The 52,706-nt window shown below is 37.4% G+C and carries 36 protein-coding genes; 30 read left to right on the top strand and 6 right to left on the bottom strand.

Annotated features, from left to right (window positions below; genetic code table 11):
- Nucleotides 1–6: 6 nt before the first annotated feature.
- Together LVD51_RS17100 and LVD51_RS17095 are read right to left on the bottom strand one after the other, a co-directional pair.
- Entirely contained in the window at nt 7–2,658 is a 2,652-nt protein-coding gene (locus LVD51_RS17100; protein ID WP_236972583.1) for a TonB-dependent receptor, read from the bottom strand.
- 306 nt (nt 2,659–2,964) lie between these two features.
- Nucleotides 2,965–3,987: a helix-turn-helix transcriptional regulator gene (locus LVD51_RS17095; protein WP_236972582.1), complete on the bottom strand. Its 1,023-nt coding sequence runs from the start codon at nt 3,985–3,987 to the stop codon at nt 2,965–2,967.
- A gap of 112 nt (nt 3,988–4,099) precedes the next feature.
- On the opposite strand from LVD51_RS17095, the gene LVD51_RS17090 reads away from it, so the two are divergent.
- The 16 genes from LVD51_RS17090 to LVD51_RS17015 all read left to right on the top strand — a co-directional run bounded on the left by LVD51_RS17090 (nt 4,100) and on the right by LVD51_RS17015 (nt 23,789).
- Nucleotides 4,100–4,789 (top strand): hypothetical protein, encoded by a 690-nt coding sequence (locus LVD51_RS17090; RefSeq protein WP_236972581.1) that lies wholly within the window; start codon nt 4,100–4,102, stop codon nt 4,787–4,789.
- A 52-nt stretch (nt 4,790–4,841) separates the two neighbouring features.
- Nucleotides 4,842–5,171, top strand: a complete 330-nt coding sequence (locus tag LVD51_RS17085) for a hypothetical protein (protein ID WP_236972580.1) — start codon at nt 4,842–4,844, stop codon at nt 5,169–5,171.
- Entirely contained in the window at nt 5,171–5,470 is a 300-nt protein-coding gene (locus LVD51_RS17080; protein WP_236972579.1) for a hypothetical protein, read from the top strand. Before LVD51_RS17085 ends, LVD51_RS17080 begins: the two co-directional genes overlap by 1 nt.
- Nucleotides 5,471–5,473: 3 nt before the next feature.
- Nucleotides 5,474–7,114: a PepSY-associated TM helix domain-containing protein gene (locus LVD51_RS17075; protein ID WP_236972578.1), complete on the top strand. Its 1,641-nt coding sequence runs from the start codon at nt 5,474–5,476 to the stop codon at nt 7,112–7,114.
- An 86-nt stretch (nt 7,115–7,200) separates the two neighbouring features.
- Nucleotides 7,201–9,564, top strand: coding sequence for a TonB-dependent receptor (locus LVD51_RS17070; protein ID WP_236972577.1), 2,364 nt, complete (start codon nt 7,201–7,203; stop codon nt 9,562–9,564).
- An 18-nt stretch (nt 9,565–9,582) separates the two neighbouring features.
- Nucleotides 9,583–10,833 (top strand): DUF4374 domain-containing protein, encoded by a 1,251-nt coding sequence (locus LVD51_RS17065; protein WP_236972576.1) that lies wholly within the window; start codon nt 9,583–9,585, stop codon nt 10,831–10,833.
- Between the two features lie 623 nt (nt 10,834–11,456).
- Complete coding sequence (locus LVD51_RS17060) at nt 11,457–12,740, top strand: enolase C-terminal domain-like protein (protein ID WP_236972575.1); 1,284 nt, start codon at nt 11,457–11,459, stop codon at nt 12,738–12,740.
- Nucleotides 12,741–12,743: 3 nt separating this feature from the next.
- A complete protein-coding gene (locus LVD51_RS17055; protein WP_236972574.1) occupies nt 12,744–13,826 on the top strand; it encodes a plastocyanin/azurin family copper-binding protein in 1,083 nt (360 codons plus the stop codon).
- Nucleotides 13,827–13,923: 97 nt separating this feature from the next.
- A complete protein-coding gene (locus tag LVD51_RS17050) occupies nt 13,924–15,327 on the top strand; it encodes a hypothetical protein (RefSeq protein ID WP_236972573.1) in 1,404 nt (467 codons plus the stop codon).
- Between the two features lie 5 nt (nt 15,328–15,332).
- Nucleotides 15,333–18,383, top strand: a complete 3,051-nt coding sequence (locus LVD51_RS17045; protein ID WP_236972572.1) for a DUF7133 domain-containing protein — start codon at nt 15,333–15,335, stop codon at nt 18,381–18,383.
- Between the two features lie 94 nt (nt 18,384–18,477).
- A complete protein-coding gene (locus LVD51_RS17040) occupies nt 18,478–20,010 on the top strand; it encodes a N,N-dimethylformamidase beta subunit family domain-containing protein (RefSeq protein ID WP_236972571.1) in 1,533 nt (510 codons plus the stop codon).
- 62 nt (nt 20,011–20,072) lie between these two features.
- Nucleotides 20,073–20,255 (top strand): hypothetical protein, encoded by a 183-nt coding sequence (locus tag LVD51_RS17035; RefSeq protein WP_236972570.1) that lies wholly within the window; start codon nt 20,073–20,075, stop codon nt 20,253–20,255.
- 38 nt (nt 20,256–20,293) lie between these two features.
- Nucleotides 20,294–21,559, top strand: a complete 1,266-nt coding sequence (locus LVD51_RS17030) for a Gfo/Idh/MocA family protein (protein ID WP_236972569.1) — start codon at nt 20,294–20,296, stop codon at nt 21,557–21,559.
- A 498-nt stretch (nt 21,560–22,057) separates the two neighbouring features.
- Nucleotides 22,058–22,294 carry a MoaD/ThiS family protein gene (locus tag LVD51_RS17025; protein ID WP_236972568.1) on the top strand — a complete coding sequence of 79 codons (237 nt, stop codon included), beginning with the start codon at nt 22,058–22,060 and terminating at the stop codon, nt 22,292–22,294.
- Between the two features lie 4 nt (nt 22,295–22,298).
- Nucleotides 22,299–23,006: a HesA/MoeB/ThiF family protein gene (locus LVD51_RS17020; RefSeq protein ID WP_236972567.1), complete on the top strand. Its 708-nt coding sequence runs from the start codon at nt 22,299–22,301 to the stop codon at nt 23,004–23,006.
- Nucleotides 23,007–23,150: 144 nt separating this feature from the next.
- Nucleotides 23,151–23,789, top strand: coding sequence for a class I SAM-dependent methyltransferase (locus tag LVD51_RS17015; RefSeq protein WP_236972566.1), 639 nt, complete (start codon nt 23,151–23,153; stop codon nt 23,787–23,789).
- 103 nt (nt 23,790–23,892) lie between these two features.
- On the opposite strand, the gene LVD51_RS17010 is transcribed toward LVD51_RS17015, so the two are convergent.
- Entirely contained in the window at nt 23,893–24,471 is a 579-nt protein-coding gene (locus LVD51_RS17010) for a DUF4202 domain-containing protein (RefSeq protein WP_236972565.1), read from the bottom strand.
- A gap of 87 nt (nt 24,472–24,558) precedes the next feature.
- Nucleotides 24,559–25,080 carry an RNA polymerase sigma factor gene (locus LVD51_RS17005; protein WP_236972564.1) on the bottom strand — a complete coding sequence of 174 codons (522 nt, stop codon included), beginning with the start codon at nt 25,078–25,080 and terminating at the stop codon, nt 24,559–24,561.
- 375 nt (nt 25,081–25,455) lie between these two features.
- Between LVD51_RS17005 and LVD51_RS17000 the strand changes: the two genes are divergently transcribed.
- The 14 genes from LVD51_RS17000 (at nt 25,456) to LVD51_RS16935 (ending at nt 48,653) form a co-directional block, all read left to right on the top strand.
- Nucleotides 25,456–26,394, top strand: a complete 939-nt coding sequence (locus tag LVD51_RS17000) for a FecR family protein (protein WP_236972563.1) — start codon at nt 25,456–25,458, stop codon at nt 26,392–26,394.
- A 25-nt stretch (nt 26,395–26,419) separates the two neighbouring features.
- Nucleotides 26,420–29,854, top strand: a complete 3,435-nt coding sequence (locus LVD51_RS16995) for a SusC/RagA family TonB-linked outer membrane protein (protein ID WP_236972562.1) — start codon at nt 26,420–26,422, stop codon at nt 29,852–29,854.
- Between the two features lie 11 nt (nt 29,855–29,865).
- Nucleotides 29,866–31,404, top strand: coding sequence for a RagB/SusD family nutrient uptake outer membrane protein (locus LVD51_RS16990; RefSeq protein WP_236972561.1), 1,539 nt, complete (start codon nt 29,866–29,868; stop codon nt 31,402–31,404).
- 42 nt (nt 31,405–31,446) lie between these two features.
- Nucleotides 31,447–34,380, top strand: coding sequence for a hypothetical protein (locus tag LVD51_RS16985; RefSeq protein ID WP_236972560.1), 2,934 nt, complete (start codon nt 31,447–31,449; stop codon nt 34,378–34,380).
- Between the two features lie 6 nt (nt 34,381–34,386).
- Nucleotides 34,387–35,559, top strand: coding sequence for a M24 family metallopeptidase (locus LVD51_RS16980; protein ID WP_236972559.1), 1,173 nt, complete (start codon nt 34,387–34,389; stop codon nt 35,557–35,559).
- A complete protein-coding gene (locus LVD51_RS16975) occupies nt 35,552–36,460 on the top strand; it encodes a polysaccharide deacetylase family protein (protein WP_236972558.1) in 909 nt (302 codons plus the stop codon). The genes LVD51_RS16980 and LVD51_RS16975 overlap by 8 nt, the downstream gene beginning before the upstream one ends.
- A gap of 16 nt (nt 36,461–36,476) precedes the next feature.
- Nucleotides 36,477–36,794 carry an L-rhamnose mutarotase gene (rhaM, locus tag LVD51_RS16970; protein ID WP_236972557.1) on the top strand — a complete coding sequence of 106 codons (318 nt, stop codon included), beginning with the start codon at nt 36,477–36,479 and terminating at the stop codon, nt 36,792–36,794.
- Between the two features lie 11 nt (nt 36,795–36,805).
- A complete protein-coding gene (locus LVD51_RS16965; protein WP_236972556.1) occupies nt 36,806–37,759 on the top strand; it encodes a DUF6786 family protein in 954 nt (317 codons plus the stop codon).
- Nucleotides 37,760–38,800 (top strand): L-rhamnose/proton symporter RhaT, encoded by a 1,041-nt coding sequence (locus LVD51_RS16960; RefSeq protein ID WP_236972555.1) that lies wholly within the window; start codon nt 37,760–37,762, stop codon nt 38,798–38,800. It abuts the gene before it with no gap.
- A 31-nt stretch (nt 38,801–38,831) separates the two neighbouring features.
- A complete protein-coding gene (locus LVD51_RS16955) occupies nt 38,832–41,075 on the top strand; it encodes a hypothetical protein (protein ID WP_236972554.1) in 2,244 nt (747 codons plus the stop codon).
- Nucleotides 41,076–41,405: 330 nt separating this feature from the next.
- Nucleotides 41,406–42,407, top strand: coding sequence for a Gfo/Idh/MocA family protein (locus tag LVD51_RS16950; protein ID WP_236972553.1), 1,002 nt, complete (start codon nt 41,406–41,408; stop codon nt 42,405–42,407).
- A gap of 283 nt (nt 42,408–42,690) precedes the next feature.
- Nucleotides 42,691–45,669, top strand: coding sequence for a PVC-type heme-binding CxxCH protein (locus LVD51_RS16945; protein ID WP_236972552.1), 2,979 nt, complete (start codon nt 42,691–42,693; stop codon nt 45,667–45,669).
- 59 nt (nt 45,670–45,728) lie between these two features.
- Nucleotides 45,729–46,631, top strand: coding sequence for a Gfo/Idh/MocA family protein (locus tag LVD51_RS16940; protein WP_236972551.1), 903 nt, complete (start codon nt 45,729–45,731; stop codon nt 46,629–46,631).
- Nucleotides 46,632–47,336: 705 nt separating this feature from the next.
- On the top strand, nt 47,337–48,653 hold the full coding sequence (locus LVD51_RS16935) for a Gfo/Idh/MocA family protein (protein ID WP_236972550.1): 1,317 nt from the start codon (nt 47,337–47,339) through the stop codon (nt 48,651–48,653).
- Nucleotides 48,654–49,004: 351 nt separating this feature from the next.
- Here LVD51_RS16935 and LVD51_RS16930 read toward each other — a convergent pair whose 3' ends face one another.
- Complete coding sequence (locus tag LVD51_RS16930) at nt 49,005–50,243, bottom strand: DUF6807 family protein (protein WP_236972549.1); 1,239 nt, start codon at nt 50,241–50,243, stop codon at nt 49,005–49,007.
- A 420-nt stretch (nt 50,244–50,663) separates the two neighbouring features.
- On the bottom strand, nt 50,664–52,316 hold the full coding sequence (locus LVD51_RS16925) for a hypothetical protein (protein ID WP_236972548.1): 1,653 nt from the start codon (nt 52,314–52,316) through the stop codon (nt 50,664–50,666).
- Between the last annotated feature and the right edge of the window lie 390 nt (nt 52,317–52,706).

Raw genomic sequence — 52,706 nt, 5'->3', positions numbered from 1 at the left:
CTAATCTTACTTCCCAAAAGAGGGAAGTAGAATAATATTATTTTTAAACAAAGACACAGTTAAATGAACTATCCCGTTGACTGTGCTCCAACCTTTGTAATAGATTTCATCCGACATATTATTTACTTTCAATCCTATTCGGTATTTATCCGCATTGTAATAAATCGTTGCATTGTAAATGGTGTACCCGGGCAAAGTAAATACACCAGATACGGCATTGTTCATCATTAAGTGTTCAGAAGCTCCATTCAATCCAGCTCCTATACCAAAATTTTTAAAAAAACTTTTATCTCCAAATTTGAAATCGGCCCATAAGTTATAAATATTTTCCGGCCCAGCTTCTTCAGGTCTTCTTCCCTGTAAGGCATCGTAGACAATATCTGTTTTTGAACTATAAGCATCAGTTATTTCGCTATTGTTGAGAGAATATGAAGCTCGAATGTTCAATCCTTCAAATGGATTGGCATTTACCTCGAATTCAAAACCTTTGTTCACTGTTTCAGCAAGATTGATTCTCAGTGGAAAAAGTACTCCATTGGGATCTGAATTAATGGAATTATTTACGGTTATTAAATAATAACTAATACCGGCATTTAGCTTTCCTCGAAATAAGTTGGTCTTGATACCTCCCTCAAATTGTTTGGCTTCAGTCGGATCGAAAGTGTCAACAGTGCCATCGTTATTCACCACTGGATCGTTGTTGATAAATCCGGTCTGATAGTTGGCGAATAAACTGAGCTTTTGCGCAATAGCCTGGTATAATATCCCTGCATTGGGAGACAAAGTGGTTTTGGTATAATCATCTAAAGGATCTGATTTTTCACCATCTTGATCAAAATGGTCAAGTCTCAAACCCAGATTTATCGTAAGATTTTTAGTAAGGCTAACGACATCGGAAATATAAGCTGCATATGTTTGGGAACCAGTATTAATATCCCTGATGGGAACTTCACTAAAAATTGCGTCTAAGTTTGCCTTGGAAACTGTGTAAGTCGTATTAGGGGTAAATGAAGTAGGTACAATATCACCATTTGCAGAGAAAAAGCCATCGAAATACGGCAAACCACTCAATTGAGCAGCAATTACATCACCATAACCTTCGTTCAATGTGTTTAAGGTTTCTATTATGAAAGGGAAATTGGAATTTTGAGCTAATAAGGGATTGCCATTTCTGTTTCTAGAGGATTGTTCTCTATAGACATAGTCTAGGCCGATAACCATTCTATTGCGCACTTTGCCCAGATTAAAATCTCCAATAAGGTTTTGTTGAAAATTGGCTTTTGTCCCATCGGCATCCCGCTTATCGTATATCCTAGTAAACACGTCTTGTGATAGCAATTGATTTGCTTCAAATAAAACTTCATTGACTTGTTCTTGTAACGGAGGATAAGGAGTAGCCGCCAAGGGAGCCAATACTCCAAATGCTGCACCGGCACCTTCAATCATATATTGATAATAACCTTTTGTTTCGGAATGGGTACTTGCCAGAATAGTCTGAGAATTCCATTGGTCTGATATTTTAAAATCGGCAATGGCTCTGGTATTCAGTATTGGACTGGAAAGGGTCACATCATTTGAGGTGAAGGATTTCTCAGGGTCAATTCCTAGCTCTTCAATATTATTGGAGACCATGGGAATTCCCCTTCTCACAAATAACATGGAGGGATTGGTTTGTTCTGTTGAAGAATATTCAATTCCCAGAGACAGATTGAGGCGATTGTTTACTCTGTAGGTTAAAGATGGTGCAATGAAATATGTTTCTCTAGAGCCCGCATCTTGAAAGCTACCTTGAGTGAGGTAAGAGGCATTCATTCTAAAGAATAAATTGTCTTTTCTATTCAGCGGGGTGTTGAGGTCTGCTGACACACGGTGTAACCCAAACGATCCTGCGGTATAAGAAACACTACCTCCAAATCCTTCGTAAGGTTTTTTTGTGACCACGTTTATGAGCCCCCCTAATGAGGTGACAGTACTCCCAAACAATGTAGCAGACGGTCCTTTAATCACTTCGATGCGCTCAATATAAGAGGGATCGATGGCGCTAAATGTAAATCCAGGGAGGCCATCAACCAATGCGGGTTGGGTAGCATAACCCCTGGTTGAAAAGTATCCTGTTCCCTCCCCAGGTGCTCTTCCTGTAGATTCCCATAATTTACTAATCCCAGTAGCATTGTTGATGGCATCGTCAAAATTGGTGACAATTTGCGATTCGAGAAGCTCAGTGGTTATTGTGCTGTAAGTTTGAGAATTTTCCATGTCTTGCAGTGGAAGTTTAGAAACATATGCCGTGTTTTTTCTTGAAAATTTATTCCTTCTAGAACTGGTTACTACTATTTGTTGAAGTAATTCATTCCCTTCCAAAAGGGTGATTTTACCCATGTCAACGACTTGATTGGATGGGACATTGATGGCAACTTCTTTTGTTTTATATCCCAAATATGAAATTACTATTACGTAATCCCCTTTTGCTAAGTTGTCAATTTTGAAATATCCATTTTCATCAGATTGACTTCCTTGAGTAGTTTTCTTTAGATAAAGGTTGACACCTATTAAGGGATTGTTGTTTTTGTCGGCGATGTTGCCTTCAACAGTAGAATTTTGTGAAAATCCCATGGTTGAGATCACTAATATTATTAATACAGTAAAAATATGTTTCATTTATTTTTATTTAGATTTAATATAGATAACGACTTCGGGTCAAATGTAAATAATTATTCAAATTATTTATAATAAATCTAAATAGTATTTTGTCAATTCATGTGAGAGGTACTTTATGTGACTCAATCTTATTCCTTAATGGTATTACATTTTTAAGGAATATAAAGTATGTTGGCCAAGGAATACTCACAAAAATTGAAATTGCCTTAGCTTTCAATTCGAGAACTTTATTATTTTTCCTACGATTATGTAAATCTTAGATCTTCTCAGTGAATCTAGGTGGATAAATTGGACATTTTGATAATGTTATACATACTCTCGAGGCGATCGACCAAATTTCTTTTTAAATGCAGTAGAAAAGTGTTGACTGTGTTTATATCCGACCCTCTCTGCGACTTCTTGAATTTTAATCTCTTTTTGTTTTAGCAGTCTCAAAGCCTCTTCCATTTTGAGATCTTGGACAAAGCCAAAAACGGTTTGTCCGTACAGGGTTTTAAACCCCTTTTTAAGTATAAATTCATTCGTGCCTACTTTTTTTGCCAAGTCTTTTAAGGACAATGGATGAATGTAATTTTTTGTAACAATGTCTCGGGCAAGGATAATCTTCTCTTGATCTCTGGCAGGTAGTTTGTTTTCTGTCGTCTGATTTGGAAGGGTTGTCGTCGTGAGGAGTAATTCAATTAAGCGCAATTTTATAAGTATTTTACGATATGTATCTGATTGGGGAGACAAAATTATGTCATTTAATAACTGTGTGATTCCCGTGGTAATGGGTTTGAATTTTGACCAAAGCACTGGTTGATCTATCTTCTCCAATAGTTTGTTGATGCCATTAAATTCTTCTAATTGCACCAGAGAATCCTTCAAAAAATCTGATTGTAATTGAATCAGAATACAATGGATGTTTTTGTCTTTATAGTTGATAAATAGAGAATCGTGTTTATGTATATTGAATGAATGAGGGGGAATAATATTGGATTTATTGGGCTGAATATAGCCTCTTCCCTCGAATGCAAAAATAAACTGAAGAGGTGCCTGCTTCTTATTTATATGTATGGATATAGCATCATGGAGTGCTATTTTAAGGTCATAGATTTGAAATTCTTTAAAATCACTAATAGTCAAATCGGCTTTTACAGAAGCGGTGTTTATCTCATACAAACCCTCCATTGATCCGATATTACTCCTTTCTTCTTCTACTGTTGTAAAGGGTATTTCAATGTTGTCTTTGGCCAAACTTATTACTAAATCGGTTCGCCCTTGATTTGAAGTAGAATTCATTCCGTTTGAAGTATTTTTCTTTCCGTATGTCGTAGTTCTAGTGTTCAAAATAAGGCTTAATTTTGCGTCAAAGATATTATTTTAATTTAATCTAAATAAAAATAACAACGATATCTTATTTAATAATGGAAATACAATTCAATTAAAACCAAGCCATATCATGAAAACAATTTTACAATCAATTCTATCCTTATCCATTTGCTTTTTGACCATTTCAAACATAAATGCTCATGCTCTTTTCATCCAAAGTCAATCTGAGGCTAAGAAGGGTAAACTCTTGGAAATACAGGTGTTTTATGCAGAGGCAGAAGAAGGTAAAAAAGAGAAAATAGAAGACTGGTGGGCCAATGTCGCCGATTGTGTACTCATGGTTACTTTGCCCAATGGGGAAGAAGAAAGTCTAGAACTCACTGCTATGGACGATGTAATGATAGCTGATTTCACCCCTAATCTTGACGGTCAATATACCTTTTGGATATCCCATACAGTAGATAAAATCGTCGGAGAAACTCAGTACGAATTCAATAGTCAATTTTCTGTTGTCGTGGGAAAAAACGCAACAACTGCTAGTCAGCCAATTTCAGGGATAACTTTTGCCAGCATAAGAAAGAAAAATAAACCTCTGTCTTTGCAGTTTTCATCGGAAAAAACTTCTGGCAAAAAAGTGAATATAACTGTGTTCTCTCCCAGTGGATGGCAACGCAGTCTCGCCGTTACCGATCTTGGTTTTTATCATTTTATTCCCGAATGGAAGGGAGATTATATGATAGAGACTTTTGAGAAAATTAAAGTAGACGAGGCCTCGCACAAACAGGTAGTTAAAATTTATACGACTACACTGTCCATTTAATATTTATCGTCAACGGATCCATTCCTTTTCTATTTGTTTTATCTAATATACTATGATATCTATTATAATTCTCAGTGCTGTTTTAGGTTATTTCTTGATTTACTATTGTTCGAAGCGAGTAGTTTTTCTTGGGGATAATGTCTTATTGCGGTGGGCGCAAGCCCACACAAGACGGAGCAAAATAGCTGCAGGAATGATATGGGGCCTCGGATTTTATTTGTCATCTCTTGAATGGGGAATAATGAGTGGGATATTTGCGTATTTCATTGTCGTAATGACGGTGGCTAGCCTCGTACTCTTGCTCTATCCCTTGGAGTTGTTCAAACCGCAAATTATTATGGCAGTATTTGCGATTCTATTCACCTTAGAAATTCTCATATAATGCCTGCAAATAAAAAATATTTAACCAATACACCTCTTCAGGCCTTTGCTAAAATATCAGCCGGATTTGTTGGCGGTTATATGGTGACTGAAGGTCTTCATCTAACAATGGCCGTATTCTTTGATCTAGCCAATGCTGTGATGACATTGCGCTACTTGGGCTTTGTGATGTGGGTGGGCTTGATGATTGTTGCATTGTTATTTAAAAATGGATGGAAAGCCTGGCTTTTGTATCTCATTATTTCCTTGATTTTTTACGGCCTTATTTCTTATGGTAAAATTTTATATCCAATCACTTAAGTTATGTCAAATAGAGTATACAATATAATGTTTCACAGTCATACCATAAGTGGTATTATTATTAGTGCTTTATTGTACGTAATCTTTTTTACGGGATCCATATCCTTTCTCCGGGATGAAATCAATGCTTGGGAGCGGGATGAAGCCATCGAAGAAGATTATTTTCAAAATTTGGATTTTGATGCAGCGGTTGACCATCTCGAAAGTGAATATCAGCTATACGGAAGAGATATTTCTTTTTCTCAGCGCTATCACGAGCGTCGGTTGGCGGCATCGATGACGTCTTCCAAGGATACCTCGATAGCAAAAGCAGATAATCGCAGGGCCTTCTTTTATATGGATTTGGAAAGTGGGGAAAACAGAAAGTATGGAGCCAACTATTCATTAGGGGAGTTTTTTTATAGACTACATTTTTTCGCCCAACTCAATTATTTCGGTCGATCTGGATATATGTTGGCCGGATTGGTGGCTTTCTTTTTTCTTTTTGCCATAGTAACAGGAGTCATCGTTCATTGGAAGAAAATATCGAGCAGTTTCTTTGTCTTTAGACCAAAAGCCAAATGGAAGACCATTTGGACCGATGCCCATGTAGCATTGGGTATATTGGGCCTGCCCTATCAATTTATATTCGCCGTCACCGGAACATACCTTATTATAGGCTATACTTTTATGTTGCCTCCGGTAAAAACTATTTTATTTGGTGACGACAAGGAGAAAATGGCCGAGGTTCTCGATCCCGATGAAGACGAGGAATTGGCTTTGACCTATAATGTATTAAAGGATCTGCCATCTATTCAGCCCTATGTTGTCGCCACAGCAGAAAAATGGCCTGAGGCAGAAATTCAACAATTACAGATCTTGAATTACGGCGATGAGAGTATGAGGGTCAAGGTGTCAGTCCGACCTAAATATCAATCCTCATTAATGGGTTCAGGATTCGTCCTCTACGATGGCATTTCCGGTGAAGTCATCAATGAAAATGATCCCTTTTTATCGACATCCTATATAGAAGGAGCTACGAATTTGATACAGCGATTGCATTTTGGTGATTATGGGGGCTATGGTATGAAGTTGATCTATTTTTGTTTGGGTATCATTTCTTGTTTTGTGATCATCTCAGGTGTATTGATATGGTTGGTGGCAAGAGATAAGAAAAATATTCATCCTCGCAAGCGAAAATTTAATACCTGGTTAGGCTATATATATCTGTCGAGTTGTCTCAGTTTGTATCCTGCTACTGCGATAGCATTTATAGCGGTCAAAGTTTGGGGCTACGATTTGGGCGAGGGACGAAAGGCATTTATTAACGAAGTGTTTTTTTGGCCATGGTTGGTTTTGTCATTGTTCTTTATCATTAAACGCAATAATTATTTTACCCAATATATGACCTTGCTATTGGGCGCAGTGTTAGGAGCTATTGTTCCATTGGCCAACGGTTGGATGACTGGAAATTGGCCTTGGGTTTCCTTTGTCAAAGGCTATGATCAAATCTTTGTAGTCGATGTTTTTTGGCTCCTGCTCTCCATTACTTCGTTTTTGGTTTTGTTGAAGATGAAGAAAAAAGAAAATCCAATTATCCAATCAAAGGTAAAGGTTTCGGAAAAGGTGAAAAATTCCGAATGGAGTATAAAGACTTCCGTATAGCGTAAATAGGGTGGCAGGCGATTGACTTAGTTTTGCATTGAATGTATACAGTCTAAATATTACTTATTTCTAACAAATTTAAAATCATGAAATACAATATATTATATACTTTATTGGTATGGTGTATGGGCTTAATTCAGATGGCTTGGGGACAAGAAACAGAGTTGTCTGGTAGGGTAACCAATGCAGAAAACCAACCAATAATTGGGGCTAGTATTGCCCTAGAAGGCAGTCCGTATGGTGGTATTTCAGATGAAAATGGGCGATTTGTCATTCGAGAAAAAATCGAAGGGGAATACACTTTAGTAGCCTCATATCTCGGTTATACTACCTATCGACAAGGAATAAAAGTAAATGTCGGAGACAAATATAAGTTTGCGATTAAATTAGAGTCCGCAGCCATTACCATTGACGGAATCACGGTGTCTGGTAAGACCGAATTGCGTGAAGTGCGTGAAAAAGCTTACAATGTTACGGTTATTGATGCCCTGCAACTGCACAATACTACATTGGATGTCGGCCATGCCCTCGATCGAATATCAGGGATACGGGTTCGAGAAAGTGGAGGAGTAGGTTCTCAGATGAATATTTCCCTAAATGGATTTAGGGGTAAACAAGTTCGCTTTTTAATCGACGGTATTCCTATGGACAATTTTGGTTCAGCATTTCAAATGAATAATATTCCCATTCATTTGGCAGAACGCATTGAAGTTTACAAAGGGGTTGTACCTATTGGACTGGGAGCCGATGCTTTGGGTGGCGCTATAAATATTATCACTCGTGCCCAAAAGCGCAACGAGCTGGAAGCATCCTATTCATTCGGATCATTTAATACCCATCGATTCAATATTTACGGTGTGTTCACAGGTGAGAATGGATTGATTGCCAAAGTCAATGCCTTTGCCAATTATTCTGACAACGACTATAAGGTAGCTGTGGATGCGGCCGATATCAATACCGGGGCATATTTCCCAAAGCAAAATTTAAGGAGATTTCACGATCAATATCACAATCAAACCCTTATTGCCTCTATTGGGGTGAGAGATGTATCTTATGCAGATCATTTGTCCGCAGAAATGACGGTGGGTAGCAGTTACAAAGAGATTCAGACTGGGGCACGGATCGTAACTGTTTTTGGAGCATGGCATAGAAGGGGAACCATCATAAAACCCGCTCTGAAGTATCAGAAAAAAGACTTAGGTATTGAAAATTTAGATCTAACCCTAAATGCACATTACAATTTTGGTTCTGAACAAAATATCGATACTCTCAATCGAAGGTATAATTGGTTGGGACAGTATAAGGAGTATGAGAACGATGGTGGGGAACGGTCTTATTCTACCTATAAATACCGAAACAACAATGGGTTGGCCATGGCCAATCTTACTTATCGACTGAACGATGGCAGTAGTTTGGTTTTGAGCAATACTTTTAATTCCTTCAACCGACAGGGAAGCGATGCCCTATTTCCAGATAACGATGCATATGATAGACCAAAGAAAAATCTCAAAAATATAAGTGGTTTAGGTTATAATTTAAAATTTGAGGAGTGGGATGGTTCAATTTTTATGAAGAACTACAACCAACAAAATTATTTTTCTCAGAGTTATAATCCCACTGGTATATATGGAGATGTGGCCTATGTAAATGCTCATAACAGTACCAATTTACTGGGTTATGGTCTGGCCGTCAGTCATTTTTTCAATTCCAATTTTCAAATAAAGACTTCTTATGAAAAAAGTTATCGAATGCCAGAAACCGAGGAGTTATTTGGGGATTTGATCAACTTAAGAGGGAATCTTAGCCTTCGGCCAGAACACAGTCACAACATTAATCTTGGAGCTGATTTTTGGTGGAATATAAAGGATGCTGAAAAACTTCACATTAGTTCCAATCTGTTTTATCGCAATGCCAAGGATTTTATTCGACCGCGATTAGATAACAATCAGACCATGCAAATCATGGACAACTTGGGCAAAGTCATCAATATGGGGATTGAAACCGAAGTGCGTTACCACCTCAACAAGTCATTTAACATTGGCGGGAATCTTACCTATCAAGATTTGAGAAACAATGTTCAGTACGAGGAAGGCCAAACGGTGGAAAGTGTGGTCTATAGGGACCGAATTCCCAATATGCCATTTTTATATGGCAATGCCGATGCCAGCTATACTTTCGACAATCTTTGGAATAAGGGGCATAAATTGACTTTGGGCTACAATGGACTTTATGTTCATGGGTTTTACCTGTATTGGCCGAGTTTGGGCAACGACAAATTGGATATTCCAGATCAGATATCTCATGATGTAACTCTGACCTATAGCTTAGGTCGTAAAATGCAGTTTGTTGTTGAGACAAGAAATTTAATGGACAGTAAGTTGTACGATAATTTCAGTTTGCAAAAACCTGGTCGCAGTCTTACGGGGAAGATAAAGTATACATTTTTATAATTTAAATCATATAACAAAATGAATAAACCATATTTTTTATTGGTAGCCATTTTTTTGTCATTATTTTTCATCAGTTGTGATAACGACGATAATGGTGATACGGGGGATCCAGAAATTCCTTCTGGTGATGTTACAAAATACGTCATTGCTGCTACACCGACGGCATCGGAGGGGGTGGCCGATTATCTATTGACAGTCGATGATTTGACCGGTGGGGTAATAAGTACACAGGGCAATGGTGTAGAGCAGGACGGTACTTATCGATACTATGTGACTAGTAATAACAAGTTTTACAGTTTGTTGTATGGTCAGGGTAATCCCGGAGCCGTGACAACATATATTCTCGATGCCGATGGTGAATTGGAGAAAATATCTGATTTTCAATCGGAAACGGTTCAAGCTTTTGCCCCTATTGGTGATGAGATATTATTGGCTAAAATTTCTAGAAATATCGATGAGCCTTTTGCATCGTGGTATCGCTTGAGTACAGAGAGTAATCAGTTTGTAGGGGAAGGGCAGATTAATACCGAAGTATTGGCCAACAATGGAGAAGTGGCTTTTTTCACTTGGATTACTGAGGTTGATGGCAAGGCCTATATGCCTTATATGAGTGTAAAGGCTTGTTGTAATGATCGATTTGGAACCAGCTATCCCGATAGCGGTTGGATAGCGGTATTTGACTATCCAAGTATGGAGTTTGAAAAGGTTATCACCGACGATCGAATTAGTGGAATTGGACGATATTTTACCAATGGTCTCAGCGTGGACGAAAAAGGTGATGTCTATGCAGTATCTTCAGCTGTTTCTAGCAACAATGGCGAACTGACTGCCTCAAATCCAGGAGCAATTGTTCGGATCAACAGTGGAGAAGACGAATTTGATCCCAATTATTTCTTTGATTTAGAGCAAGCTTCTGGTGGATATTACCCGACCTTTCACGTATATGCTGGTCAGGGAAAATTTGTACTCAATATGGAAGCTGTAGCAGATCGTGGCACCTATTCTACAGGAAAGAAATATGCTATTGCCGATGTGTATAACAAAACCTTTACCTGGGTGACCGGTCTTCCCGATGCCGATGATATAGTATTGGTTACCTCGCGAAATAATTTTGCTTCTGCCGATGGCAAAACTGTAGCTGTAGGAATTACGACTCAGACTTCTAGTTATGTTTACAATATTGACATAGCAACAGCTACGGCGACACAAGGACTGGAAGTTCAAGGGGGAAAGATTACCGCCATTCATGAATTGTCTTATACAGAATAATTGACCTTCATCTAATCATTAGTGTTGAGAGACTGTCTTGAGAAAGGCAGTCTCTTTTTTTATAATATATATCTAATTGTATTAGGGATATATTCTGGGGTTTATGTTTTGATGGAAGTACTTTGTCCCAGGAGACTTGCTTTATTAAATGCATTTGGTATTATTACCTCGAATCGCTCTAAATTCAAAGGTTGGGTAATGATAGAGAAGACATCAGTCCGGATTTTTTGTAACGACACGACTGAGTAGTCTGAAAGACTACCTATTGCCCATTGAGGGCATTTGATGAAGGAGCCGGGCTTCGACAAAGCTCAGTCACCGCTTCCTCCGTGTTTCGGGTGGGTTGGCATTGTGGATTGAATATTGTGGATTGAGAATTACTTTTTCGGCGAATGATTATCGATTCTTTGAAATATTGTGATTAATTAAATATCTTACGGTAACGTACACCATTGGTTTATAATTTGGGTCAATTCAAGAATTGTCCCTATTTTATTTAACTTCCACTTGAATAGAAAAGAATGGTAGTAATTATAGTAGTCATTAATGTGGAAGTTAATATTGTAATTGTATCTCGGAATACCTCGATTAATCTTAATAATTAAAATACACTCTTATATAATATGAATAAAACCATTTGCATCGATTCGACAAGATCAAATTTTGAACGTGAAAAATTGAGAATTCCATTTGGGTTTAAGGGGGGATATTTGTCCGAACTGTGGCAAGTGATGGTGAGATTGACCAGTAAAGCCAATACCTCTACCATAGGCTTGGGGACTCAAAGTGTATTGTACGGAGACGCAGATTTATTCGGCAATACCTCAGAAGCTGGAGGAAATGCCATGATGTATACCCTGACTGAACGTGCCTTATCTCGACTTCGACAACAGTGTTTTCATCACCCCATAGAGTTGTTCGAGCGAATATTGCCACAGGTCAAAAACGATGCCTTGGCTATAACCGGTAAACCAGATATAAACGAAAATTTTATTTTAAATGCCCTTATCGGAATCGACAACGCCGCGTGGTTACTCTATGCCAGAGAAAATAATTATCTCAGTTTCGATGAAATGATACCAATGCCTTATCGATCAGCGCTATCCCATCATAATGAAAAAATAGGTATAATGTTTCAAGTGTCTTACAATATGCCGGTTTCTGATATTGTGGAAGCTGTGAATAATGGTTATTTTATTATAAAAATAAAAACAGGACAGTCGGGTAGCCAAGAGGAAATGTTGCAAAAGGATATGGCGCGAATGACAGAAATCCACGAAGCCCTTAAAAATAGTCATACTCCGCAGACTCATGATGGAAAGATTATTTATACTATTGATGCCAATGGTCGTTATCACAAAAAATCTACATTGGAACGATTTGTCCATCATTGTCAAGACATAGCCGCACTAGACCAAATATTGTTTATCGAAGAACCGCTATGTGAAGACAATACAGAAAACGTCGCCGATCTTCCCCTTCCAATTGCAGCCGATGACAGTGTTCACACTGAAGCAGATGTAATCCAACGGATAGAATTGGGATACGGGGTATTGGTGTTGAAAGGCATCGCCAAAACCTTAAGTTTGTCAATGAAGATGGCAAAATTGGCCTATGACAATGGATTGCCTTGCGTGTGTTCTGATTTGACGGTAAATCCACTGTTGGTGGATTGGCATAAAAATTTGGCCGCTAGATTAACGCCCTTTCCCAAGCTAAATATGGGAATAATGGAAACCAATGGTGATATGAATTATGCCAATTGGGAAACCATGAGATCATATCATCCCGGGGGATATGGACCATGGACAAAAGCCAATGCAGGGGTCTTTGAGTTAGATCAATCTTTTTACGCCACAGGAGGAGGAATCTTTGAATCATCAGATTATTATGATGCTAAAGTTTAAATAATGAAGAGTCTGAAAAATATATGGCTATCTATAATAACCCTTTTAATTACTACTTCAGGGTCTATTTCACAGACTGTTGAGCTAAAAGCGGTGGGAGGATTGCAGTACGATGTGGTACGATTTAAAGTCAAGCCTGGTGGTAAGGTGAAGTTGGTATTGAAAAATACCGATGATATGGACCACAATCTAGTCATTACAGAAATAGGGGCCAGAGAAAAGGTGGTCAAAGCAGCTTTTCAATTGGCGGAGAAGGGGCCAAAAATGGAATTTATTCCCGATATATCAGAAGTATTGTACAGTATTGGTGTGATATCGCCAGGTGAAGAAAAAACGTTGACTTTTACGGCCCCCAGTAAAGAAGGCGTTTATCCCTATGTATGTACTTATCCCGGTCATGGTAGTTTTATGTTTGGGGCAATGTATGTGACCAATGATGAAATGCCGGAATTGTCAGAAGATCTTCATGTGCCAGAATCGAGAAGAAGTGGTCAAATGGCAGCTTCGTCTCATGATCATCATACTCAAAAAAAATTCCATCCCTATGAAACTACCCCTCCATATATGTATAGGATTTTTATGCCAGATTCTGGACCGGCTTCTATCGCTGTGCGATTAAGTGAAGATTTGTCTTATTGTTGGGATGCGGTACGGTGTCAATTGAGATATGCTTGGTCTGGTGAATTTGTGGATCCATCCGAGCCATGGTCTATCAAAGGGGATGCAATGGCAAAGGTCTTGGGGGAGAAATTTTATATAGAAAATGAAAACTTCCCACTTCACATTGGCAATAGTCCTTCTGAGGTAGAGTATCGAGGCTATCGATTAAATAACGATGGTTTTCCGGAATTTTTATATACTGTCAATGGATATTTGGTGCATGAATTACTATTGCCTATGAGAGATAACAATGGCATACTTAGAAAATTTCGGATTCCCGATCTCGATCGAGATTTGGTGGTAGAATCCAGCCCACAAAAGATGAGTAAGGTCAGTGTTAGTAAAGGCTCAAAAACTAGGTCAGGTTATGAATTGTCGGCAGGGGAAGGGAAGTCCTTTGAGTTGTCTATTGACCGTTTAAAATAATGAAAATATGGTTTGGTATAATATTATAAAATCATGGTTCTATTTAATTACTATTTTTTTCATTTGGTCTTGCAATAGCCAGGGCGATAACCATATCATGCCAGAAACTACTTATGTAGTGGATTCCATTGATATGGCAGATGGCCTTAGCGGAGAGGTGGGCGCAATGGCCTTTTTACCCAGTGGTAAATTGATCGCAGCTTTTCGTCGAGGAGAGGTGATGACTTACGATATCGAAAAAAGAGAATGGTCTGTTTTTGCTCAGGGCCTACATTTGCCATTGGGCATAGAAGTATTGTCAGAAAATGAGATATTGGTTATGCAATATGCTGAGCTTACTCGGATAAAAGATGTCGATGGTGATGGTCAGGCAGATCAATATTTAGTAGAAACCGACGATTTTGGTATCAGTGGAAATTACCATGAATTTACTTATGGTCCGGTAAAAGATGAATCGGGTAATCACTTTATAGGGTTAAATTCTACTTCGAGTGGAGGGGTTATGATGGATGAATTGCGAGGAGAGAAAAAGGAGATTGGGTTTAGAGAGAAAGGGATGTATGCTGCAGTGCCCTATAGAGGTTGGTTGATGAAGTGGACGGTGGATGGACAGTTGCAGCCATTTGCTAGTGGATTTCGATCGCCCAATGGTTTGGGCTTTGATTTGGATGGTCATTTATTGGTGACCGATAATCAAGGTGACTGGGTGGGTACGAGTCCATTGTTTCATGTAGAAGAAGGTAAGTTTTATGGTCATCCCGCTAGTTTGGTCTGGGAGGAAGGTTGGAATCGCGGTCGTCCCTCTGATTTGCCTATTGAGGTTTTGGATTCGATGAGACAACGACCCGCTGTACTTTTTCCACATAATATTATCGCCAATTCTCCCACACAACCCTTGTGTGACGACACAGGTGGAAAGTTTGGTCCTTTTGCCGGCCAAATATTGGTAGGTGAAATGAATCAAGAGCGGATTGTGCGTGTTATGCTCGAAGAAGTGGGTGGTGCCCTACAAGGCGCTTGTGTTCCTTTTCTAGACGAACAAGGCTTGAGAAAGGGCAATAATCGCTTGGCTTTTGATGAGGAAGGTCGATTATGGGTTGGACAAAATGCCAGTGGCTGGGCGGGGTCGTCCGGTATTCAATGTATCAGCTATACGGGAAAAATGCCATTTGATATTCTAACGATGAAGATAATAGAAGGGGGATTTGAATTGACTTTTACCAAAGAGATCTCGGAAGATATCCTTTCCGATCTCAATCACTATCTAGTGAGTAGTTATTATTACAATTATCACGAAAAATACGGATCGGACCAAATGGATAAAAAAGACATTGGTATTCAATCTATAGAGGTATTGGATAAGGGCAAAAAAGTTCGGTTGCTATTAGATACGATGGAAAAAGATCGTATTTATGAAATGCAATTACAGGACGTGGTCTCACAAGATCAAGATACATTGGAGAATAATCTAATTTGCTATACCGTCAATCATTTAAAATAACAGCTATGACGACTCGGATAATTTTTTGGTTGGCAATGGTTCTTTTTTTAGCTTGTAATGAAGATCGTCAAGAAAATACCGATGTAGGATTATTGGCAGCTAATGAAAAAGTGGCAGAGTATTTACGTGGTTTCGAAGGTCGAGGGGCATTGACGGATGAAAGCAAACCGACTAATGCTCAAGAAGCCTTAAAAAATTTTAAATTGCCAGAGGATCTTGCCATCGATTTGGTTTTGTCTGAGCCTGAGATCCATCAGCCAGTAGAAATGAAGTTTGATCCGCAAGGTCGATTGTGGGTGGTTCAATACAATCAGTATCCTTTTCCGGAAGGTGTGAAAATTACCGATATCGATAACCATATGCGGTTGAAATTTGACAAAAAAATTCAACCTCCGCCAGCTGGTATAAGAGGTGCAGATAAGATAACTTTTTTTGAAGATAGTGATGGCGATGGTCTCTTTGACCGATCCACAGATGCCATCACTGGGCTCAATATAACTACAAGTGTACTATTTGGGCGAGGTAAAATATGGGTTTTAAGTCCTCCCTATCTTTTGGTCTATAGCGATGCCAATGGGGATGGATTGCCCGAAGGTGAACCGGAAGTGCATTTGGATGGCTTTGGATTAGAAGATACCCACGCTGTGGCCAATAGTTTGAGATGGGGGCCTGATGGATGGATATATGGGGCTCAAGGAAGCACGACGACGGCTAATATTAGTTCGGCTGTATCCAAGGATGTGTTTTTTAGTGGGCAAGCCATTTGGAGATATCATCCCCATACGCGAATATTTGAAGTATATGCAGAGGGAGGTGGCAATACCTTTAATGTAGAAATTGATGGTAAAGGAAGGGTATTTAGCGGTCAAAATGGCTATGGTCGTGGACCTTATTACAAACAAGGTTGTTATTACAAGAAGAGTTGGGGGAAGCATGGTCCTTTGACCAATCCCTATGCCTTTGGTTATTTGCCCGATATGGAATTGGATGGCGAAAATGTAAGATTTACCCATGCTTTGATTCGATATGAAGGGGGGACACTTCCTCAGCATTATCACAATCAGTTTTTTGCTCTCAATGCATTGCAAAGTGAAATTGTCTTGACCGGAGTGGAAGATCAGGGATCTACGTTGAAAAACAAAGATCTCGGTAAGATTGTGAATACGGACGATCATTGGTTTAGACCGATAGATATCAAGACTGGACCCGACGGCAATGTGTATTTTACGGATTGGTATGACAGTCGATTGTCCCATGTAGATATACGGGATACTTGGAGTAAAAGTACGGGGCGAATATATAGAATACGGAGTAATGAGGATTCCTTGTCTTCTGTGCATTTTAATCTGAACAATGCCAGTTCCGACGACTTGATTGATCTTCTGTATCACAGAAATAAGTGGTATCGATTTCAGGCATTGCAAGGTTTAGCCGATCGCGGTGACCTATCGGTATTGCCGAGATTAAAAACCATTTTAAATGCCGATACCAGTACCATATATTTAGAGAGTCTTTGGGCCATCAATTTATTGGAAGGATTGACGGAAGACGTTGCCATGGTTGGATTACAGCATACAGATAAATATGTGCGGGAGTGGACGGTTAGACTGATTGGAGATCGTAGAAAAGCATCGATACATGAGGCCAAAGCTTTGGAGGACTTGGCTAGGAATGAAGAAGAATTGTCGGTGAGAAGTCAGTTGGCTGCATCGGCAAAACGATTGCCCGCAAGTGTTGCCCTGCCCATGATTCGATCATTGGTCTTGTATCACGACGATAGTCAAGATTCCGATATCCCTCTAATGATTTATTGGGCATTGGAGTCGAAAGCTGAAAATGATCCTACTGCCATAGAAGATTTGTTTAAGGAAGCTTCGGTATGGAGGAGGCCGGTAGTGGAGGAAGTGTTATTGGAAAGAATTATTCAGCGGTTTTCGATGTCGGGCAGTGAAGCCGATTATAAAAGTTGTTTAGAGATAATTGAATCTTCTCCTTCAAAAAAATATTTACCCAAATTAATGTCTGGATTGGAACAGGGTTTACTGGGGAAGGATTATTCACTATTGCCAGAGAAGTTGATTCAAATTTTGTCAAATTATCGAACTACTGCCGGAGAACCCAAGTTGGTGATGGGGTTGAGGCAAAAAAATAAAGAATCCATTGAGTCGGTATTAGTTGAGATAGGAGATGGTCAAAGGCCGATGGGTGAGCGATTAACTTATATTGGACTCTTGGGAGAGTTGGATATTCCCAATTCAGTTCCCTATTTATTGAAATTATTGACTGATCCAAGCAAGGCCATTCAGCGCGCTAGTCTGCAAGCATTGCGTGATTTTCCCAACGGAGAGATAGGAGAGAAAGTGGTTGCCCAATATCCCAACAATTTGCGAGCCGATGTCAATGTTAGGCTAGCTGCTATTGATTTACTTGTATCTCGTGCCGAATGGGCTAATATGCTGATAAAAGAAATTCAAGGTATTAAAATAATTCATAAAGAAGACATCCCTATAGAGATGGTGAAAAAGATGAAATTGCTGGGTGATGAGGATTTGGTCACTGCCATTAATGCGATTTGGCCAGAATCCAAAGAGGTGGCAGCTAATGAAAAAAACAAGCGCATGGCAGAAGTGCAGGCTATATTGGCTTCAGCAAAAGGGGATAAGAATCGTGGACGGTTGGTTTTTCAGTCGACTTGTGGAACCTGTCATCAACTTTTTGGTGAGGGCGGTTTAATTGGTCCTGATTTGACGGGGTATGATCGGCGGGATGCCAGTTATTTTATAGCCAATACCATTGATCCGAATGCCGATATTAGGGAAGGATATGTGACCTATACTATTTCCACGAAATCGGGCAGACATTTAATGGGGAGGATAATGTCTAGAAGTGATGAATTGGTTCAAATTCAGACCTTGTCTGGTGAGGAAGAAACCTTAGCTTCGAGTCAAATAGAGGTCTTGACTCCATTGAAGACTTCCCTAATGCCAGAACGCCTATTAGATGGGTTGAGTGAGACGGAAATTAGAGATTTATTTGCTTACATACAGCAACAATAATTTGGAATAGTATTGTTAGAATTTGATTATATATTTATTAAGTCTGTAGGTTAGATGAAAATAGAATGAATTTTTTAATAAATAAAAAAAACCTATGCCAGAAGAAATTAACCGTAGAGATGCTCTTAAACATACCGCGATGTTGGGTCTTACCGGTAGTCTCATCCCAAATTCAAGTTTTGGGAATAAGGCCTATGCTCAAAGTGAGATTATTGTCAAGGAGAATCAGAAACCGGGATCAGATGATTGGCAATTAACTAGAGTTAAGCCAGATGCCAATGGTTATCGTATACCGATGATAGAAGGCTATTGTTCGAAACAGAGTGTGGCAGCTGGTGAAACCATAGATATTATGGTGTCCACGAATCCAGTTAGCAAATTTAAGATTGAAATTTTTAGGACGGGATATTACGGTGGCAAGGGTGCGCGATTGGTTCAGGAATTGGGTCCTTTTGAAGGGAAAACTCAAGTGACGCCGGAACCTGGTGACAAAAATGTACACGAGTGCCAGTGGCAACCCACAACCCAGATTACTATTCCGGATGACTGGGTGAGTGGTGTTTACCTCGGGAGATTAACTACTTTACCTCCTGCCCCCGACCAACCCTATTGGCAGAGTTATATCATATTTATTGTCAAAGATGAAAGACCAGCAGATATCTTGTTTCAGTGTTCAGATAATACTTGGCAGGCCTATAATAAATGGCCGAGCAATTATTCTATATACACCCATCCCAAAGGGGTGCAAGGCCCTTGGGCCAAGGTGAGTTTTGATCGTCCTTATGGGCGGCAGTCTCAGTTTATGGATATTGTCAATGATCCATTGTCTTTTGGGTCAGGCGAGTATTTGTCTTTTGAGCAACCGTTTTCTTATTTTTTAGAAGAGCATGGATATGATGTGACTTATTGTTCCAATAGTGATTTGTTGACACCAGACCGGGCTTTGAAATGTAAGTCGTTTTTGAGTCAAGGCCATGATGAGTATTGGGATATTCGTCAGTTTCGCAGTGTGGAAAAATTAAAAGAATCTGGGGTTAATCTATTGTTTTTTTCAGGCAATTCTATTTGTTGGGTATGTCCATTTAGCGAAAGTAGCAGTCATCAACCCAATCGGATTATTTTTAGAGCTGGACCTTATGGCGGGGATCAAAGTCATGCCGTGACAAGGGAAGCCGATCATGGTCCATTTCCCGAGCGAGGACCAGATGAGGGAATGTTGATGGGCGTACGCAATATTAGGCCGATAAATGGCGGTGGAGATTGGACCATAGTCAATCCCGATCATTGGATATTTGAGGGGACTGGTGTGGTTAAAGGAGACTATATCCCCGGTTTGGTCGGTTGGGAGTATCATGGCAATCCGCCCGATATTCCAGGATTGGAGGTCGTGGCTGAGGGATATGCCTGGGTGGGGGGTAAACAAGATCAATTTTGGTCAGCGGTGATTTATCCCGGTCCCAAGGACAATTTTGTTTTTAATGCATCTACGATTTTCTGGGCACAGGGTTTGAGTCATCCTCCAGGACATACCCTGCCTTGGTCGCATTTTAGCCGACCCCATGGACCAGATCGAAGAGTTCAGCAGATCACCCATAATTTATTGAATAAGGCGATACAATCACAGTAAAATGCAAAGTGGTTTCTATAATAATAGAAACTGTTATTTGATTGAAGTTTGGATGTGGTTTTATGGCTGAAAAACAAGGGTTTAGGGTGGTTTGTGAAGTGTGGAATTGTATAGAAAAAGTCTTTTCCATTTTTATGCAAATGGTTGTAAAAAAGTGGAAAGTTAAGATAGTAATACCAAATGTAATTGGTATCAATGGTTTGGGGAATGATGGTCGTTTTTATAAAGGCCAATCATTCTTATAGTTTGAGAGAAACAATAATTAATAAAAAAAATTAGTCAAATGGAAAGAAGAAATTTTATAAAAGGTGCAGCTTCGCTGTCTACACTTACGATATTGAAACCCAGTGTGGTGTTTGGTTCAAGGGCCAATTCTGCAGTGCAATTGGGTTTTATAGGATGTGGTAATCGCGGGACTACCGATATTTCATCGATGTCCAGAAATACCAATGTGAATATTGTCGCTTTAGCGGATTTGTTTGAAGATCAGCTTGCTGTGGCTAAAAAGAAGATGAATAGTTTAAATGCAGCCAAGGGCTTTGCAGGTCTAAAAGATGGTAACATCTATAAAGGATCTCAGGCGTATTTAGAACTGTTGAACAATGAAGATGTGGATGCGGTCTTGGTGTCGTCACCTTGTTATACCCATCCCAATTTTTTAGAAGCTGCCGTCATGGCGGGCAAACATGCTTATTGTGAAAAACCGGCTGCGATCGATGTGGCGGGTTGTCAACAGATTCAGCGCTTGGGGGAGAAAATAGATGGGAAGGTGAGTTTGGCTATTGGATTTCAAGTGCCTCATGCAAGCCCCTATGCTGAGATGATCAATCGGATTCGCAATGGAGCCATCGGTGATGTTGTAAATGTTCAATTGTATTATTTGGCTTCAGAAATTCCATTGAAGCCGTATAAAGGATTGTCCTATGACGAAGCTCGAATTAGAAACCACTTTCATTTTCGAGAACTTTCTGGAGGCACTTTGCTAGATCAGGGCATTCATATGTTGGATATCTGCAATCGTGCATTGGATAGTCATCCGATACGGGCCTATGGAAGTGGAGGGTTAAATCACGGATTGCCCTTTGGCAATGCATGGAACCATTATCAAGTGAACTATGAATATCCCAATGCCGTGAAGGTCAGTTATCATTCTACTCAATTAGGGCCGAAGTTTGGTGATGTATGTGCTCGTTTTATTGGGAGCAAGGGGATGGCAGAAGCGCACTACAGCGGAGGTGTATTTATCACAGGTGAGAACGAATGGGATTCTGGTATGGCGAGAAATGGAGTGGAGTTAACGGCAGAACAGCGAGCTGCCGGAGTGTTTTTATCTTCATTGCACGACGCCGATGCCAATAAACACAGAGCATTTGTATCCAGTATAGAGACAGGTAATTATCTCAATGAAGCCAATCACGGGGCTATATCGACATTGACGGCTATATTGGGACGGAACGCTGCGGAAGCCAACGATGTAATGACTTGGGATGAAATGTGTAATTCAAATGAAAAGATATCAACAGGATTAGATTTAAAACAGTTTGATTGATATCAAAACTGACATTTTACTAGTAAGAATTATATAGTCATCAAGACTATGAGCTATAAGAATGAGGAATGTCTAGGGATATTGTCTCATCCCTATACCATGCTGTGTAGCAATTTTGTTTAAATTATGTGTTGGCTTTAAAGTGGTGAAGGCGTAATTTAAAATGAGATTTTATTCTTCATAATTAATTATAGGTGAATATGGTTTTTATTGTGCCATATATTGTATTTAAATAACAATATACTATTGTAGTCTTTTTAAATAATATATGGAGTGGTAATATAAGGATTAACTTATGGATTATGGCATGTTAATTTATCCTTGATAGATGAATTAAATAGGTGTAATAAGGGGCGGAATAGTGAATTTTAAAAATAATGTTAAATAATTGCTAAGTTTTCGCATCTATTTTAATTTTTTTGCGTTATACATAATCAACAAGACTTTGTTGTAATTTTTTAACCCCAATGAACTAAAGAAGTTGAAAAACGAAGGACTATGATTACGATTAAATATTTTGGCCCCATGGCTGATTTGACGGCTAGAGATGAAGAAACGATTTCCCTATTAATGCTCAATGTGCTAGAATTATACGATTGGTTGATGGAGACTTATAAATTGGAGTCCATTCCTTTCTCGATAGCGGTAAATAATGAAATTGTGCCTGTGACCAGTGATGTAGCTCTTCAAGAAAATGATGAAATAGCTGTACTTCCACCTTATGCTGGAGGATAATATTATGAATAGATATAAAGCTCAAATTCAATTACCTCATATTGGCAGTTCTGGTCAGGAAAAGATTAAAGCGGCGAGAGTTATGGTCGTCGGGATAGGTGGTTTGGGATCGGCCATCTTACCTTATCTGGCAAGTGCAGGAATTGGTCATTTGACTTTGGTTGACGGGGACGTGGTTTCAGAAAGTAATTTATCTCGTCAAGTAATATATAGATTACAAGATGTTGGTCGATTGAAGGTCGAGGTTGCTCAAGAGTATATGAATCGTATGAATCCCGAGATTCAGGTTGACATTTTTCCAAAATTTTTAGATTTAGATTGGGGGAGAGACATCATTGGGCAATATGACATAGTGGTGGATTGCACAGATAATTTTCGCAGTCGGTATTTAGTTAACGATTTAACGGCTATGTACAATATTCCAATGGTTTTTGCTGCGGTGTATCAATTTGAAGGTCAAGTATCGGTTTTTAATTATAAGAACGGACCCAGTTATCGATGTTTGTTTCCCGAGACTGAAGGCAAGAATTTAAGTTGTTTTGATTCCGGCATTATGGGATCGACGGTGGCACTGTTTGCCATGTATCAAGCCAATGAGATTTTTAAAATTATCTTGGGAATTGGAGAAGTTTTAAGTGGTCAATTGCTGATTTACGATCTTTTGTCCAATGAACAGAGGAAGATTACATTTTCTAACCATGATAATAAATGATTAAATAGTGGCGGGTTGTATTTCGTTTAAATATGACCGACAATTATAAACGTATTTGGTATTATAAACGTATTTAGTATTATAAATGGATTTGGTACAAAATCAATTTGTCCATCGATAAATATTAATGAATAAACAGAAACCATGAAACCGATAGTTGAATTTTGGGAGGCTAATTTTAAAGAGAAACTTGCTATGTGGGGGTTGACTCCTGCTGCATCCAGTCAAGCTACTGCAGAATGGTTCAAAGAAAAAGGACTGCGGAAGATTCTAATCCCCGGTTTTGGATATGGAAGAAATGCCATACCTTTTATAAAAGAAGGACAAGAGGTGACAGGTATCGAAATATCAAAAACCGCCATCGAATTGGGTCAAAGTTACTGTGGTAGTGATATTACCGTTTTCCACGGATCAGTAAATGATATGCCATATAGCGATGCTGTGTATGACGGTGTGTATTGTTATGCCTTGATTCATTTACTCAATGCTGAAGAGCGAGGCAAATTAATTGAAAATTGTTATGCTCAACTTAGACCGGGAGGATATATGGTCTTTGTGACTATTTCTACCAATGATCCTTCCTATGGCAAGGGAGAGAAGCTGAGTGAAAATTACTTTCAAAGCCCCCATGGAGTTAAACTTTATTTTTATGATAAGGCTGCGATAATTCGAGAATTTGGGGACTATGAAATAATTGAATCAAAAGAAGTCGATGAAATAGCAACGGCTAGTAAAAGTGGGACTACACAAAAGTTTTGGTATGTGGTTTGTAGAAAACCTTGATGTGCGATACTTTTTTATAAATAACTGTTGGTTTTATAATTCACTATTGTTATAGGATTGATACCTAATCCTGAAAATCACCCGCTTTTCAAAACAAAAGATACTAAGACAAAGCCCGTTCTACCATATCTACAGTATGATTGGACAAGGGCAATTGAAGTGCTCTTTCTTTCCCTTCGTCTGACATTTTAGCCCATGTTTTTTGAATAATTTTTATGACTTTCTCTTCTTCGTGTTTTTGAGCAAAATCATCGAAGTAGTATCGGAGAAAAACAAAGCAAACTACGTCCTCTAAAGTTTGACCTTCTGCTTTAGTTTTAAATTTTATTTTTTTAATGGATTGGCTAACTTCTTCAATAAAATCATCGGAGTAGTTCAAGGCGGTCAAGATCTCCGCGGTTAAGTTGGCGTGCATGTTTTTGAGTTCTGTTCGCCACTGGAGGTATCCTTTTCTATCCATAGGATATTGGTCTCTAGGTATCCGCCATCTGGCAATGTGTTGAGCTCGAGCTGCAATTTGAAGTTGTTCAGAAGCATTGGGTTTATAGGCTAGTAATTCTTCTGTCATCCGAATAGAGTACAACAATTCCTTGGCCATGATTTCTCCATTGACCACGGTTTGGTTGGGATCTTGACTATTGAGTTGGTCGATGGCTGCGATGGCTTTCTGTAATTGGGTCATTATTCAAATTTTAAATCTCAATATACACAAAACACCCTAAATTATATTTATTCGAAATACAATTTTAGGTTGACGAAAATATTGTATTTACAGTTGTAATAGGACTGCTAAGATAAGGTAAATAGACTCAGGGTTCATCTGATTGCGAATCACTTTTAGAGCACGAGTAAGATGATTTTTTGCCGTATTGGGTGCGATGTCGAGTCGATCCGCTATTTCTTGTAGGCTGAGACCTTCCTTTTTATTGAGATTGTAGATCTCTTGTTGTCGGGGGGGGAGTTCTTTGAGAATAGCATCTAGTTGTGATTCCATTTCTTTGGTAAAGAGGGGAGTAATGACTAGGTTTTCGGATTTTTGCATGCGGCCCCAGATTTCCTCTTGGTATTGTTTTTCTTTGGCCAATTTCTTAAAGTGATCCATGACGTGGTTTTTAGACATACGCATGACATAGGCTTCGATTTCTTCTAAGTGGGATAATTTTTCACGTCTAAGCCAAATTTTAAGCATCACATCTTGGGTCAAATCATCTGCTAGGGCAGGGTTTTTGACAAATTTTAGAATAAACTGGTAAATTTTTATTCTAAAGGAAGCTATATTCTTATTCATCATCAAACATTAACTGGTTCATTTAATATTTAGATTTGATAATTCACACAATGAAAGTTTGAATGATTAATAGCGCTTTAAAACTATATAAAAAATATTTAATAAAGAAATAACAATTCAAATAGTCTGTTAATTAGTGAAAATGTTCAAGGATCTTAATTATTTGAGTGCTTGCATTAGAATATAATGTTGTATATAAGATGTGTTTATTGATTTTAACATGGTTTGGAAGATTTTTTTAAAAAAATTGTATTTCGACTGGTCTAATAATCAAAATTCAGAGTTAAGTAGATAGATTTGATAGTACAATGATTGTTTAAAATGAAATTTAGAAGGAATGAATAATGATAGATTTGTTTGTTTATAAAAAGAAATTAAGTGAGTCAAAAGCGAAATAGAGAATTATTAGATAAATATCAATCCAATCGTCTTACACGATCAGAGTATGATGAATTATTGGAATTGTTAAATAAGGATAAAGAATTACAATCTTTGGCCAATGAATTAAATCATTATTGGCCTGATCCTATGCACTTCGAAAAACAGAATAGTGGTTTATCTCGCAAGCTAGCTTTGGGTAGGGTTGAGAAGTGGTCTTTGGCCGCCGGTGTTTTGATAGTTGTAGGATTTTTGTCTGTGATATTTATGTTTAAGAATACAGATCCGGATACTTTGAGTTATCAAACTGGATTCGGAGAGACATTAGATATTGCATTGCCTGATGGTAGTTCAGTGAGTCTCAATGCCAATTCCAAAATAGAATGGGACAACCTTTGGAAAGGCAAAGGGGTAAGGAATATTCAATTGGAGGGGGAAGCCTTTTTTGATGTTCAGCATTTGGATGAAGATCAATCCTTTTTTGTTCAAACCAAAGATCTATCCATTCAGGTATTGGGTACGTCATTTAATGTAGACAGCCGCGTATTATCAACTGAAGTATATTTAGAAGAGGGGAAAGTTCAATTGCAATTAGCAGCAGAAAAAGATACGATTTACTCCATGGCGCCTGGAGAAAAAATTATCTATAAGGCAGAAGAAAAGGCAGTGAAAAAAACCTTAAATGAAACCATGACTTCTGCGGCATCGTGGAAGAATGGAGTGTTAAACTTCAAAGCAATGACCTTCCGTGAGGTTCTGATTAAACTGGAAGAAATTTATGGAAAGACATTGGTTTGTGAGGATACAAAACTATTGGATACGCCAATGTATTTAGGAGTTCCCTATGCCGATTGGGATGCCGTGAAACAAGCATTGGAAATGTCCTTAAATGTACAATTTGTTGAATCAGAAGGGAAGTACAGTGTAAAAAGCGAATAGAATAAGTTCAAAAAAAAATTTTAAAATGAAAAGAATTCTAACACTAAATGGCCTGTGGGTCATATTAGCCATGGTCATCTATGTTCCTGTTCGGGCACATGCACCTAAGGCTTTCAGTCAGGAAATTACATTATTAGAAGCCATTGAGGAGATTAGCAAGAAGTATGATGTCTATTTTACTTTTGATATGACCTTGGTCTCTGACATTAAAGTTAATTACACAAAGGATGGGCATAATTCAGCAGATGAAGCCATTTCTAGGATATTAAAGGGAACAGAGTTGGCGTATAAGTTTTATGATCAGCGTTTTGTGATCATTTATAAAAACGATGCCGAAGGATTAGAGTCCCTAAAGAAAATGGCCCATCATATTGATGATTTAATCAGCGATGGTGAAAATGCCAAGATAACTAGAAGAGTAAAGTTAATTGAAAAATTGTCTGATAAATCTATCCCCCTTACCTTGAAAAGAATGGAACTTATTGTAGAGGGGCAAGTAGTTGATCAATCAGGAGAGCCCCTTATTGGAGTCAATGTCCTGGTCAAGGGGACTAATAATGGAACAGCTACTGATTTCAATGGAAATTTTAGCTTACAAAATGTCAATGAAAATGCGGTATTGGTTTTTTCTTATATTGGATATCAATCGAAGGAAACTTCAATTGCAGGTAAGTCTAATATAACAATAATCTTACAAGAGGATTCGCAGACATTAGATCAAGTTGTAGTAGTGGGGTATGGCACACAGAGAAAGAGTAGTATTACAGGGGCTATAAGTTCTGTAGATGCTCAGGATTTAGAAAATATGCCAATGACTCAGCTCGGTCAAAAATTACAAGGTAAATTATCAGGAATTAGAATCAATCAATCAACAGGTACACCTGGAGAAGGGTTTTCAGTCAGAATAAGAGGACAAGCTTCAATTAATGCAGGGAATTCACCATTAATTGTAATTGATGGATTCCCCTCAAGTATTGGTCTAGAGGCAATTAATCCAGATGAAATTGAGTCAATTTCAGTATTAAAAGATGCTTCGGCTTCTTCTCTATATGGTTCAAGAGCGGCAAATGGTGTTATTTTGGTAACAACTAAACAGGCAAAAGTAGGTAAAACGGATATTAGATTTAGTGTTTATAGTGGTTTGCAAAACGTACCGCAAAGAGGTAGGCCAAATGTTATGAATGCACAACAGTTTGCTCAGTTTAAAAATGAGTGGTATTCTGATCAAGGAATGGAAGTGCCTGAAAGGTATAAAAACCCAAGTCAATATGGTCCAAACGATGGTACTGATTGGTTTGATATTTTTTTAAATCCCAATGCTCTATTGCAAAATTATAATTTTTCCCTATCGACGGGTACAGAGAGTATTCAGTCTTCTATCAATGCAAGTTATAATAAGCAAGATGGAGTCATGTTAAATACATTTTCTGAGAGGATAACTGCAAGAGCTAATAATTTATTTAAGGTTTCTGATAAGTTGGTTTTTGGTTTGAATTTATCTGCCAATCTTCGAAATTCTCAAAATTTAAATACCGATGGGACCTGGAGTATTTTGTCAGCTGGATATATTATGGATCCAACACTTGAGTACAAAAATGAAGACGGCACATATCCAATTTCTTTTTCATCACCAGGTATGTTTCCTAATCCTAACTGGTATAGAGTGTTAACAGAAAGGGAAAATCCTTTAGCAAGAAAGAATATATTGGTAAATGCTTTTGGAGAATATGAAATTTTAAAAGGGCTTAGTTATAAATTAAAAGCTGATGCAGATATAGGTAATTCTGAAAATAGGTATTGGAGTCCTTCAACTGCTCAGGGTAGTATGTTTGTTGCACCTCCTAATCCTCCTGCAGGTAGTTATAATTCTTCAAATTACAAGAATTGGCAAATTGAAAATACATTGAATTATAATCTCTCGATTAATGAAGATCATAATTTTCAGGCATTACTTGGATATGCTGCCCAAAAAGTTAGAAATGAGTCGAGTTCACTTACTGGTTCTGACTTTCCTGATGATGAAATATCTTGGGTAACCGGAGCCTCAGTGATTAGAGGAAATGTCTCTACATCAGAATATTCTATTTTGTCAAATTTTGGAAGACTAAATTATAATTATAGCGAGAAATATTTTTTATCAATGGCTGTTCGAAGAGATGGTTCTTCTAGATTTGGTGAAAATAAGAAATATGGCATATTTCCTTCATTGTCAGTTGGTTGGGTGGTGTCAAAGGAGAATTTCTTAAATAAATATAGCAATGTTCTAAGCTTTTTAAAAGTAAGAGCAAGTTATGGAGAGGTAGGAAATTATAATATAGGAAATTATTCACATCTTAGTTCCATTGGGAATGCAAATTATGTTTTTAACAATTCTTTAGTTGCAGGTAAAACTAAGACAAATTTAGGAAATGCTGATTTAACTTGGGAAACTACCGTTCAAACAGATATAGGGTTGGATATTGGTTTATTTGATGATAGAGTTTTTATATTATATGATTATTACTGGAAGAGAACAAATGGATTGTTGTATGGTGTAGATATCCCACTTGCATCGGGTTTTGGAAATATTCAATCAAACATTGGTGAATTTGAATTTTGGGGACATGAAGTCAGCTTAGAAACTAAGAATTTAGTCGGTAAGTTTAGTTGGAGTTCCAATATAACTTTTTCTCTTGATCGAAATATAGTTAATAAGCTAGGTACAGAAAATACACCAATTGGTGGATATCGTGAAAATGTTGATTTTGTTAGAACCGAAGTTGGACATCCTATTGGACAATTTTATGGCTATGTTTACGATGGTGTTTTTATGAATCAAGCAGAATTAGATCAAGGTCCACATATTAAAGCTTATGGAGGGTCTGATGTTGGTTCAGTAAGAATTAAAGATTTAAGTGGACCTGACAATATCCCAGATGGTTTTATTGATCCAGTAGATGACAAAACATTTATTGGTGATCCAAATCCCGATTTTATATTTGGTTTAACTAATCATTTTACATACAGAAACTTTGATTTAGATATTCATTTGGTTGGAAGAGTTGGAGGTGATCTATTTATGGGTGAATTGCTATGGACGGAGAATATTGATGGAGTATTTAATGTTAGTCCTGAAGTAGTAGATCGATGGCGATCGGTTGACAATCCAGGTGCTGGGAATATTCCAAGAACAAATTCTAATCCTCTTCATAGATTTAATAATAGTCGTTTAATTTTCGATGGATCGTATTTAGCTGCTCGAAATATTACTTTAAGTTACAAACTTCCTATCTCTTCAGGGAAAGTTGTTAAAGGGGGACGAGTTTATATAAGTTCACAAAACACATTTATGTTAACCAATTATCCTGGTATGAACCCCGAAGCTGGAGAAAGTGGATTAAATGGTTTAAATGAAGGACGTGATTTCGCACATTATCCAGTTCCAAGAGTATTTACTGTTGGAGCAGATTTTAATTTTTAAAATTATTAAACATGAAACAATTAATCTTATATATAATCTTTGGAATTTTCTTTTTTACATCATGTAGTGAGGATTTTTTAAAATTATCTCCAGAAACAAATTTGACCACACCCAATTTTTTTAAAACTGAATCTCACTTTGACTTAGCATTAGTAGGTGCTTATCAGCAATTACGAGGTATCGTGGTGCCGGGGCTCTATATGGATGAAATGCGTTCTGATAATACATTTTTTAGATATTATGCACCTGATAGAGGACCCGCTAATTGGGTTGAGGATATCATAGAATGGATAGATCAATCTCAGACGACAATAGTGAATACTAGATACTATAATAATTATAGTGGGATTTCAAGGGTAAATACAATTATTGCAAAAGTAAATGATGCTGATATTTCAAATGAAGCTAAAGATAGGGTACTTGGCGAAGCTCTATTTTTAAGAGCTTTTTACTATTTTGATTTAGTTACTCATTATGGAGGCGTTCCTCTATATCTTGAAGATGTTTTGGATGAAGCTGGTGCTTATATTACTAGGTCAGATGAATCAGCTGTTTATAATCAGATTATTGTTGATTTAGAGAAGGCAATTCCTTTACTACCAACGGTTACTGTATTTCCTCAGTCTGGGCGTGCAACAAAAGGTGCAGCAAAAATGCTATTGGGTAAAACTTTTATGTCTAAACCAAATAGAGAATACGATAAGGCGGAAAAGCAATTACTTGATATAGTGAATATGAACTATTCGTTGTTAGACAATTATGCAGATTGTTTTGATCCGCAAAATAAAAACAACTCGGAATCTATTTTTGAAATACAGTATAAAGAAGGAAATGATGGTCAGCAGAGTAACTTTATATATTCAATGTTACCAAAAACCTCAGATACTAAACTATTGACTGGGGTTAGTGCAAATAATGTAACAGCTGGTGGTTGGAATGTCCCTAATTTGGGATTAATTGAGTCTTATGAAGATGGGGATTTAAGATTAAAAAGTTCTGTTAAAATAATAGAAGGTACTTTAAATGGAGGAGATCCTTATTCTGATCCAGTTATCTATTTGAATATATTAGAGATCGGGGAATATGACGAAGATCCGGATAAAGTATATTTCCCGTTTGTAGCAAAATTTGTTCACGGTCCATATAGTTTACCGAATAATACAGGTGAGAATTGGCCAGTTTTTAGATATTCTGATGTATTGTTATTGTTATCTGAATGTTTAGTTGAGCAGGGAAAAAATAATGAATCTCTCCAGTATATAAATAAAGTACGAGATCGAGCAGGATTGTCAAATTTAACATCTGTAAGTTTAGGAGATGTTTTAAAAGAAAGGCGTCATGAATTGGCTTTTGAAAATCACAGAATGACTGATTTAATTAGAACAGGTAAGGCAATTGAAGTTATGACAGCTTATGGAAATCGGATGAAAGAAGAAAATAGTTTTTTACCACAAAATGCATTTGACATTAAAGAGTATCGGTTAGTTTATCCGATCCCTTTTCGAGAGACTCAAATTAATGTAGACATTATTCAAAATCCGGGTTATTAATACTACGTATTTTATTAATCAGATTATTTAATTTTTAGTTCAATGAATCATTTTTCAATTGGAAGTATTGTATTGTTATTTCTGACGATAGGTTGTGTATCTATGAATCCTTATGTTGTTCTTGAAAATGATTTTTTCAGCTATAAAATTAGTTCAAATGGTGAAAATGTTCATTTTATTGAAAAATCAACAGGCATTAACTACTTGGATTTATTAGAAAATTCTAAATGTGGTATTGTAGAGGTTGACGGCGTTTCTCATGAAGTGACTTCTGTTACATATAAGAATGATTTCATTGTTATGAAATTTGAAAATGTAAATATCAATGCTAGGATTAAAGTAATTAACCATTTCGATCGGATTATATTTAGTGTGGATACCGTAGAGGGGAATATTGATAATTTAACCTTTTTAAATATTCCTCTAACAGTACAGGGGCAACCATATGAACCATTTGGGGCATGTGCGTTGTCAATGAATTTATACACACATGTAAGACAATTACCTCCCACTCAAACAGAATTAAGTGCTAAATGCTATAATAAGTTTGGGATAAAAGGTGCTGAAGTGACTTTAATTGGATTACCACAAATAAAAATTTTAGGAACCATACGAGATATCATTGAAAACGCCAAAGATATTCCATTTTCTAATGCTGGAGGTGCATGGGCATTGTTGAATGATGAAGGATATGGTTCATATCTTATGAATTTTGGTTCCTTAACAGAAGATACTGTTGACGAATGGATAGAAAAATGTCATTCACTAGGTTTTAATCAAATTGATAGTCATGGAGGTGGCTCTTTTTTTGAATTTGGTACTTTAGAATTAAATAAGGATAAATGGCCCGATGGATGGGCTTCCTTTAAACGCATTAATGAAAAATTGAAGAAAGCTGGAATATCGCATATTTTTCATACATATGCTTTTTTTATTGATAAAGGATCCGAATATGTGACTCCTGTGCCGAGTGAGGATTTAGGATTTGAACAAATTTTTACTTTAAGTAAACCATTGGAGAAAGATGATAAAGAATTGTTTGTCAATGAATCGACAAAAGATATTTCTACAATCACAGGTTTTCATACGGAGAATAGTGTTACACTAAGAATTGGAAAGGAATTAGTAGAATTTAGTGGAGTTTCAAAAAATCCACCTTATAAATTTACAGGATTAAAAAGAGGTGCATGTGGCACGGAAATTTCTTCGCATGATTTGAATAAAAATGCTTATCACTTAAGTGAAAGGTTTAATTTATTCGTGCCGGGTCCAGATACCAAACTGTTTACTACCGTTGCTGAAAAACACGCTAAAATTGTTAATGAATGTAATTTTGAAGGTATTTATTTTGATGCGATTGATGGAAGTGCCGTTTTAGGTGGAGATGAAAATTTTTGGTACTATGGAACAAAGTTTCTTTTTGAAGTAGCTAATAAATTAGATAGACCAGTTGGAATGGAAATGAGTTCAATGTCACATCATTGGTGGCATTATCGATCTCGATGGCAAGCTTGGGATCGCCCAGTTCGGGGTTATAAAAGATTTATTGATATTCATCTGGCTTCAATAAAAGCATCCGCTTTGTTTCTTCCAGAGGATATAATTTCTAATGAGTGGGAACATGGACGTTGGAAAGGACATAGTCCGGAAATTGATAAATATGCAGGGATACTAAATGGGCAGATTCAACTTCCATTGCACCTTGGTTGGTGGGGGAACCAAGTTTGGAGTCCGCCTCAAATAGAACCAACATTTTCAGATGATATTGAATATTTAGGATGTAAAATGATTGGTAATAATGCTGGTTTCTCTCAATTAGGAGGTGTTGATAGTATTACTTTAGCTCAGTTTCCTCTTTTTAAACAAAGTGCCGATATAATGAAACAATACGAGGCATTAAGGCATCAAGATTATTTTAGTGATGAAGTAAAAACTTTACTTCGCCAACCAGGTAAAGAGTATAGTTTGTTTAAAAGTGATCGTGGAGAATGGAATTTTAAACCTACTAAATATCTAAAGCATAAGGTGGAGGGTGATAATCATCCTTCCTCAAGTTGGGAAGTAATGAATTCTATGCCTACACAACCCATAAAATTAAGAATTGAAGTTTTAATGTCAGTTGATTCATATGATTCTCCATCAAATGTGGTATTAACAGATTATTCTAAATCAACTGAATTTCTATTAGGCGATTATGCATCAGGAGTCTCTGCGTCAATAGAAGTAAATTCTGAAAAAACACTCAATGAAGAGGATGCAATTATTTATTCGGCTTATAGTGATGGTAGTGCACCGGTGGATGGTTCTTATATAAACATGGAGAAGGAATTTGATCCTATTTTGAATATTATTGATAATAAGGGATTAGGAGTATGGATAAATGGAGATGGCAATGGTGAAATTCTAAATATAAGTCTTAGAAGTCCAATTCATATTTCACATGGAGCACATGGAGATCATTTTATTAAAATTGATTTTAAGGGTTGGAAATATTTTGAATTAGTAGAGATAGAATCTTCAAGAATAAGTGATTATATGTGGCCAGATGATTCAAGATTCTACGTCTATGATTCCTATCGGCATCGAATTAGTTTTAGTAATGTAAATAAACTTCAATTTTGGTATAATAATTTGCCAAGCGGAAAGAATATTAAAAATCTAATAGGCCCTATAAAAGCCATCCCACTCGTAGAAAATACGATAAACAATCCTTCAATAGAGGTGAATGGATCTAAAATAATTTTTCCTGTTGAAATGGAATCAGGTATGTACCTAGAATTTTATGCGGAAGATGATTGTAAATTATTTGACAAAACAGGAAGATTAATAAGTCAAGTGAAACCTATTGGATCTATTCCTAATTTAATGTTCGGATCAAATAAAATAAATTTTTTAGTAGAGAATAATTCTGGTATCAACCCTAGGTCTCAAGTGACAATTATTAGTCAAGATGATCCAATTATTAATTATAAATAAATAAATATGTCATATTTAAGTAAGGAAGAAAGTGCAATTCGAGTTGCTAAAGTGAAAGATATTTTAAAATCGAAAAATCTAGATGCAGCAATAGTATATTTTGATGAATTTAATATAGGAAATGGCTGGTATTTGACCGGTTATTGTCCACAATTTGAAAGTGGTGCTGTTTTAGTTCCGCGTGATGGGAATCCATTTATATTAGGGGGCCCAGAAAGTGAACCTTTTGCGAAATTGGAGAGTGCCATAAAGGAAACAAGAAATTTTCCAGTCTTTATGGTTCCTGATGAAGAATATCCGAATGCAACTATTATTGATTTTCCTCAATTATTTTTAGAGTTAAAATCTATAAATATTGAATTAAAGAATATTGGATTGGTAGGAGGAGGCCGAATGCCTGCAGATTGTTATCATCAAATTTTAGAGGGCTTTGAAGGTGTTGCTTTGGTAGACATTACTCAGGATTTTGTTGAATTAAGATTCATAAAATCTGAATGGGAAAAACAAAATATACGCAAAGCTTTTAAGTTGGCAGATAAGGCTTATTTAGCAATGAAGACTAGTATCGGTCTTAATACAACAGAGATAAAAGTGGCTGCAGCTGGAGAATATGCAGTCCGTTTTAATGGTGCCAATGGATTTGGTTTTTCAACTATTGTTGGGAGTGGAATTCGATCGAATGCAGTAGTTCCAACGGCAAGTAACAAGGAATTGGAAGAAGGAGAAATGGTAATGATAGGTATTTCACCTAAAGTAAATGGATATGCTGGTGTAGTTGGTGATACATTACCTGTCAATGGAGAATATTCAAAAAGCCAGAAAAAATGTATAGAAATTCTTAAAAAAGCTTTCAGAATAGCAAAAGATCAACTTATCCCAGGTAAAATAGGCAAAGAAATGGATGCTCCGGTTCGTGCTTATTTTGAGGAACAAGGTTTGTCGAAATATTTAGTATGCCCATTTATTCATACCATTGGTTTACATGAAGCGGAATCACCATTTTTTGGACCCAATAGTGAGGATGAATTAAAAGAAGGAATGATGATATGCATTGACATTAGTTTTTTTGGACATCCAGAGTGGCATGGTGTAAGGATAGAGTCTGGTTATGAAATTACAAAAAATGGTGCAATTCCTTTAAGTCCACACATGGATGAATTGTTTTGTGAATATGAATAATAAAATAGAAATGAAAGATTTTGATGTCGTTCTTGGTTTTGATATGGAAACAGATGTAGGATCATATACACCATATTATTCAGGGGTAGAATATGGTACGCAAGAAATATTGAACGTACTAGAAAAGCACAATATATTAGCAACATTCTATTGGACAGGACATGCTGCAGAAAAGAATCCAGAAAAAGTACTAGAAGTTCATCATGCGGGTCATGAGACCGGTTGTCATGGTCTCTTTCACGAAACTTTAGGAGATCCGATTTTTCCACTTCCTAATAATTGGCCAATCTTGGAATCTGAAGTTGAAGGTAGATTAACCATTGCGACCGATATAATTGAAAAAATAGTTGGACATAGACCAATTGGCTTTAGATGTCCACGATTATGGGGCAGTACAAAGGTTGTAAATGTGCTAGAAAAATTAGGATATACTTCTGATGCTTCATTACCGCTTTATTTTTATGGAAAACCTTTTACTCCCTATCATCCATCTTCAGAAGATTGGACAAAAAAGGGAAATATGAAAATTTTGGAAATACCTAACTTTTGCGATCTAACTATGAATAGTAGCGATCCATACCAACGGGATCGTGATCAATGGCCTTTGTTTAGAACTCAATCTGCTACCGTCTTAATGGAAAAGGTATCTGGTTTTATTGATTTTGTAAACGGAAAAGGAGAAAGACCAGTTTTGTGTTTTTATTTCCATCCGTGGGAGTTTTATCAAATGCCTCAAGGAGCTATGGATTTTGGGGAATGTTCAGTTAAACCATTGGATTTTATTGTTGAGAATTGTGGCCAAAAAGCTATTGAAGAGTTTGACATTTTATGTGATCTATTAATTAAAGCTGGGGGCAAGTTTATACGAGCTGATGCATTAGCTGAGAAGTTTGATAATTGAGTAAGATGAATATATAATGAGAAAGGCATTTGTCATAAAAGCTAAAGCAGGGCAAAAAGAGGAGTATATTAAGAGGCATAATCCGATTTGGGATGAATTAAAAATAGAGCTGAAAAATTATGGAATAACTAATTATTCTATTTTTTGTCAGACTGATTCAAATTTGCTTTTTGGGTATTTTGAGATAGAAAATGAAAAGCTTTTTGAAACAATAGAAGATAGTCAGATTTTACAAAATTGGTGGAAGTATATGAAAGAAGTCTTAGTAAGTGAAGATGAGAACAGTATTAAGGCCAAGGAAATACCATTGATTGAAATATTTCATTTAGATTAAGTAGATAAATTATGAAAGCAGAGTTGGTTATTAAAGCTTTTGAAAAGGCAGGTAGAAGTATTCATTTAATTGGTGATCTAAACTTTGGTGTTTTAGTAGCTTTGGATCTTGAAGGTAGACTTTATACAATTATAGATGGAGTTGTAATCAATAGAGTAAATGAAGAAGCCATTTTTGGAAAAAGTACTCGTGAGAAATATATTAATCCAGGGGGAGATGGATTGTGGCCAGCTCCTGAAGGTACAAGTTTAGGATATCACTATAATACAGGAGAATGGTCGGTGCCAGTATCTGTTAGAAATGCTAGATATGTCGTTAAACACCATTCTAAATATAGTGCAAATATTATTGCGGAATTAGATTTAGTAAATAATCAAGGCCTTGGCCTACCCACTATATTTAAAAGGAATATATCAATTAACAAAAATGGAAATATTCATATAGTTAAAGTAGAAGAAAGTATAACGTATGTAGGCGTTTCTAGTCATTCTCACGATAATTGTTTGATAGCACCATGGACATTAAGTCAATTTAATTCCGATGTGGGGAATAAAGTAGTTTTCCCTGGAAAGAATAGAGAATTGATTTGGGATATGTATGCAGAATCTGGATTGAAAGAGATAAAGTTTAAAGATGGATTATATCATATAGATACGGATGGATTAAATCGATTCCAAATTGGACTTGGGGGAGAAATTGCTTGGATTCAATTTTTAGACTATTCAAATAATATGCGTATTAGGCGGATAGCTGATCCAATAGCTAAAGACCAAGATTATATTGATATAAGTGATGTGTCACCTAAAATTAAGCCAAATAGCAAAGGAGTCAGATATAGTATATATAATGATAGCACAGGATTTATGGAATTGGAAGCTGTAGGTGGGTGTCCAAAAAATATTGATTCAAATATCGAAATTGGAGTAACGGTTATCACCGAGTTTGAAAAAATTAAAAAAGATTAGATGGAACAATTAATTGGGATATTGCTCCATTCAATAGGGGGCTTTTCTTCTGCTAGTTTTTATGTTCCTACTTATAAAATTAAAAAGTGGGCATGGGAGACTTATTGGATAGTATTAGGCTTTGTCGCATGGATTGTCATGCCTATTGTAGGTTGTTGGTTAGTTACTGATAACGTATTTCAAATTTTTAGTTCGACCTCTAATAATAGTATTTTACTTACATTCTTTTTTGGATTATTGTGGGGATTTGGAGGCCTTTTCTCAGGTTTGGGACTACGATTTCTGGGCTTGTCCTTGGGACAATCTATTTCATTGGGTGTTTCCTCAATTGTTGGTACTATAGTACCTGCGATAATCAATGATAAACTGGTAATGATATTTACTACTTCCTCCGGAAATATAATTTTATTAGGTTTTTTATTTAGTATAGGTGGCATTGTTTTATGCGGATTTGCAGGTAAGCGTAAAGATGTTCAATTAAATAAAAAGTCAATTAAAACTACCTCAGAATTTGCAATTTATAAAGGAGTTCTGATGGCTGTTCTGGGGGGTATTCTCAGTGCGAGTATGGCTTTGGCAATTATGTATGGTGATGAAATAGCAGAATCTGCTTTGAATAGTGGAACGGCTTTAATTTATAAGAATATTCCGATTTTCGTAATCGCATTTGCAGGTGGTTTTGTAACTAATTTCATTTATAGTATAGTGAAAGGATTTAGGAATAAATCATTTTCTGATTATGTACTTAAGGATAATAAACTCTTAAGACGGAATTATATATTGGCTATGTTCAGTGGCATTATGTGGTATTTGCAATTCTTTTTTTATGGAATGGGAGCTACCAAAATGGGGGAATATGATTTTGCCAGTTGGAGTATTCATATGTCGTCTATTGTAATATTTAGTAATGTATGGGGTATTTGGTTAAAAGAGTGGGCTGATGTAGATAGGCTTACCAAAAGGTATTTATGGATAGGAATTCTTTTATTGATAGTATCTCTATTACTTATTGGATTAGGAAATCATCGAGCTGGTCTTTAACCTTAAGTTTTAAATAATAAAAATTAATTTCATGAAAGGCATCATCATCCCTTTTCTTTTTTTAATATTCAACATAAGTTATTCTCAAGAAATACTACCGGTAGGAAGTGCTCCTGAGCCTATATCCATTGAGCACTTCCCGAGTAGAATGCACACTTTTGTTTGGCGCAATTGGAATCTGGTTAGCCCAGAAAAGCTAGGGGAAGTCATTGGTTGTTCTGCCCAAGAGATAATCTCTGTCGCCAGATCTATGGGGTTGGAGCCAAGTACTCAATGGGCTCATTTAGATAGTAAACAATTGTATATATCTATTATTAGACGAAATTGGCATTTATTGCCATATGAACAGTTGATGGTATTGTTGGAAATGAATGCCGAAGAGTTGGCATTTGCGCTAAAGGAGGATGATTTTTTATATATTAAATTGGGATCGTTAAAGCCTAGCTGTAGTCCATTGGAATACCATAGCCCTAATAAGATGGAAAAGAAAAAAGCGAGACAAATCAAAAAATGGGTGAAAGAACACTTTTCAAATACCAAAGAGATAGAAGAAGTGCGATACGGGTTTATAAATGATTTAGAAGTAGTCAAGCCCTATCAATCGACAAGTAATGATGCAGGACTTCGATATGTTTATTCTTATTTCGGAGCATTTGGAGATCCATTATTACACCCTGAGGTTAATCCCTATCCAGAAGGATTGTTGTCTCAATTAGCGGAGCAAGGTGTCAATGGAGTTTGGTTGCATGTGGTGTTGAGTCAACTGAGTCCGCCTAATCCCAATTTTCCTGAATTTGGAAAAGGCAGCGAAAAGCGATTGCAAGAACTCGCTAAAATAGTAGAGCGAGCAAAGAAATACGGCATTAAAGTATATCTCTATATGAATGAGCCCCGTGCTATGCCATTGGCCTTTTTTGAAAATAGAAAAGATATTCAAGGCGCCATTAGAGGTGATGTAGCCACCATGTGTACTAGTACAGAAGAAGTGAAACAGTGGTTAAGATCGTCCTTAAAACATGTGTTTACAGAAGTAAAAGGATTGGGAGGGGTATTCACAATAACGGCTTCTGAAAATATAACAAATTGTGCTTCTCATAACTTGCATAATCAATGTGTGAGATGCAGTAAAATAGGGTATTCAAGTGTGATTGCTGGTGTGAATAAAACCATTGCTGAAGGAGTGCATGCTGGTAATCCAGATGCCAAGGTGATAGCCTGGGATTGGGGCTGGAATGGTCATGGGGATGGGCGAGAAATTATAAAAAAATTACCAGAAGATGTTTGGTTTATGTCGGTAAGTGAATGGGCTTTGCCACTAAATAGAGGCAATGTAAAAAGTAATGTTGGCGAATATTCTATTTCAGCCGTTGGGCCTGGTCCCAGAGCCAAGATGCATTGGGCAGAAGCCCAAAAAAATGGGTTGAAGACAGTGGCCAAGGTGCAGTTTAATAATACCTGGGAATTGTCCTCAGTTCCTTGGTTGCCGGTCTTGGATTTGGTTGCTGAACACGCGTCAAATTTGGCTACATCAGGGGTGGATGGTTATATGTTGAGTTGGTCTTTGGGTGGTTATCCCTCACCGAATTTAGAGATAGCCAATCACTATTCGAAGAATCCTAATTCTTCGGTAGAAAAGGTATTAAACGATATCGCTGCAGAACGATATGGTAGTGAAAATGTTGAATATGCTCGGACGGCATGGTCGCATTTTAGCAATGCATTTAAGGAGTTTCCTTACAATGGGAGTGTGATGTACAGAGCGCCTCAACAATATGGTCCTGCTAATTTATTGTATTCGAAACCTACAGGATATAATTCTACTATGGTTTGCTTTCCATATGATGATTTGGATGGTTGGCGTGGTCCTTATCCAAGAGAGGTGTTTTACGATCAATTTAATAAATTGGCCAAGGAGTGGGCCAAGGGTTTGGTTTCGTTTGAAGCATTATTAAACAACATCGATCCATCGAAGCGCGAAACGGCTTTAAAGGATTTTGGTATTGCCAAAGCTTGTTATTTGCATTTTGCATCGGTGGTTAATCAAATAAAATATGTTGAACTCAGAGATCAGATGGCAGATGGCGGGAATAGTGAAGGAGATCATAAAATATTAGCTATTTTACAATCGGAAATCCAATTGGCAAAAGAATTGTATGAGGTAAGTTCTAAGGATTCTAGGATAGGATTTGAAGCCACCAATCAGTATTACTATTTGCCACAAGATTTAATTGAAAAAGTAATCAATTGCGAATATCTAATGGATAATGCCTTTTAAGTAAAAATAAACAAATAATTTGTAAAGACTCTCGCGATGAGTATGTTGGGATACTACCAAATGAATTTCTAATTGTCGGTTGTGTTTCGATTTAATTGAATTTATACATCGTTTATTATGTTTACTTTAGCTAAAGGTGTGATTGAATTATAGTCCTTTCAAACATCTAATGGCTATGTAATCTTAAGTATCAGGATAAAATTTGAATAGTATTAAAACCATGATTATTTTCAATGGATATTTATTAAAATGTGGATAAAGCCATGGTCTATTTGATAAATATCGCTTTATTTAGGGCTTGGTTAAGTTTTTAATTCTAAAAAGTGTTTTATGAAGCGCAGAAATTTTGTAACTGCTTTGGCTATGGGTGGTTCAATGGCGAGTGTCCATGCCAGTCATTCCCTGATGAAGATACCCTACTTTAATCCACAAGAAATAAAGTTGGGAATAGTTGGGCTTTCCCCTCATAGTGCTGCATTTTCAGGTTTTTTAAATGATGTGCAAAAATCAGATGACTTAAAAGGGTGCAGAATCTCTGCTCTTTATCATCCCCCGGGTAATCCAGATGTAGAGTTTACTGCTGAACAATTGGCAGATTACAAAAAGTCGATTTTAAGTGCTGGTGTGAAAATAGTGGATTCTATGGAGGCTTTGTTGAGGGAATCCGATGGTATTTTAATAGAAACCAATGATGGTAGGCCCCATTTGGCCGAAGCACTGCCTGCTATGAAAGCTGGACTTCCGGTTTTTGTAGATAAACCAGTCGCTGCTTCAATGGCTGGAGTATTGGAAGTGTATGAGGCCGCTGAAAAATTCAAAGTGCCCATTTTTTCTTCTTCCTCTTTGCGATACGGGAAACAACCACAATTGCTCAATAGCAATTCCCCCAATCAGAATGTATTGGGGGCTCAAACATTTAGTTCTGCTCCTTTACAGGCTGCTCATACCGATCTGTTTTGGTATGGAATTCACGGAGTAGAGATGTTGTTTACTGTAATGGGTAGAGGATGTAAGTCCGTAGCACACCAATATCATTCAGCCATAGGAGATGTAGTCATTGGGTATTGGGAAGATGGCCGGGTAGGTACTTTTCGAGGAATTCGAGAAGGAAAACGAGGCTTTGGTGGTACAGCATTTACCAAAGACAGTATAGTCGACCTCGGTGGATTTGAAGGTTATCGCCCTTTGGTTGTAAGGATCGTTGAATTTTTTAACACCAATGAATCACCAGTGTCAGTGGCAGAAACTTTGGAGATTTATGCTTTTATGGAGGCCGCTCAGATGAGTCGAAAAAATGGAGGTCAACGGGTCAGTCTTGAAAGTATGTATTAAATGCTAAGGCCTGTTGATTAGGGATCGTTTTCGATAATACAGAAACTTAGGAAACAGAAATGATCATTATTTGCCATGTGGCAATGCGCAATAATTCATTCGGATAAGGATTGATAATTTAAATAATTATTATAGAATTAGATATTATAATCTGTGCAGATCTCTGTCCCTTGTAACAGGTTAATTACGCGATTTAAATTTTAAAGTGGGGATTGCTTAGTTCTTTTGTAGAAATGCATTAATTTAACCCAGCGTAAAAAATAATAGCAAAAAAATACAAACGATGGTGTCAACCACAGATGTTTTAAAAACAAGCTTAGTCATTCTATTATTGGGAATTTTTGTCAGTTGCTCAGATAACTCCTCCTTTGAGTTGAAGAGGGGGGACCATATTGCGATTATTGGAAATTCACTGGCAGAAAGGATGCAGCACGATGGATGGATGGAGTCCTATATGCAACTCCAATATCCCAATGATAGCCTAGTCTTTAGGAATTTGGGCTATTCTGGTGATCAAATCAATTATCGACCTCGTTCTCATGAGGGGTTTGGCGATAGTGATAGCCATTTGACCAGAGTGAAGGCCAATGTTATTTTCGCGTTTTTTGGATACAATGAATCGTATAATAATACACCAGATCTATTTAAAGAGAAATTGGAAGGTTGGGTTGATTATACTTTAGCTCAGCAATACGATTCATTGCAACCTCCGCGCATTGTATTATTCTCTCCAATTGCTCATGAGGATTTAAAAAGTAATAATCTACCCGATGGGAAGGAAAACAATGTTAGATTGGCGGCTTATAGTCAGGTCATGTCAGAAGTGGCAATGGCCAAAAATATAACCTATGTCGATTTATTCCATGGTTCACAACAATTGTATGCAGAGAGTGACATGCCGTTGACGATAAATGGTGTTCATTTAAATGAAGAAGGCAATCGACAAATCGGACATTATATAGCCGAGACACTATCTGGGCAAACCATAGAGGAGCATCCGCCCCTTATTGATTCGGTACGGGCGACAGTAAAAGATAAGAATCATTTATGGTTTAAAAATTATCGAGCAACTAGTGGTAATGATGTTTGGGGAACACGGTCCATTCAAGATGGCAATTTCAAGACGTTGAACCGAGAATTAGAGATGATGCGGGTGATGGCATCCAATCGCGATAAAAAAATATGGGCCAGAGCCAATGGGGAAGATCTTACAGTAACCGATGACAATATGCCTGAACCTCTTATCGTGGGCACCCATATCGTTCGAGACGTTGAATTTGTTGATCCAGAAGACGCTATCGATCGCATGACGGTGCCATCTGATCTTCAAGTTAATTTGTTTGCATCAGAAAAGGAATTTCCCGAAATTATCAATCCGGTAGCTCTTCAGGTGGATACTAGAGGCCGCATATGGGTGGCATCGTGGGGGACTTATCCCAAATGGCAACCCGGAACGCCGATGAACGATCGTTTGGTTTATTTAACTGATACCGATGGTGATGGTAAGGCCGATGAAGTAGAAACCTTTGCTTATGTGAGTAATCCAACCGGTTTTGAGTTTTGGAATGGAGGAGTAATTGTTATTTCAGCTCCTGATGTGCTCTTTTTAAAAGATACTGATGGCGATGGGAAAGCTGACTACAGAGAACGAATATTTGGTGGTATAGGTTCTGATGATACCCACCATACCGCTAATAATTTGATCTTTGGGCCAGATGGAAATATTTATTATCAGCGAGGAATATTTATACTAGAAAATATAGAAACACCTTATCGGGATAGTGAAGAATCGGGATCGCCAGGCTTGTATCGATTCAATCCTAGAACCTATGATTTTTCATTCGTAGTGGAAAATACCCCTAATTCTCACGGAATTAGTTTTGATCAATGGGGTAATATTTTTATTACTGATGGTACCAGTGGTCGAGCCTTTCAAGTGTATCACAAGCGAACTGTTACCGCTAACTCAGATCTTAGTGAATTTGACAAAAGGCCATTGTTTAAGCAGACTGTACGACCAGTAACATCAAATCAAATTTTGACCAGTGCGCATTTTCCTGATAAGTACCAAAATAATTTTTTAGTATACAATGTTATTGGATTTCAGGGGATTAAACGATATCGATTGGATTACAAAGAAGACGGTGTAGTGGAAGGAGTTGAAGTGGGTGACTTATTGTATACGGGGAATGATCCTACCTTTCGTCCCAATTCTGAAGCCAAACCTAGAGTATTGCCTCCTGGATATACAGGTGATCCTAATTTTCGACCGACCGATGGAGTGATAGGTCAAGATGGGGCCCTTTATTTTGGCGACTGGCAAAATCCTGTGATCACGCATTCTCCTTATAATTTAAGAGATATTAGTCGCGACAAGAAACATGGTCGAATTTATAGAATTACGGCAAAAAACCGACCATTGGCCACACCGATTCCGATTTATGATCAACCCGTAGAAGATTTGTTAGAATTATTTAAAAATCCTATCGATGCGGTTAAACATCAAGTAAGAATAGAATTAAGTGGTAGGGATACCGATGAAGTAATTAGCAAGGCTCAAGCATGGGCGAATACACTAGATCCATCTAGTAGAGAAGATGCCCTTCCTCTATTGGAGGTTTTGTGGTTGCACCAGCAACACAATGTAGTCAATAGGAATTTATTGGTAGATTTGTTAAAGTCTCCTGAGCAACGTGTTCGGATAGCTGCTCAAACCGTTGCGTGGTTTTGGAGTGATCGACCGACACATAAAAGAGGTTCCGCAGATTCTACGGTTTCTGGTATGCAATTCAGAACTTTTTACGAGAAATATTGGACTGAAAACCATTTGGAAAAAACCAAATCAGAACCGTCGGCTTCACAGTCGTCGACCAAAGATGTACCAGAATCTAGCGAAGTTGAAGATTTACCTAGCAAGCGTATTGTTTTGGATAATAAAGGGGTAGGGCCTATTAAAAACTTGGAATTGCCCACTGAAATAGATCAGTCCATGGTGTTAAAAGGCAAAAACCTCTTCGATACAAAATGTATAACTTGTCATTTGGCGGATAAAAATGTTATTGGACCAGCACCAAAAGGCATTTTGAAAAGAAGGAGCCCAGAATGGATTATGAATATGATATTAAATCCTGCTGAAATGTTGGAAAAAGATCCATTGGCCAAAGAGTTGCTAGTGGAATTTAAAGGTACACCAATGATCGATGAGGGAATGACGGAGGAAGAAGCAAGAGCGATGTTAGAATATTTTAGAACCTTAGAATAAAAGGATAAATGGCCTAAACAGTGTTGTTGTTGGTCATCGCTTAAAAATAAAGTAGAAACATGATAGAGATTGGTGTCATTGGCCTTTCAGAACACAGTGCGTCTTTCTCCAAGATTATTAATCAAGATCTTGTGGGAAGTATGGCAGGACGGTGTAAGGTTACCTATTATTATCATCCCCCTGGTAATCCAGATGTAGAGTTTTCGGTGGAGCGATTAACAGCTTATCAAACAACCATGGAATCGGTAGGGGTAAAAAAAGGTAGATCAATTAAGTATGTTGTTCGAAGGGTGGATGCTGTAATGCTGTTGACCAATGATGGCCGACCCCATTTAGAAGAGATTAGGCCGGTATTAAAGGCTGGGTTGCCGGTATATGTCGATAAACCTGTAGCCGAGAATTTGGAAAAAGTGAAGACCATTTTTTCTATGGCTAAAGAATACAACTGTCCCATATTTTCATCTTCGGCATTGCGGTATGGTGATCAGCTTACAGAGTTGTTAAAAGATCCTAGAATAGGAAAGGTAAATGGTGCAGAGACCTATGGACCAGCCCCGATCCAACCTAGTCATATCGATTTGTTTTGGGATGGCATCCACGGAATTGAATGGTTATATGCCATATTGGGATCAGGATGTAAATCTGTGTCTAGAGCTTATACCGAAGATGTAGATGTGGTGACCGGAATATGGAATGACGGAAGGATCGGAGTTTTTCGAGGTATTAGATTGGGGAAAATACGTTTTGGGGGACGGATTTACGGCCAAAATTCTATTCAATCTATACCTCCATTTGAAGACTATACTCCATTGGTGAAAGAGATCGTGGGTTTTTTTGAACGAGGATCGTCTCCGGTTGAAGATCGGGAAACAATAGAGATTTATGCATTTATGCAAGCTGCTGAAGAGAGTAAACAACGGGGTGGCCAGCCGATATTATTATCCAAATATATAGATACATAATAATAGATTCATATTACAATAATTAAGTAGAAAAAAAACAGAAATGAAGTTGTGTAGAATCAACCGCTTGTTTAATCACCATTGAGGTAGGTAGATTATTTATGGATATATGATTATTCAATGAAATTGTTTTTTCAGAGGTATGGATGGGATGAAAGATATTAATTAAAATCATATAGTTATAAAGAGAGTAAAGTTTGGGTTGAGGTACTGTTATATCCTGCAATTAAATTAACATTAACAACTCTTTAATATTGGCTTTAATAATTGTATTAAAATGATTTAGGATACGGTGTATTGGGTAGAATAGGTTATTTGGAAATTCATAAAAATGGGTTAATCTCAAGAGGGATGAAATAAATAAGTCAAGGTCTAATAGTTATAGGAAAGAATGGTGAGTGATGTTAAGAGGTCGAATATCAAATGATTATGTATTTATTTTGTCTAAAATTGTTGGATTGTGGATCAATTTAGTTAATGATGATTGTATTCTTGTGTAGAAACATTAAAATATTTTTTTAGCAGCCTTGTCCACGAATAGTATTGTCTGTAAATATCCTATAGCCAAGGATTAGCCTCAATATAAAGTGGTGATGGAGGATGGTGGTAAGCTAATGTTTGGATGTTTGAGAAAAAATAGCCAATTTGCTTGTAGGAGTGGGATTTCGTGCAACAATAGTTTTATTTCTAAAAAAAATCATGACAATGGAAAAATTTGATGAAAATTTGTGGAAGGGACAATCCCGTCGATCCTTCCTTAAAACAACGGCCGCTACTTTGGCTACTACTTCGGTGGGATTAGGGACGGCTTATTCTATGGTTCCAAATATGACTTCGAAAAATTCCATCCTAAAAGTCGGCCTTATCGGATGCGGAGGTAGAGGAACTGGTGCCGCTGTTCAGGCATTAAATGCCGATCCAGACGTCGAGATTACGGCGATGGGAGATATTTTTGAAGATCGACTGTTGAAATCTTATAATGCTCTGATCGAAGAATATCCAGAGCGGGTAAAAGTTGATTCCAGTCGACAATTTTTGGGCTTTGATTCGTATCAAAAGGTTATTGATTCAGGAGTAGATGTTGTATTGTTGGCAGCACCACCCTATGCGCGCCCCCATCATTTGGCGGCTGCGGTTAAGGCGGGCAAACACGTATTTGCGGAGAAACCAGTAGCAGTAGATGCCCCTGGCGTTCGAAGTATTATCGATTCAGCTAAGATCGCTAAAGAGAAAAATTTGTCATTGGTTAGTGGATTTTGTTTTAGGCATAACACTCCTAATCAAGCTGCCTTTGGAAGAATTTTAGATGGTCAGTGTGGAGATATTCGTTCTGTGAGCACCTATCGATATGGAGGTGAATTGTGGTCATTCCCTAGAAAGCCAGAATGGACTGATATGGAATATATGTTGCGCAATTGGTACTATTACGATTGGATGTCAGGTGACTTTATCGTAGAGGTAGCCGTGCATAGTTTGGATATGATGGCATGGGCATTGGGAGATCGTGTTCCAGTGAAGGCTATTGGTATAGGAGGAAGACAAAAGAGGGTCGATCCCATTTTTGGAAATATCTACGATCATTTTGCCATTGAGTATGAATACGAAGACGATGTAAAAGGCTATCACTTTACCAGACAGCATACGGGATGTCCCAGTCGCAATACCGTTGAAGTTTTTGGTTCTGATGGGTACGCCTATTTACAGATGTATAAGGAGTGGCGCATTACGGGGAAAAACCCTTGGTCATATGAGGGAGAAATGAATGTGATGCATCAAGCGGAACAAGATGCCCTTTTTGCAGCTATCCGCAAAAACGAACCGATCAATGATGGAGTTTGGATGGCCAATAGTACCATGCTAGGTATCATCGGCAGAATGGTAGGCTACAGTGGTCGCGAAATAACATGGGAAGAAGCCATGAATTCGGAAATAGAAATTGGACCAAAATACGATGACTATTCTATGGATTTGAAATGGGATGCGGGTAAGATACCTGTTCCTGGTGTGACAAAGGTAATTTAGGGTATAATACCAAATGAATTTATCTTATAATGAAATAATTGGGACCGTCTTTAAATAAGGCGGTCTTTTTTTTGCTTTAGAATCATGGAGGAAGTAGGAGGTATGTGGAATTTTCTAGTTTGTTAGGATTAACATTTAAAGATGATATAGTTAAGAGCGGAAATATGTTTTAGAAATATTATGGTTCCTTTTTTGTGGCAGACGTCTGAGATAGAATTTTGAAATGGTTAAGACGTAAATAAATAATAGTAAATTTTAGATTGATAAGGTCTCAAAATCACAAAGCTCGTCAGAAATTCTTCTGACGAGCTTTGTGATTTTGAGACTACAGTCCTTTTATCGCATTTGGTATTATTTGCTAATTTTTACAGGGTTGATATAGGCTTTGTACATGTCGGATAGACTCGATCTATCTAGCATTTCTTCCTCCCCAATCCAATATCTACATTGAACGGTAAGGGGCTTACCCGGCTCCAACTGATGTGGGAAATATGCCCCAAAACGACCGTAATCTCTATAGGCCGACCAGACAGCTGGTTTGGGATTTTGAGGATGGTTGATATGTAATACACTATAGGTTTTGTTGTTTAGACCGTAGCTCATGCCTACCCATGGAAGGTTGTGATCTTTTTTCGGATCAATATTGTCTTCATGGAAATAGTAGGTAGGTTTTTTAGATCCAGGTAATTCTGCTCCTACATCATTACTGGCTCGGAATTGAACACCTCCGTGTTCAGCATCGCCATTTAAGGTAATGCTTGGCCCTGTAGAATTGATAGTCGATTTAAAGTCAAGTAAGACGATGTTGGGATCTGGTTGTTTGAATATGGTCGCTTGACGACGCTCCTCAATTAATGTCCTTCCAGTGCTGTCATTCCAGTGAATTAAAGCTTCCGTTTGGGCAAATACAGGTCCAGCAATGGTCTTCGTAAATTCAATGTGTTTTTGAACCGTGAGATCTTCCATCCCCCAAAAAGAAAGTTCTTGGTCTTCAAATTTCACATCTCTCCATCCAAACATTATTCCGCGGTGATGGGACCAAATACCTTCCTCTGGTCCATTGGTAATCTTGGTTTGTCCCTCCAAATCAAATATGTGGTAGAAAGGTTTGTTGTTTTGGGTTAGGGTTTTCTCTTTATCTAATTCCTTGTCTAAAATATATTGGTATCTAAACAGGGGACGGTCATGGTATAATAAATCCATAAATTGTCCCGGTGTGTCTTTCCATGTAAAGTGAGAATGATTGCCTGTACTATCAATTTTGATAGTGGCTGACCATTGCAAAGACTCTTCCTTTTTAATCTCTGGAATCATCCACCACAATTCATATTGTCCCTCTTCTGATTGAGTGATTTGTCCAGGGATGTCCTTAAAAGTTCCATTTCTTGTCTCCAAGGTAACCGATAGATCCTTACTGGCTACCGCCTGAAATTTTGGGGGCAAATCGATGGTCGAGTGTACGGGAACTTGCTGACCTGCATAATCGGCTGCTAATTCGTTTAAAATAATAGTGGTCGAATTGGGATCGGAACAATTGGTTAGTCCCATGGCAATTAACCATCCCATTAATATAAAAAGGCTATTTTTCATAATATTATTTGGTTTACTGTATTTCTAACTATTGATATGTTTTATATCAATAAATAAAAAATTATTGATTTACACACAATAGTAAGTATTTTTTCAAATAAAATAGAAAACAATACTAGTTTTAATCTGGGTATTGAATCAATGAGGTTGGTTTTTCTTCACCATGACAATTACATTTCGTATAAGATATTCATATTATGAAATGATCACTGTGCGTGTGAAATATTAAATGACTCCTAGAGGAATTCAAAAAACAGAATTCATCTTAAAATTTTGAGGAGTATTAACCTTAATCTTTATTGTTTTAAAATGCATTCGACATGACACGACTTTTTACATGAAACTCAAGTGATTTCAGTGTATAGTTATCCTTCAATCATTGAATATGAAGTGATGGTTTGGATAAATACAATGATTTGATTATTCCTGTACAATCTCCACCCCATTGAACATATATGGATTGTCACTTTTTCTCAACTTATTTCCACTGGCGGTACTAACATTTTTTACCGTTACTTTTTTTGTAATGATATAGGGAAAAGATTCACTATAGCTGTCGTCTATGCGTTCCTTGTTAAAATTGGAGAAAATTACCGGACCTTTATAATTTTCCGGGGTATTGGTATCCTCGATATAAAGGTTTTCTATGGTAATGTTTTCTGGCATATAACAGGTATATCCGAAATCGTGTTTTCCGCTATTTGATCCTCCAAATAGAGTGGGATTCATAGGGCGGTGACCTCCACCTGGTATAAATTTACAGTCTCGAATTATAAATTCTCCTTGCCATGTACTGCCGTAATCTGATCGTAGGTTAATCAATGTTCTTCCTCTAATGGTAGAATTTTCCACAAGAAAGGTCCCGCTGCCGATGGCATTGATGCCCATATGGCCTAAAGTCGAATTGCGAATAGAGGCATTGGCCACTCCTTTGTGTGCATCGAATCTTGAAAAGGTACAACCGTCGTAGAGGATGTTTTTGCAATAATTGGAACCAATTATCCCCCAATATCTACCATCATCCACATCGTTGGTCTGGCGACAATTGATAAATGAAATATTCAAGGCTCTACTGGCTGATATATCATAACTTCCCATAGATACAGGTTTGCCCGCCGAGCCAATGGTTTTATAGGTTTTATGCCCTGTAAGGATGGTGTTTTTTACGGTGATATAGGAGCAGTCGCTGATATTCAGGAATCCACCATAGGGTGCCCCAGTATCGCCTTCTCCTGTGATGTGGTGTTCCAAACCATCTACTACAACATTTGATCGTCTGATGGCTATGTTGCGACTGTAGTATGTGTATTTCGATTCTGCTTGATTGGCGATGGTTGTAAAGTGTCCACCCTTCAGTGTTAATATCTCTTCGTCCATCGGTAATACCTTCATTTCAGAAATATGGTCAAAGTCCCATATAATCGGAGCATTCATGTCGATTTGACCATCTTTGTCGACTACAAAAATATCGGTTTGTGCCGATCCATTGTCTTGGTTGAGGCCATAGCGAATATAGTGTTTTACTTTTCTATTGGTTACCGTGATTAAGCTGGGGCCTTGTAATTGGAGATCAATCGATTTTTGGTTTTTACGCAATGTCTTGATACTACTCACCTTGTAGGATTGGTGATTGGAGCTGACAATAAATATAGATTTTCTTCTATCCTCAACCTCTCTATCGTCGATAATGAATTGGGCATCTGAAAAATCGGTATTGGTTTTAATGTTTATGGGATGGGCTTTTTTGCCGATGTAATAGGTGAATCCAGGATCTGCTTTTACGGGTAGTTTTTCTTGGTTTGCCCATGCATGTGTAGCTGAAATAGCCAAAATGTCATCTGTTTTACCATCGCCTTTGGCACCAAAGTCACTGTATTGAACAAATTTTTTGTTTTTAATTTTTCTAGCATCTTTTCGAGTAATTTCCAGAATTAGTTGACCCGAATCATCGATGGACACCGCTGTTTTCTTTTGTTTGGTTTTTATTATTATTGATGGTTCGCTGGTATTTTTTTGGCCAAAGGCCAATACAATATTGGAGGTAAGTAAAGCAAACAATAAAATATACTTCATTAAGGATCTATTTGATTATATTAAAATACAATTGGCAGCCTAAGGTACAATAAATGATTAAATTTTAAAATGATGAGATATTTAGTTTTGATTACATTTTTATGATGACCGAATGAAGTTGCCCTTTGGGCAACCAAATGTCCTTAATGGACATTTGATGAGGGAACCGAGGCCACTGTGCCGAGGCGTGACTGCAACATAATTCGATAGATCTTTAGCCACTTCCTTTCGGCAAACCAATCTAATATAACAAGAGAAAAGTCCTGAAAGCGGCGCACTGAGCCGCCGCACTGAGCTCTGTCGAAGTGTTGGTTGGAGTAAGTATAAAAAACAATACCCCTAAATTAAGCGCAATTTGAATTATTTGATAATATTTCTAATTCTTTTTCT

The organism is Membranihabitans marinus, assembly GCF_021729155.1.
Classification (GTDB): domain Bacteria; phylum Bacteroidota; class Bacteroidia; order Chitinophagales; family Saprospiraceae; genus Membranihabitans; species Membranihabitans marinus.
Note: the sequence above shows the minus strand (reverse complement) of the source record. Positions and strands in the feature narration are given on the sequence as shown.

What these genes read in the sequence shown, in the direction of transcription:
- LVD51_RS16965 (WP_236972556.1), top strand. Translation starts at nt 36,806, where the DNA reads ATGAAAGCAGAGTTGGTTATTAAAGCTTTTGAAAAGGCAGGTAGAAGT.
- LVD51_RS16995 (WP_236972562.1), top strand. Translation starts at nt 26,420, where the DNA reads ATGAAAAGAATTCTAACACTAAATGGCCTGTGGGTCATATTAGCCATG.
- LVD51_RS16985 (WP_236972560.1), top strand. Translation starts at nt 31,447, where the DNA reads ATGAATCATTTTTCAATTGGAAGTATTGTATTGTTATTTCTGACGATA.
- LVD51_RS16980 (WP_236972559.1), top strand. Translation starts at nt 34,387, where the DNA reads ATGTCATATTTAAGTAAGGAAGAAAGTGCAATTCGAGTTGCTAAAGTG.
- LVD51_RS17040 (WP_236972571.1), top strand. Translation starts at nt 18,478, where the DNA reads ATGCCAGAAGAAATTAACCGTAGAGATGCTCTTAAACATACCGCGATG.
- LVD51_RS17080 (WP_236972579.1), top strand. Translation starts at nt 5,171, where the DNA reads ATGCCTGCAAATAAAAAATATTTAACCAATACACCTCTTCAGGCCTTT.
- LVD51_RS16940 (WP_236972551.1), top strand. Translation starts at nt 45,729, where the DNA reads ATGATAGAGATTGGTGTCATTGGCCTTTCAGAACACAGTGCGTCTTTC.
- LVD51_RS16935 (WP_236972550.1), top strand. Translation starts at nt 47,337, where the DNA reads ATGGAAAAATTTGATGAAAATTTGTGGAAGGGACAATCCCGTCGATCC.
- LVD51_RS16925 (WP_236972548.1), bottom strand. Translation starts at nt 52,316, where the DNA reads ATGAAGTATATTTTATTGTTTGCTTTACTTACCTCCAATATTGTATTG.
- LVD51_RS16955 (WP_236972554.1), top strand. Translation starts at nt 38,832, where the DNA reads ATGAAAGGCATCATCATCCCTTTTCTTTTTTTAATATTCAACATAAGT.
- LVD51_RS17015 (WP_236972566.1), top strand. Translation starts at nt 23,151, where the DNA reads ATGAAACCGATAGTTGAATTTTGGGAGGCTAATTTTAAAGAGAAACTT.
- rhaM (WP_236972557.1), top strand. Translation starts at nt 36,477, where the DNA reads ATGAGAAAGGCATTTGTCATAAAAGCTAAAGCAGGGCAAAAAGAGGAG.
- LVD51_RS17005 (WP_236972564.1), bottom strand. Translation starts at nt 25,080, where the DNA reads ATGATGAATAAGAATATAGCTTCCTTTAGAATAAAAATTTACCAGTTT.
- LVD51_RS17085 (WP_236972580.1), top strand. Translation starts at nt 4,842, where the DNA reads ATGATATCTATTATAATTCTCAGTGCTGTTTTAGGTTATTTCTTGATT.
- LVD51_RS17060 (WP_236972575.1), top strand. Translation starts at nt 11,457, where the DNA reads ATGAATAAAACCATTTGCATCGATTCGACAAGATCAAATTTTGAACGT.
- LVD51_RS17020 (WP_236972567.1), top strand. Translation starts at nt 22,299, where the DNA reads ATGAATAGATATAAAGCTCAAATTCAATTACCTCATATTGGCAGTTCT.
- LVD51_RS17025 (WP_236972568.1), top strand. Translation starts at nt 22,058, where the DNA reads ATGATTACGATTAAATATTTTGGCCCCATGGCTGATTTGACGGCTAGA.
- LVD51_RS17055 (WP_236972574.1), top strand. Translation starts at nt 12,744, where the DNA reads ATGAAGAGTCTGAAAAATATATGGCTATCTATAATAACCCTTTTAATT.
- LVD51_RS17065 (WP_236972576.1), top strand. Translation starts at nt 9,583, where the DNA reads ATGAATAAACCATATTTTTTATTGGTAGCCATTTTTTTGTCATTATTT.
- LVD51_RS17070 (WP_236972577.1), top strand. Translation starts at nt 7,201, where the DNA reads ATGAAATACAATATATTATATACTTTATTGGTATGGTGTATGGGCTTA.
- LVD51_RS17075 (WP_236972578.1), top strand. Translation starts at nt 5,474, where the DNA reads ATGTCAAATAGAGTATACAATATAATGTTTCACAGTCATACCATAAGT.
- LVD51_RS16950 (WP_236972553.1), top strand. Translation starts at nt 41,406, where the DNA reads ATGAAGCGCAGAAATTTTGTAACTGCTTTGGCTATGGGTGGTTCAATG.
- LVD51_RS17030 (WP_236972569.1), top strand. Translation starts at nt 20,294, where the DNA reads ATGGAAAGAAGAAATTTTATAAAAGGTGCAGCTTCGCTGTCTACACTT.
- LVD51_RS16975 (WP_236972558.1), top strand. Translation starts at nt 35,552, where the DNA reads ATGAATAATAAAATAGAAATGAAAGATTTTGATGTCGTTCTTGGTTTT.
- LVD51_RS17035 (WP_236972570.1), top strand. Translation starts at nt 20,073, where the DNA reads ATGGCTGAAAAACAAGGGTTTAGGGTGGTTTGTGAAGTGTGGAATTGT.
- LVD51_RS17045 (WP_236972572.1), top strand. Translation starts at nt 15,333, where the DNA reads ATGACGACTCGGATAATTTTTTGGTTGGCAATGGTTCTTTTTTTAGCT.
- LVD51_RS17100 (WP_236972583.1), bottom strand. Translation starts at nt 2,658, where the DNA reads ATGAAACATATTTTTACTGTATTAATAATATTAGTGATCTCAACCATG.
- LVD51_RS16990 (WP_236972561.1), top strand. Translation starts at nt 29,866, where the DNA reads ATGAAACAATTAATCTTATATATAATCTTTGGAATTTTCTTTTTTACA.
- LVD51_RS17090 (WP_236972581.1), top strand. Translation starts at nt 4,100, where the DNA reads ATGAAAACAATTTTACAATCAATTCTATCCTTATCCATTTGCTTTTTG.
- LVD51_RS17010 (WP_236972565.1), bottom strand. Translation starts at nt 24,471, where the DNA reads ATGACCCAATTACAGAAAGCCATCGCAGCCATCGACCAACTCAATAGT.
- LVD51_RS16945 (WP_236972552.1), top strand. Translation starts at nt 42,691, where the DNA reads ATGGTGTCAACCACAGATGTTTTAAAAACAAGCTTAGTCATTCTATTA.
- LVD51_RS16930 (WP_236972549.1), bottom strand. Translation starts at nt 50,243, where the DNA reads ATGAAAAATAGCCTTTTTATATTAATGGGATGGTTAATTGCCATGGGA.
- LVD51_RS17050 (WP_236972573.1), top strand. Translation starts at nt 13,924, where the DNA reads ATGCCAGAAACTACTTATGTAGTGGATTCCATTGATATGGCAGATGGC.
- LVD51_RS16960 (WP_236972555.1), top strand. Translation starts at nt 37,760, where the DNA reads ATGGAACAATTAATTGGGATATTGCTCCATTCAATAGGGGGCTTTTCT.